The 55,712-nt window shown below is 63.6% G+C and carries 56 protein-coding genes and 1 pseudogene (1 of these 57 running past the window's edge); 21 read left to right on the plus strand and 36 right to left on the minus strand.

Annotated elements, in window-relative coordinates; all coding sequences use genetic code 11:
• Positions 1 to 403 (plus strand): SOS response-associated peptidase (locus KJJ24_RS00005; RefSeq protein ID WP_214339880.1); only part of this gene is annotated, 403 nt, incomplete at its 5' end.
• A gap of 101 nt (positions 404 to 504) precedes the next feature.
• Positions 505 to 1,185 (plus strand): potassium channel family protein, encoded by a 681-nt coding sequence (locus tag KJJ24_RS00010; protein ID WP_250545044.1) that lies wholly within the window; start codon positions 505 to 507, stop codon positions 1,183 to 1,185.
• Here the strand turns inward: KJJ24_RS00010 and ribD are convergent.
• From ribD to grrP, 8 genes are all read right to left on the minus strand, one after another.
• Positions 1,182 to 2,261 carry a bifunctional diaminohydroxyphosphoribosylaminopyrimidine deaminase/5-amino-6-(5-phosphoribosylamino)uracil reductase RibD gene (gene ribD / locus KJJ24_RS00015; protein WP_214339883.1) on the minus strand — a complete coding sequence of 360 codons (1,080 nt, stop codon included), beginning with the start codon at positions 2,259 to 2,261 and terminating at the stop codon, positions 1,182 to 1,184. The genes KJJ24_RS00010 and ribD overlap by 4 nt on opposite strands.
• Positions 2,258 to 2,761 carry a DUF3122 domain-containing protein gene (locus tag KJJ24_RS00020; protein ID WP_214339884.1) on the minus strand — a complete coding sequence of 168 codons (504 nt, stop codon included), beginning with the start codon at positions 2,759 to 2,761 and terminating at the stop codon, positions 2,258 to 2,260. The genes ribD and KJJ24_RS00020 overlap by 4 nt, the downstream gene beginning before the upstream one ends.
• Before the next feature lie 368 nt (positions 2,762 to 3,129).
• On the minus strand, positions 3,130 to 5,640 hold the full coding sequence (locus KJJ24_RS00025) for a GH116 family glycosyl hydrolase (protein ID WP_214339885.1): 2,511 nt from the start codon (positions 5,638 to 5,640) through the stop codon (positions 3,130 to 3,132).
• Positions 5,641 to 5,667: 27 nt separating this feature from the next.
• Complete coding sequence (locus tag KJJ24_RS00030; RefSeq protein ID WP_214339888.1) at positions 5,668 to 5,919, minus strand: hypothetical protein; 252 nt, start codon at positions 5,917 to 5,919, stop codon at positions 5,668 to 5,670.
• A gap of 17 nt (positions 5,920 to 5,936) precedes the next feature.
• The gene (locus KJJ24_RS00035) at positions 5,937 to 6,983 is read right to left on the minus strand and encodes an AI-2E family transporter (RefSeq protein WP_214339890.1); all 1,047 of its coding nucleotides are present in this window, start codon (positions 6,981 to 6,983) and stop codon (positions 5,937 to 5,939) included.
• A 1-nt stretch (position 6,984) separates the two neighbouring features.
• Positions 6,985 to 8,178, minus strand: a complete 1,194-nt coding sequence (grrM, locus tag KJJ24_RS00040) for a cyclophane-forming radical SAM/SPASM peptide maturase GrrM/OscB (RefSeq protein ID WP_250544811.1) — start codon at positions 8,176 to 8,178, stop codon at positions 6,985 to 6,987.
• Positions 8,175 to 8,549 (minus strand): GrrA/OscA1 family cyclophane-containing rSAM-modified RiPP, encoded by a 375-nt coding sequence (gene grrA, locus KJJ24_RS00045; protein ID WP_214339891.1) that lies wholly within the window; start codon positions 8,547 to 8,549, stop codon positions 8,175 to 8,177. The genes grrM and grrA overlap by 4 nt, the downstream gene beginning before the upstream one ends.
• Before the next feature lie 39 nt (positions 8,550 to 8,588).
• The gene (grrP, locus tag KJJ24_RS00050) at positions 8,589 to 9,470 is read right to left on the minus strand and encodes an extracellular substrate binding-like orphan protein GrrP (RefSeq protein ID WP_214339892.1); all 882 of its coding nucleotides are present in this window, start codon (positions 9,468 to 9,470) and stop codon (positions 8,589 to 8,591) included.
• 83 nt (positions 9,471 to 9,553) lie between these two features.
• Here grrP and cbiE point away from each other — a divergent pair, with 83 nt between their 5' ends.
• Positions 9,554 to 10,807, plus strand: a complete 1,254-nt coding sequence (gene cbiE / locus KJJ24_RS00055; RefSeq protein WP_214339893.1) for a precorrin-6y C5,15-methyltransferase (decarboxylating) subunit CbiE — start codon at positions 9,554 to 9,556, stop codon at positions 10,805 to 10,807.
• On the opposite strand, the gene KJJ24_RS00060 is transcribed toward cbiE, so the two are convergent.
• The 4 genes from KJJ24_RS00060 to pheS all read right to left on the minus strand — a co-directional run bounded on the left by KJJ24_RS00060 (position 10,752) and on the right by pheS (position 13,931).
• Positions 10,752 to 11,264: a DUF192 domain-containing protein gene (locus KJJ24_RS00060; protein ID WP_214339894.1), complete on the minus strand. Its 513-nt coding sequence runs from the start codon at positions 11,262 to 11,264 to the stop codon at positions 10,752 to 10,754. The genes cbiE and KJJ24_RS00060 overlap by 56 nt on opposite strands.
• A gap of 27 nt (positions 11,265 to 11,291) precedes the next feature.
• A complete protein-coding gene (locus KJJ24_RS00065; RefSeq protein WP_214339895.1) occupies positions 11,292 to 11,945 on the minus strand; it encodes a response regulator transcription factor in 654 nt (217 codons plus the stop codon).
• The gene (locus KJJ24_RS00070) at positions 11,942 to 12,859 is read right to left on the minus strand and encodes an NAD(+) kinase (protein WP_214339896.1); all 918 of its coding nucleotides are present in this window, start codon (positions 12,857 to 12,859) and stop codon (positions 11,942 to 11,944) included. Before KJJ24_RS00070 ends, KJJ24_RS00065 begins: the two co-directional genes overlap by 4 nt.
• Before the next feature lie 64 nt (positions 12,860 to 12,923).
• Positions 12,924 to 13,931, minus strand: coding sequence for a phenylalanine--tRNA ligase subunit alpha (gene pheS, locus KJJ24_RS00075; RefSeq protein ID WP_214339900.1), 1,008 nt, complete (start codon positions 13,929 to 13,931; stop codon positions 12,924 to 12,926).
• A 68-nt stretch (positions 13,932 to 13,999) separates the two neighbouring features.
• Here pheS and surE point away from each other — a divergent pair, with 68 nt between their 5' ends.
• Complete coding sequence (gene surE / locus KJJ24_RS00080; RefSeq protein ID WP_214339902.1) at positions 14,000 to 14,779, plus strand: 5'/3'-nucleotidase SurE; 780 nt, start codon at positions 14,000 to 14,002, stop codon at positions 14,777 to 14,779.
• Here the strand turns inward: surE and KJJ24_RS00085 are convergent.
• Positions 14,776 to 15,354, minus strand: a complete 579-nt coding sequence (locus tag KJJ24_RS00085; protein ID WP_214339904.1) for a DUF3611 family protein — start codon at positions 15,352 to 15,354, stop codon at positions 14,776 to 14,778. The genes surE and KJJ24_RS00085 overlap by 4 nt on opposite strands.
• Positions 15,355 to 15,446: 92 nt before the next feature.
• Here KJJ24_RS00085 and KJJ24_RS00090 point away from each other — a divergent pair, with 92 nt between their 5' ends.
• The 6 genes from KJJ24_RS00090 to KJJ24_RS00115 all read left to right on the plus strand — a co-directional run bounded on the left by KJJ24_RS00090 (position 15,447) and on the right by KJJ24_RS00115 (position 19,347).
• Positions 15,447 to 16,433 (plus strand): bifunctional riboflavin kinase/FAD synthetase, encoded by a 987-nt coding sequence (locus tag KJJ24_RS00090; RefSeq protein WP_214339906.1) that lies wholly within the window; start codon positions 15,447 to 15,449, stop codon positions 16,431 to 16,433.
• A 104-nt stretch (positions 16,434 to 16,537) separates the two neighbouring features.
• Positions 16,538 to 17,608 (plus strand): thiamine phosphate synthase, encoded by a 1,071-nt coding sequence (locus KJJ24_RS00095; protein ID WP_214339908.1) that lies wholly within the window; start codon positions 16,538 to 16,540, stop codon positions 17,606 to 17,608.
• Positions 17,608 to 17,826: a sulfur carrier protein ThiS gene (gene thiS / locus KJJ24_RS00100; protein WP_214339911.1), complete on the plus strand. Its 219-nt coding sequence runs from the start codon at positions 17,608 to 17,610 to the stop codon at positions 17,824 to 17,826. Before KJJ24_RS00095 ends, thiS begins: the two co-directional genes overlap by 1 nt.
• A gap of 80 nt (positions 17,827 to 17,906) precedes the next feature.
• Positions 17,907 to 18,812: a DUF1517 domain-containing protein gene (locus KJJ24_RS00105; protein ID WP_214343068.1), complete on the plus strand. Its 906-nt coding sequence runs from the start codon at positions 17,907 to 17,909 to the stop codon at positions 18,810 to 18,812.
• Positions 18,813 to 18,936: 124 nt separating this feature from the next.
• Positions 18,937 to 19,107 (plus strand): hypothetical protein, encoded by a 171-nt coding sequence (locus KJJ24_RS00110; protein ID WP_214339913.1) that lies wholly within the window; start codon positions 18,937 to 18,939, stop codon positions 19,105 to 19,107.
• Positions 19,108 to 19,191: 84 nt separating this feature from the next.
• The gene (locus KJJ24_RS00115) at positions 19,192 to 19,347 is read left to right on the plus strand and encodes a hypothetical protein (RefSeq protein WP_214339915.1); all 156 of its coding nucleotides are present in this window, start codon (positions 19,192 to 19,194) and stop codon (positions 19,345 to 19,347) included.
• Here the strand turns inward: KJJ24_RS00115 and larB are convergent.
• Genes larB through KJJ24_RS00135 form a run of 4 tightly spaced genes read right to left on the minus strand, consistent with a single transcriptional unit; the run spans position 19,307 to position 21,415 of the window.
• Positions 19,307 to 20,005: a nickel pincer cofactor biosynthesis protein LarB gene (larB, locus tag KJJ24_RS00120; RefSeq protein WP_214339916.1), complete on the minus strand. Its 699-nt coding sequence runs from the start codon at positions 20,003 to 20,005 to the stop codon at positions 19,307 to 19,309. The genes KJJ24_RS00115 and larB overlap by 41 nt on opposite strands.
• Positions 20,002 to 20,388, minus strand: coding sequence for a TIGR03792 family protein (locus tag KJJ24_RS00125; RefSeq protein ID WP_214343069.1), 387 nt, complete (start codon positions 20,386 to 20,388; stop codon positions 20,002 to 20,004). The genes larB and KJJ24_RS00125 overlap by 4 nt, the downstream gene beginning before the upstream one ends.
• 47 nt (positions 20,389 to 20,435) lie before the next feature.
• Positions 20,436 to 20,921 (minus strand): 2-C-methyl-D-erythritol 2,4-cyclodiphosphate synthase, encoded by a 486-nt coding sequence (gene ispF, locus KJJ24_RS00130; RefSeq protein ID WP_214339917.1) that lies wholly within the window; start codon positions 20,919 to 20,921, stop codon positions 20,436 to 20,438.
• 50 nt (positions 20,922 to 20,971) lie between these two features.
• Positions 20,972 to 21,415, minus strand: coding sequence for an NfeD family protein (locus tag KJJ24_RS00135; protein ID WP_214339926.1), 444 nt, complete (start codon positions 21,413 to 21,415; stop codon positions 20,972 to 20,974).
• 43 nt (positions 21,416 to 21,458) lie between these two features.
• Here KJJ24_RS00135 and KJJ24_RS00140 point away from each other — a divergent pair, with 43 nt between their 5' ends.
• On the plus strand, positions 21,459 to 22,373 hold the full coding sequence (locus tag KJJ24_RS00140; RefSeq protein WP_214339928.1) for an SPFH domain-containing protein: 915 nt from the start codon (positions 21,459 to 21,461) through the stop codon (positions 22,371 to 22,373).
• Positions 22,374 to 22,376: 3 nt separating this feature from the next.
• Here the strand turns inward: KJJ24_RS00140 and trmD are convergent, their stop codons facing one another.
• The 3 genes from trmD to era form a co-directional block, all read right to left on the minus strand.
• Entirely contained in the window at positions 22,377 to 23,075 is a 699-nt protein-coding gene (trmD, locus tag KJJ24_RS00145) for a tRNA (guanosine(37)-N1)-methyltransferase TrmD (RefSeq protein WP_214343071.1), read from the minus strand.
• 20 nt (positions 23,076 to 23,095) lie between these two features.
• Positions 23,096 to 23,581 carry a phycobiliprotein lyase gene (locus tag KJJ24_RS00150; RefSeq protein WP_214339929.1) on the minus strand — a complete coding sequence of 162 codons (486 nt, stop codon included), beginning with the start codon at positions 23,579 to 23,581 and terminating at the stop codon, positions 23,096 to 23,098.
• A 109-nt stretch (positions 23,582 to 23,690) separates the two neighbouring features.
• On the minus strand, positions 23,691 to 24,614 hold the full coding sequence (gene era, locus KJJ24_RS00155) for a GTPase Era (protein WP_214343080.1): 924 nt from the start codon (positions 24,612 to 24,614) through the stop codon (positions 23,691 to 23,693).
• A gap of 113 nt (positions 24,615 to 24,727) precedes the next feature.
• Between era and KJJ24_RS00160 the strand changes: the two genes are divergently transcribed.
• A complete protein-coding gene (locus KJJ24_RS00160; protein WP_214339930.1) occupies positions 24,728 to 25,255 on the plus strand; it encodes a hypothetical protein in 528 nt (175 codons plus the stop codon).
• A 39-nt stretch (positions 25,256 to 25,294) separates the two neighbouring features.
• A complete protein-coding gene (locus tag KJJ24_RS00165) occupies positions 25,295 to 26,311 on the plus strand; it encodes a DUF389 domain-containing protein (protein WP_214339931.1) in 1,017 nt (338 codons plus the stop codon).
• Between the two features lie 66 nt (positions 26,312 to 26,377).
• Here the strand turns inward: KJJ24_RS00165 and KJJ24_RS00170 are convergent, their stop codons facing one another.
• The 5 genes from KJJ24_RS00170 to KJJ24_RS00190 form a co-directional block, all read right to left on the minus strand.
• A complete protein-coding gene (locus KJJ24_RS00170; protein ID WP_214339932.1) occupies positions 26,378 to 27,112 on the minus strand; it encodes a Bax inhibitor-1 family protein in 735 nt (244 codons plus the stop codon).
• A 96-nt stretch (positions 27,113 to 27,208) separates the two neighbouring features.
• Positions 27,209 to 28,210 carry a PhoH family protein gene (locus tag KJJ24_RS00175; protein ID WP_214339933.1) on the minus strand — a complete coding sequence of 334 codons (1,002 nt, stop codon included), beginning with the start codon at positions 28,208 to 28,210 and terminating at the stop codon, positions 27,209 to 27,211.
• Positions 28,211 to 28,221: 11 nt separating this feature from the next.
• Positions 28,222 to 28,620, minus strand: coding sequence for a 30S ribosomal protein S16 (gene rpsP, locus KJJ24_RS00180; protein WP_214339934.1), 399 nt, complete (start codon positions 28,618 to 28,620; stop codon positions 28,222 to 28,224).
• 97 nt (positions 28,621 to 28,717) lie between these two features.
• On the minus strand, positions 28,718 to 30,184 hold the full coding sequence (gene ffh, locus KJJ24_RS00185) for a signal recognition particle protein (RefSeq protein ID WP_214339936.1): 1,467 nt from the start codon (positions 30,182 to 30,184) through the stop codon (positions 28,718 to 28,720).
• A gap of 69 nt (positions 30,185 to 30,253) precedes the next feature.
• Positions 30,254 to 32,200, minus strand: coding sequence for an IMS domain-containing protein (locus tag KJJ24_RS00190; protein ID WP_214339940.1), 1,947 nt, complete (start codon positions 32,198 to 32,200; stop codon positions 30,254 to 30,256).
• A gap of 130 nt (positions 32,201 to 32,330) precedes the next feature.
• On the opposite strand from KJJ24_RS00190, the gene pdhA reads away from it, so the two are divergent.
• Entirely contained in the window at positions 32,331 to 33,440 is a 1,110-nt protein-coding gene (gene pdhA / locus KJJ24_RS00195) for a pyruvate dehydrogenase (acetyl-transferring) E1 component subunit alpha (protein WP_214339941.1), read from the plus strand.
• 23 nt (positions 33,441 to 33,463) lie between these two features.
• Here the strand turns inward: pdhA and KJJ24_RS00200 are convergent, their stop codons facing one another.
• From KJJ24_RS00200 to KJJ24_RS00215, 4 genes are all read right to left on the minus strand, one after another.
• Positions 33,464 to 34,378, minus strand: coding sequence for a histone deacetylase (locus KJJ24_RS00200; RefSeq protein WP_214339943.1), 915 nt, complete (start codon positions 34,376 to 34,378; stop codon positions 33,464 to 33,466).
• Positions 34,379 to 34,391: 13 nt separating this feature from the next.
• Positions 34,392 to 35,048 (minus strand): hypothetical protein, encoded by a 657-nt coding sequence (locus KJJ24_RS00205; RefSeq protein WP_214339944.1) that lies wholly within the window; start codon positions 35,046 to 35,048, stop codon positions 34,392 to 34,394.
• Between the two features lie 17 nt (positions 35,049 to 35,065).
• Entirely contained in the window at positions 35,066 to 35,995 is a 930-nt protein-coding gene (locus KJJ24_RS00210) for an RpoD/SigA family RNA polymerase sigma factor (protein ID WP_214339945.1), read from the minus strand.
• Positions 35,996 to 36,139: 144 nt separating this feature from the next.
• Positions 36,140 to 37,744: an NAD(P)H-hydrate dehydratase gene (locus tag KJJ24_RS00215; protein ID WP_371811751.1), complete on the minus strand. Its 1,605-nt coding sequence runs from the start codon at positions 37,742 to 37,744 to the stop codon at positions 36,140 to 36,142.
• A 118-nt stretch (positions 37,745 to 37,862) separates the two neighbouring features.
• Between KJJ24_RS00215 and mnmA the strand changes: the two genes are divergently transcribed.
• Entirely contained in the window at positions 37,863 to 39,005 is a 1,143-nt protein-coding gene (gene mnmA, locus KJJ24_RS00220) for a tRNA 2-thiouridine(34) synthase MnmA (RefSeq protein ID WP_214343082.1), read from the plus strand.
• Between the two features lie 171 nt (positions 39,006 to 39,176).
• Here mnmA and KJJ24_RS00225 read toward each other — a convergent pair whose 3' ends face one another.
• The 5 genes from KJJ24_RS00225 to KJJ24_RS00245 form a co-directional block, all read right to left on the minus strand.
• Positions 39,177 to 39,524, minus strand: coding sequence for a DUF86 domain-containing protein (locus tag KJJ24_RS00225; protein WP_214339946.1), 348 nt, complete (start codon positions 39,522 to 39,524; stop codon positions 39,177 to 39,179).
• A complete protein-coding gene (locus KJJ24_RS00230) occupies positions 39,521 to 39,811 on the minus strand; it encodes a nucleotidyltransferase family protein (protein WP_214339947.1) in 291 nt (96 codons plus the stop codon). Before KJJ24_RS00230 ends, KJJ24_RS00225 begins: the two co-directional genes overlap by 4 nt.
• Before the next feature lie 99 nt (positions 39,812 to 39,910).
• Positions 39,911 to 40,150, minus strand: a complete 240-nt coding sequence (locus KJJ24_RS00235; RefSeq protein ID WP_214339948.1) for a 2Fe-2S iron-sulfur cluster binding domain-containing protein — start codon at positions 40,148 to 40,150, stop codon at positions 39,911 to 39,913.
• A complete protein-coding gene (locus KJJ24_RS00240) occupies positions 40,147 to 41,625 on the minus strand; it encodes a cobyric acid synthase (RefSeq protein WP_214339949.1) in 1,479 nt (492 codons plus the stop codon). The genes KJJ24_RS00235 and KJJ24_RS00240 overlap by 4 nt, the downstream gene beginning before the upstream one ends.
• Positions 41,626 to 41,648: 23 nt before the next feature.
• A complete protein-coding gene (locus KJJ24_RS00245; protein WP_214339950.1) occupies positions 41,649 to 42,023 on the minus strand; it encodes an Npun_F0494 family protein in 375 nt (124 codons plus the stop codon).
• Between the two features lie 50 nt (positions 42,024 to 42,073).
• Between KJJ24_RS00245 and KJJ24_RS00250 the strand changes: the two genes are divergently transcribed.
• From KJJ24_RS00250 to KJJ24_RS00260, 3 genes are all read left to right on the plus strand, one after another.
• Positions 42,074 to 42,685 (plus strand): nucleoside triphosphate pyrophosphatase, encoded by a 612-nt coding sequence (locus KJJ24_RS00250; protein ID WP_214339951.1) that lies wholly within the window; start codon positions 42,074 to 42,076, stop codon positions 42,683 to 42,685.
• Between the two features lie 188 nt (positions 42,686 to 42,873).
• Positions 42,874 to 43,182 (plus strand): nucleotidyltransferase family protein, encoded by a 309-nt coding sequence (locus KJJ24_RS00255; RefSeq protein WP_197151151.1) that lies wholly within the window; start codon positions 42,874 to 42,876, stop codon positions 43,180 to 43,182.
• Positions 43,179 to 43,490, plus strand: coding sequence for a DUF86 domain-containing protein (locus KJJ24_RS00260; protein WP_250544812.1), 312 nt, complete (start codon positions 43,179 to 43,181; stop codon positions 43,488 to 43,490). The genes KJJ24_RS00255 and KJJ24_RS00260 overlap by 4 nt, the downstream gene beginning before the upstream one ends.
• 141 nt (positions 43,491 to 43,631) lie before the next feature.
• On the opposite strand, the gene KJJ24_RS00265 is transcribed toward KJJ24_RS00260, so the two are convergent.
• Complete coding sequence (locus KJJ24_RS00265; RefSeq protein ID WP_214339952.1) at positions 43,632 to 43,886, minus strand: helix-turn-helix domain-containing protein; 255 nt, start codon at positions 43,884 to 43,886, stop codon at positions 43,632 to 43,634.
• A 343-nt stretch (positions 43,887 to 44,229) separates the two neighbouring features.
• Here KJJ24_RS00265 and KJJ24_RS00270 point away from each other — a divergent pair.
• Positions 44,230 to 44,442, plus strand: a pseudogene (locus KJJ24_RS00270) (Maf family protein); the annotation flags it as partial.
• A complete protein-coding gene (locus KJJ24_RS00275) occupies positions 44,439 to 45,281 on the plus strand; it encodes a hypothetical protein (protein WP_214339953.1) in 843 nt (280 codons plus the stop codon). The pseudogene KJJ24_RS00270 and the gene KJJ24_RS00275, both read left to right, overlap by 4 nt.
• Before the next feature lie 797 nt (positions 45,282 to 46,078).
• Here KJJ24_RS00275 and KJJ24_RS00280 read toward each other — a convergent pair.
• On the minus strand, positions 46,079 to 53,278 hold the full coding sequence (locus KJJ24_RS00280; RefSeq protein ID WP_214339956.1) for a YadA-like family protein: 7,200 nt from the start codon (positions 53,276 to 53,278) through the stop codon (positions 46,079 to 46,081).
• 210 nt (positions 53,279 to 53,488) lie between these two features.
• Here KJJ24_RS00280 and KJJ24_RS00285 point away from each other — a divergent pair, with 210 nt between their 5' ends.
• Positions 53,489 to 55,712, plus strand: the 5' portion of a protein-coding gene (locus tag KJJ24_RS00285) for a sulfotransferase family 2 domain-containing protein (RefSeq protein WP_250544813.1). It continues 956 nt past the right edge of the window; the window shows 2,224 of its 3,180 coding nt (coding positions 1-2,224); its start codon is at positions 53,489 to 53,491; the stop codon falls past the right edge of the window.

Raw genomic sequence — 55,712 nt, forward strand, 5'->3', positions numbered from 1 at the left:
TGCCCGAGCGGAAACAGTGGCGGAGAAACCCAGTTTTCGCGGTGCTTGGCGGCATCGGCGCTGCTTGCTGCCGGCCAATTCCTTTTTGGAGAAAGGCCATCGCATCCAGCGGCGGGATGGAGCGCTGTTCTGGTTGGCGGGCATCTGGGATCGTTGGATCGGTCCCGATGGCAGCGAAGTGGAGAGCTGCTGCGTGCTCACCTCTCCACCCAATGCCCTGGTGGCGCCACTGCACAACCGCATGCCGGTGGTCCTTCCCGATGGACTGGAGCAGGCCTGGCTGGAAACGAAAGATGGCCCAGGCCTGCGCGCGCTTGAACCCTTGCTGCTGGGTTGGGATGGTGGAGGTTGGTGTGTGGATCCGCCGCCGCGGGCGAACGAGCAGTTGCCACTGTTCGTTTGATCTTCACAATGGCTCCAGTTCGGCAGCGCGTGCCCATGCGATCTCGGCTGCAGCGTCGCCGGCACCGTGGTTATGTCGGGCTCCTGATCACCTGTTTGGCTGTGATCACCTGTCTGATGCTGCCCCATGGGTTGCGTCAGCTGGCTGCGATTGGTTACCTCTCCCTGCCCTTGGTGTTGTTGAGCGCGCTCGGCAATCCCATCGACCAGGGGCGCTGGCCGCAGCTGCGAACTCACATCTACAGACTGCTGGCCTTCACAACCTGGGTTGCGTCGCTGGTTTGGTATCTCACCCCCCTCTCGCAGCAGGGCACGGGTGTGGCGTTGCTGGCGTTATGGGCGCTGCTGGTGCTGTGGAGTTGCGAGCGCTTGATCCGCAATTTGGCCATGGAGCGTTGCATCAATCGCGAGGTGCTGTTAGGTGCCCTGGCGGGTTATTTGTTGCTTGGACTCGCGGCTGGGTTGTTGTTCAGTGGGCTGGAAACGGTGGCGCCCGGAAGCTTTGCGGCTGGTCGGTCTTTGGAGGGCCCTGTGCTGCGCTGGCAGGGAGCCACGCCTGATCCATCGAGCCCCGTGTGGACGGTGGATTTCGTTGAGCTCAACTATTTCGCCTTCGTCACCCTCACCACCACTGGCTATGGCGACATCCACCCGGTGACGCCGCAGACCCAGATGCTCTGCGTGCTGGTGGCGATCACCGGCACGGTGTATCTGGCGATGGTGATGGGTCTGCTGATCAGCCGCTACACCGCCCGCGATGTGGAAGATGATCTCGAAAACTAGGAGGTGAGCTCCAGGAGCCAGTCGGCCCCAAAGCGCTGCAACGATTGGGGGTGCCACGGCTCCGCCTGATTCACGCTCACCAGCCCCAGATCTCCCAGGGGGGTGCGGGCTGCATGGCCACCGAGAAGTTTGGGGGCCACCATCGCGGCCACCCGTTGCACGCAACCTTGCTGCAGGGCTGCCGCCGCCAGCTCGGGGCCGCACTCCCAGAGCACCTGATTGCAGCCGCGTTGCGCCAGCGCTTCCAGCAATGCTTTGGGTTCGCAGTGCCGCAGCGCGAGACGCTCCACGCCCAGATCGTCGAGCAGGTGGCGGCGAGGGGCTGGTGCCTCAGCGTTATGCACCACCAGAGTGGGTGCCTTGTTCTGGTTCCACAGCTGGGCTCCAGCCGGCAGATCCAGCGATCGGCTGAACACCACCCGCAGGGGCTCGGGGTTGCCTTGGCCGCGGCTGGTGAGTTGTGGGTTGTCGGCGCGCACGGTGCCACCCCCCACGATCACGGCATCGCATTGAGCCCGCAGCCGATGCACCCAGGCGCGGGCCGCAGGGCCGGTGATCCATTGGCTGGAGCCGTTGGGGAGGGCTGTGCGGCCATCGAGGCTCATCGCCCACTTGAGCAGGCCCAGCGGCCGGCCGTGCTCCACGCGATGGATGAAGGCGCGGTTGAGCTGTTGGGCCTCAGCTGCGCACACACCTTCCTCCACCGCGATGCCAGCAGCGCACAGCTGGGCGATACCGCTGCCGGCCACGCGAGGATCGGGGTCACGCATCGCCACCACCACCCGCGCCACGCCGGCCGCGATCAGGGCATCGCTGCAGGGTGGTGTGCGGCCGTGGTGGCAGCAGGGCTCCAGCGACACCACGGCCGTGCCGCCGCGAGCGCGATTGGCGGCCTGGCGCAGGGCGTGTACTTCGGCATGGGGGGTGCCAGCTCGCTGGTGGAATCCTTCTCCCACCAGCTGGCCGGCAGCATCGAGCACCACACAGCCCACCATTGGATTGGGGCTGGTGCGGCCGCTGCCGAGGGCGGCCAGCTGCAGCGCTCGCTGCATCCAGGGGCGCCAGCTGGCGCTCATGCCTCGCGCCAGCTGGGCAGACTGCGCCATTCGCCCACCACGTAGGGGGGCACGGGCAGTTCCACGAAGACCCCAGGCAGCTCGAGGCGTAGAGGCCGGTTTTGATGCAGATCCGTGAGCAATGGATTGAGATCGAATTCGGCCGCTGCATCCCGGCCATCGGTCGCCAGCTTGGGGTTGGCCGTGGTGATGTCGGCGAGCTCCCAAGTGCCACGCCCTGAGTGCACGATCAACGAGGTGGGGTGATCAAGGCGTACCCGGCCGGGGTAGCCCACGATCCGCAGCGTGACCGGCCCGCCGGGAGGACCGGTGCGGTAAGCCACGGCCTGCCAGCTTTGGTAGTCGAGGTCGCGAAGGCTTTCGAGGCTGCGTACCACCTCTTGGCCGTTTTCATCTGGATGGGCATGCACCTGGGCCCAGGCCGGCTGCAGCGGTGTGAGCAGCAGCAGCACGGCGGCCACCAGGGTCAACAACCAGCGAGCGCGTGAACCGGATCCCATGGGCCTGTGGAGCTGCCGCACAGCGTATGGGCCGGCGGTGCTCAGTCGTAGTGGCTCCAGAGCCTGAGCACCTTCACCACAGTGGCCTCAGGATCCACGGCGTAGGCCAGCCGATCGCTGAATGTTGATGCGCGGGAGGGTGAACAGAACGCGCCAGTTCACCAGCCAGCGTCCTCGCTCCGTTCCTCCACAGCGGTAGCAAGGCCCTCGAGGATCGACTCCCGCATGTCGGGAATCTCAACGGGCTGGTGTGATTCGCGCACCTCGTCGATCAGTGCCAGCGACGACGGGCTTCGCTGGCACTGATCGAGCCCATGACTGCATGAATCCGTACCGCTATTGCTACGGGCGTTGCGCTGGTTTGCGGCTCAGTTCCGTTCCGCCCCCGGGATGGGCTGCCAATCGGTGTGGGTGGCCCACACGCCCCAGATCGCCATCGCTCGCAGGTAGTGGCAGGCGCGGAAGGTGTTCACGGCGGTGATCGCTTCTGGGGTGCGGAACTGCAGCCCGCCTGTGTACACCTGATTCACGACAGCAGAGGTGATCGCCAGCGCTGTGCCGGTTTCGCCCATCAGGCGGTAATAGCTGGCGATGCCGAAGTTGATCCCTGTCCACACCTCCAGCGGGTGGGTGCCATTTGGATCCAGGGGGGTGCCATCGCGGCGTAGGCCATTGGCTACGCCAAGCTTGCCGCCTTCAAATTTTTCGAAGCAGGCTTCCTTCACGGCCTTGAGCGTGCTGCGGCTGTTGGCCTCACTCACCACAGGCTGTAGCCCAAGCAGCCGCGCATAGAAATCACCACACAGCTGATCGGCCATCACCACAGGCGTACCGCTCTCGGCATCGATGTCGTAGTACTCGCCGTTCCAGAGAAGCTTGTCGAAGTTGCCTCTGGCTTGCTCCAGCCAGGCGCTGAATTCGCGTTGCTCAGCGGAGGTGTCGAGCCCGGTTTTGAGTTGCAGGGTTTGGGCGATGGCCAGGGCGGCCTCCAGGGCTGCAATCCACAGCGCACCGCAGTAAGCGCTCACCCCTTTCAGGGGCCAATCGTCAAAGGTTTGATCAGGGGCGCCGCCGTTATCGGGTAGGCCGTCGTCATTGATGTCAAACGTTTTCAGATAACGCAGCGCTTCTACCGCCGATGGCCAGCACTCGGCCAGGAAGCGCACGTCTTCTCCGCTAGGTGCCAATTTGTAGGTGCGCCATACCTGCAGCACGTAATCACTGGCCAGGTCTTTCCACAGATTGCAATCCTGATAGGCCGTGTAATTGGTGGCATCCCAGGGCATCTCATTCGGCGCCCCCAGATCGTGGGGGGTGGCCCCTTTCACCTTGCGGTCGGCCTCCACCCGGCCCTTGCCCTGGGTGAAATACCAACCGATCGGCCGCTGGGTGGCATCTGCGGCTGGAATGGCCCGGGCGAAGCTGCGTAGCACCGCCTTGTCGAGCTCCGGCCACAGCTGTAGCAGTGCCAGCGACCCGTAGAGGCGAACATCGAGGCTTTCGTACCAGGCGTAGTCGAGGCACTCGAGTACGCCGAAACGGCCGTGGGGATCCTCAGGCGACGCCGCACTCCAGAGGCTGCCGCCGCTGCAGAGGTCGTAGAGCTCATTGAATAGAGCCATGCGCAAAGGCTCTGGTAGGTCGCTGCGTTCCAGCACAGGCTGCTGCCAGGCCTCGATTTGCTGCCGCCAGCTGCGCCAGTCGCGCAGGGCTTCAGCCGCGATCGCAGCGGCCTGGTTGCCACCGCTGCCGAAAAAGTCGGTGTAACGGCGCAGGGCCTGGCTGCCGCTGGCAAAGGCCGTCACCGGCAGATCCCAGCTGATCACCACCGGGATCTCGATGCTTTCGCCGGGTGCTAGCTGGCACTGCACCGCCAGAGCTGCACTGAGAGGGTCGTTTTTACCGCTGCGGCGGTCGTTGTTGCTATCAGGGATGGAGCCATTGGCACTGAAGCTGCTCCACAGCTCGCTGCCATCACCATGGGGATTCCAGCGGCTGCAGCGCTGGATGCGCACGCCAGGCTGCTCGCCGGTGGCGATGCACCATTGCCCCTCCCCTTCGACCACTGGTGAGGAGCGGTCTCCCTCCAGCACGACTCCCTTGAGGTTGCCCTCATCCACCCAGTGGTTGCGATGGCCCTCGGTTTTGCCAATCGCGGGGGCATAGTTGTGCTCCGGGCTGCCGTCGTCGCGGAAGTGCACCTCCGCGGAGGCATCGGTGTTGGTGAACCAGCCTGTGGTGTTGCGCCAGCTCAGCAGCAACGACAGATCCAACCGTTTGTTGGTGGGATTGCGCAGGGTCCACACGAACACCGCCAGCGGATAGCTGGTGCGCTGGTAATCGCCGGGCAGGATCGGGCTGAAGGCCTCGCAGCTCACCTCGGCGTCATAGACGCCTTCGTAGTTAGTCCAGCTGAGCGGATAACGGGCGGCGTAGGTGCCGCTGCTGCGCTCGGGTGTGCTGGCGGGGTACCAGCTCCAGCTCGGCAGTGGCTCGCCGGCATCGGGGCGGGAGGCATCGTGCTCGGGCTTCACCGCCAGGGCGTGGGCGCGGCTGCTTTCGCCGTTGCTTTCAAACAGGCCGAACTGGCAATCGGGCAGCACACCAAACCAGTGCTCGCCGCCGTCGAGGTGCCAGAGATTGACATTGCCATCAGGCGCCCGGCCGATACACCCTGCTCCGAATCCCCCCAGGGGCATGCCGTGGTTGGGACCGTCGTCGAGGTTGCTGGCGTAGCGAACGGTGTAAGGAGCCTGCCAGCCCAGGCCCAGGGGGCGGCTCCAGCTGGCCTGCGGCGGCTGCCAACGGGAGGCGCTCGTGCGGCCCAGCCCCTTGCCGCGCAGCAGAGATTTCAGGGCAGACAGGCCAAGGCGCGCCATGGGGCAGCAGAAGGTGCCGCCAGCTTGTCAGAGCTTGCTGGTGGGCGCCTGCACCCCCACCTCCTGATCCACCAATGCATCCAGCGTGATGGCTGAGCGCACCATCGCTTGATAGCGCTGCACCACCCGCCGATTGCGCTCCAACCAGCCGGCGGGATTCCCCTGGGCGGCAGCGAGGCTGCCGGTGTGGTCACCATCGAGCAGGTCGAGGTCGTTCTGCTGCTGGATCAGCGCGAGCAACAGCTCATGGACGCGCTGACGGCGATCGGCGTGGGGCATCGCTGCGAATCAAGACTTCAGGGGGCTGCGGGCGGTGTGGTGGCGCCCACCCACAAACGCACAAAGTGATAACCCAGCGATAGCAGCACCGGGCCCAGGAACAGCCCGGTTAGCCCGCCTTTGAGCGTGCCCCCCAACACGCCGATCAGGATGACCAACATGGGGATCGGCAGCCCGTGGGCCATCAGGACAGGCTTCAGGAGGTGCTCCAACAGGGTGGCTGCAATCAGCCAGAGCGTGAGTAGGAGCGCCATCAGCGGGTGCAGCTGACTCCAGGCCATCGCCAGGGCCACCAGCACCACAGGCAGTGGGCCGATCTGCATGAGGCAAAGGATCAGGGCCAGCAGGGTGAGCAGACCCGACCAGGGAATCCCAGTTGCCATCAAGCCCAGACCGATGAGCATCGATTGCAGAACGGCCACGCCCACCACCCCACGTGACACGTTGCGCACGGTGGTGGCGGTGATCTGCTGCACGGTGATTGCATGGTCTGGCGCGAGGCGTTCCAAGAGGCGACGCAGGCGCAGCAGCAAGGCCTCTGAGTGCACGAGCATCAGTGCGGCCACCACCAGGCTCACCAGCAGCTTGAGAAAACCAAGACCTTGGGCCAGGGTGGTTTCCAGCAGGCGTGTGCCGATGTCGGTGAGCGTGCCGGCATGGGTGCGTACCAGTCCGTGCAGATCACCGATCAGGCTGTGCCAGAACGGCTTCAGGGCCGGACCCAACACTGGGATCTCCAGGAGCAGGGCAGGTGGTTGAGGAACTGCCTCCTTCCCTTGGCGCGCCAGCTCAAGCAGTTCGCTGATGTTGCTGAACAGGGCGGCTGCCAGGCCACCCACCGGGCCCAACATCACGGCCAGGCCTGCTACCACGATCAGCCCGGCTGCTCCCCAGCGGTTGAGCCGTAAGCGCCGCTGAAGCCAGAGGTGAAGCGGATGGAGAATCACCGCCAGCAATCCCGCCCACAGCAGGATCTCGGCGAACGGCTGCAGGATCAAGGCGCAAGCCACGCCGAGGCCCACCAGCAGCAGCAGCCGGATCAGGGCATCGATCGACAGCGGCATCTCAGTTAGTAGGTGGTGGTCCTGCTTCGAAGCGATCCAGCAACACCTGAACCGGGATCTGGGTGCGGAAGCGGCAAGCGCTGGTTTCGCTGCAGTTGAGGGTGCCGTGCTCCCAAAACTTGTTGCTGCCCATGCCGCCGCCGCAGAGGCCGTAGTAATCGCATCCGCTCTGGCAGTTGGCCATGCCGGAGGTCACATCGCCCCAGAGCTGCTGAAAGCGGGGACTCATGGCCGCTTCCAGAAGGCTGGTGTCGCGGATGTTGCCCAGGTTGAAGCTGCCGTAGCGATCACTGCTCACCGAGAGCAGCTCGGGATCAAAGGTGGAGAAATTGCCCTGCCAATCCACGCTGAGGATGGAGTAGGGCCGGTTGAGTTCGTTCTGATTGAGGCGGCGGTTGCGCTGGATCAGATCGATCACCTGCTGAAACTCCCGCAGCATCAGGCGATGCCCATCGGCTTCACTCAGCTCCCAGAAGCGGCTGAGGAACTGCCGGTAGCGCTCCTCCTGCTCCCGGCCCTGCATGGAAGAGCTGGTGTGCACACCCTCTTGCTCCTCCACGTTGAACCCCACCGCCTCGATGTTGTTGTCGCGGAAAAAGCGATACATCGCCTCCGGTTGCTCCATGGCGGCAGCGGTCACCACCGCGATCACATGGCAGGGGATGCCATGGCGCTGCAAGGCCTCGATGCCCCGCATGGTGAGGTGATGGGAAGGGTTGCCGTTGCGAAAGCGGCGATGGGCGTCATGAATGGCGGCCGGCCCATCCACGCTCACCCCCACCACGATGCGGTTGCGCTGGAAACAGTCGCACCAGGCGTCGTTGATCAGTGTGCCGTTGGTCTGCACATGCTGTTCAACCACGACCTGGCCGTCGGCAAACTCCCGCACACAGCGCTCGATGATCGCTGTGGCTTCGTCGTAGTAACTGAAGGGGAGGGTGAGCGGCTCACCGGCATGCCACACCAACGAAAGTTGAGGCCCGCAGAAGGGACTCTCCAGGATGCGCTGCAGCAGCAGCGGTAGCAGCTCCAGATCAAACACCCGCCGCTTCTGCCGGTCGGGCAGATAGCAGTAGTCGCAGTCGAGGTTGCAGAGGGAGGTGGACTGCACCACCACCAGGCCGATCGGCCCGAACCGGCTCAGATCGAGATCTGTAAGCGCTGAGCCGGCCGGCGTGACCTCGCTGCTGATCACCAGTTAACGAAGCTGCCGGGCAGCACGTTGCCCCAGCCGCCATTGCCCCATCCACCATTGGGCCAGCCGAGATTGACGTTGATGCCACCACCGCCGCCGTAGTAGCGGCCGCCGTTACCCCAACGACCACCGCCGCCACGGCCAGCATTGCCCCAATTGTGGCCGCCGCCGTTGCCCCAATAACGGGCTACGAGTTCGCCATTGACCGCACTGAGCTGGGGTTGCCAGGCGCCATCGCGTAGGGCCTGGATGCGGCTTTCCAGTGGATTGCTCAGATCAGGAGCTTGATACACCGCAGCTTGAGCCGTTTCGGTGAAGACGGCTGCTGCTGCGGTGAGGGTGAGCAGCTGCAGAAGGGAACGGGGTGCCATGACGTTGAGGCGTGCGGTGATCAGGAGAGGGGGAAACGATCAGGGAAGCGCGAGCAGTGCTGCGGTGAGCAGCACGTTGGTGAAGTACGCCTTGATGACGTTCTGACTCAGGTTCACGTCAGTGCCTGGGCCAACCCACTGGTTGATGCGGCTCTGAGCGTTGGGATCGTCGTTGATGTAGGCCTGCATCAACTTGGCGATCGCCAGATTGCTGAGGTTGAGCAGCCCGGAGCTGTTCTCTGGCACCACGCATCCCACCGCAGAGCGGTTGTAGGGAACCGACGGGGTGACGTTGCCCGCGGGGTCAACAGCGCTGCGGTTGGCCAGAAGCCAGAGGCTGTCTCCGGCGAGAAACTGGATCTCTCCGCTCTTGAGCGCCGCCAAGGCTGCTGCTGGGTTCTCGAAGAGGGCGAGCTCAGCTCCAGTGATCGATTTCTCCATGGCATGGGCTGCCAGGCTGTTCTTGACGGCACCGATGGTTTTGCCCGTCAGTGCAGCGGGAGTGCCGTCGTTGCCCATCGGAGTGATCAGGCGGGTGCCGCTCAGGGCAAAGGGCAGGGTGTAATCCACAAACATGGCCCGCCCCCAGCTGAAGCCTGCTCCACAGGAGAGGTCAACCGCGCCGCTCGCGATGGCGGCAATCCCCTGATCAATGGAGTTCACCGGTTGGGCCACCAGCTCCACTGGCTTGCCGACGTAGTCGCTCAGCTCTTTCTGAATCGCCTTGGCGAATTCAAGGCCGAGCCCGACGTAGCGATTGTCCAGCTGGGTGGAGTAGGGCAAGTTGCCGTTCATCACCACCGTGTTCACCCGGCCGGTGCGGGTGATCCGTTCAAGCACAGTTTCCGCTTGGGCTGGTTGCAGAACCCCGAGGGTGATGCTGATCAGGGCCCCTGTCAGGGCGGTCAGTCGAAGAGCCATCGAGGGAGGCGCAGACCCGGCAGACCGGAGGTTAGGCCAGCTTTGCTGAAAGTGCAGCGTGGTGTTGCGCGCAGAATGACGCGATGATTGAGGTGATCGGCACTGATGCCGGCGCACCGGCCACCCTGCCGGTGCTGTACCAGCAGCAATTACGCGAGGCTGCGTTGATTGCGGCGCCGCGACGGATGCATGCCGCTTTGCGTCATTGGGGTGGAGCTGGGTTGCCGGAGCTGATGCCCAGCGATCAACCCCAGCCGCTGCTCGAGCGGCTCGCGGCCATGGCCCCCGACGCAGCGGTGGTGGTGCTGGCCAGTGGTGATCCTCTCTGGTTCGGTATCGGCCGACTGTTACTCGATGCTCTGCCGCCAGAACGGCTTCGCTTTCATCCAGGTCCCAGTTCGTTGCAGCTGGCCTTCGCCCGCGTTGGCCGTCCCTGGCAGGACGCCAGCTGGCTGAGCCTGCATGGCCGTGATCCGGCACCGCTGGCGGCGCGGTTGCAGCAGCGCCCCGCTGCCTTGGCGGTGCTCACCGATCCAGGCCGCGGCGGGGCCGAGGAGGTGCGCTGCTGCCTGCGGGCGGCGGGTTTGGAGCAGGCTTATGCCTTCTGGCTGTGTGAGCGCCTGGGCCACAGCAACGAGCGGGTGCAGCGCCTGGCCCCTGCCGACCACCTGCCCGCTGATCTCGATCCGCTGCATCTGGTGCTGTTGTTGGCTGAGCAGCCCCCCCTGCCAGCGCAGTTGCCCTTGTTCGGGCTAGCCGATGGGGTGTTTCTGCAGCACCCGGATCGCCCCGGCCTGATGACCAAACGGGAGGTGCGCATTCAGCTGCTGGCTGATCTGGATCTCCCGCTCGAGGGTGTGCTCTGGGACATCGGTGCAGGGGTGGGGTCGATTGGTTTAGAGGCCATGCGGCTGCGGCCTGCCCTGCAGCTCTGGGCCCTTGAGCAGCGGGGAGGATCAGCGGCCTTGATCCGTGCCAACGGCGAGCGGTTGGGTGTGCAGCCAGCCGGGGTGCTGGAGGGCCGTGCTCCAGAAGCCTTGGCTGCCCTGCCGGATCCGGATCGGGTGGTAGTGGGCGGTGGCGGCCGCGATCGCCGACAGCTGCTGCAGGCCGTGCTGGATCGTCTGCGGCCCGGCGGTGTGGTGGTGGTGCCCCTCGCCACGGTGGAGGCGCTGGCGGAGCTGAGGCCACTGTTGGAGCAGGCGGGCCTCACCGTGAGTGTTGCCCAGCACCAGGCCTGGCGTGGGGCACCGCTGGCCGATGGCACGCGCTTGGCGCCGCTTAATCCCGTGCTGGTGTTGAGGGGCGAGAGGCGGGTGCAGCCTGAGATGGCTTGAACGGCCTGATCACAGCTGCACTGCCCACCTTGATCCCGAGGCGGCTGGCTTCGCCGGCGGCCAGCTCCACCACACCATCGCCTGGCTGATCTGGGCCGTAGCTGCGGCACGGCAGCCGCGGGCAAGGGGTGGTGTTGGCTTCGATGGCGATCACGCGGTTGTCGTTGATAAACACCATGTCGAGCGGCTCAGGGGTGCGATGCATCCAGAAGCGGAGCAATGCATCGTCGAACGGAAACCACATGCCGCGTAGAGGAGGAAGCGGCCCACGCAGCTGCAGGCCAATGGCCTGCTCGTGCTGCTCATCGGCCACCTCCAGCTGGATGCAGTCGCCACTTTGAAGGCACCACTCGGCTTCGATGGGCAGAACTTGGGGGGCCTGCTTGGCTTGCAGCGCCGCCGGGGCAGCCAGGACAACTAGGAACAGCAGGCAGTGCCGCAGGGTGCGCATCCGCATGGGTTGGAAGCTTGGGAGGGGTACAGCTCAGCGGGGCGGCGGTCCGTTGCTGAGGCAATAACCCTGGCCGCGCACCGTGTGAATCAGGCGCTTCTCACCGTGCTCCTCGAGTTTCTGGCGCAGGTAGCGCACGTACACCTCGATCACATTGCTCGCGGCGCCGCGTTGGTCGTGCCACACCTGCCGCAGGATCTGATCACGGCTGAGCACCTGGCCGCTGTGCTCCATCAGAAGCTGCAGCAGGGCGTATTCCCGCGCCGTCAGCGCAAGCAGCCGTTGCCCGCGGCGCACCTCATGGCGGCTGGGGATCAGGCTCAGGTCGCCCAGGTTGAGGCGGTCTGCCTCGGGCCGGCCTTTGTCGATCAGCTTGCGGTGCAGGCGCAGCCGCATCAGCAGATCACTGGCTCCGGCCGACGACAACCAGAAATCGGTAGCGCCAGAGCGCAACATCCCGGAGCGGGCGGCCACGCTGTCGTGGCCGATATCGAGAAGAATCGGCGCCGTGCCCAGGCGTTCACGCAGGGCCGGTAGCTGCTCGGCCAGCTCAGCCCCGAGCACGGCCAGATCGCAGCCGTTCTGCAGCTGCTCGATGCCCACACGGCACTGGTAGCCCGAGGCCTCTAGCCGAGGTGCCAGGGCCTCAGCCTCTTGCCCCAGAAGCAGCAGGGTGGCGCTGCTCATGCCGGCCCGCCGTTGCTGGGTTTGGCCACGTGAGGGAGGCCCCAGCCCAGCTTGTTGCGCAGCACCTGGAAAAACTCATGATCCGCTAAGCGCACAAACCGCACTGGGTGTTCGCTGCGGCGGATCAGCACGCGATCCTCCGGCCACACGTAGCAACCGGCGCTGCCATCCACCACCATCATCAGCCGCTCTGGCGTGGCGGGAAACACGGTGACCGGTTCCTGATCGCTGAACACCAGTGCCCTTGAGGCCAACGAGTGGGGCGCGATCGGTGTGAGCTGCAGCACCGGGCAGTCGGGCGTGATCACCGGGCCCCCTGCACTGAGGGCATAGGCAGTGGAGCCTGTGGGAGTGGAGAGGATCACGCCGTCGGCGGCGATATCCACCGGTGCATGGCGCCCCACGGCAATCTCGAAGTGACACATCGAGGTGAGGGGCTCGCGGTGCAGGGCCATCTCGTTGAGGCAGATCACCTCCCAGCGCCGCTGCTCCCCGCGCATCACGCTCACCACCATGGTGGTGCGCTCTTCGAGGGTCCACTCGCCGGCGATCACCTGATCGAGGGCCTGATCGAGCTCCGGTAGATAGGTTTCAGCCAGGAAGCCGAGATGGCCTGTGTTGATCGTGAGGATCGGCACATCGATCGGTGCCGTCATTCGCGCTGCTGAAAGCACGGTGCCGTCACCCCCCAGCACCATGGCCATCGCCATTGATGGATCAAAGCCTGGCGGCACGCAGGCGGCGTGCCCCTTCACGCGCAGATGCTGGTCGGGGTTGGCAAACCCCACCATGCCGGCTGAGCTGCTGGCGCGCACCACCTCGTAGCCCGCATCGCGCAGGCGGGCCTCAATGGCATCGGCGGTGGCCAGGGCCAGATCCTTGCCGTCGTTAACGATGAGGCCGACGCAGGGCAATGACTAGGACTGAGGAACAGCCGGCTGAAGGTCAGCCGATTTTATGGGTGCCCTCCGGATCTGATCAGAACTGTTCCAGGAAACGCAGGTCTGAGGTGAACAGGCGGCGGATGTCATCGATGCCGTGGCGCACCATGCAGAAGCGCTCCACCCCTAGGCCGGCTGCAAAACCGCTGTAGCGCTCCGGATCGATGCCCAGGCCTTCCAGCACGGCTGGATCCACCATCCCACAGCCCATCACCTCGAGCCAGCGACCGCGCCATTGCACATCCACCTCAGCGGAGGGTTCGGTGAAGGGGAAATAGCTAGCGCGGAAGCGCACCGGAAGGTCGCCGAAGAAGCGCTGCAGGAAGGTGGTCACTGTGCCGCGCAGATGGCTGAAATCCAGCCCCTCATCGATCGCCAGCACCTCCACTTGATGGAACACCGGGGAGTGGGTGGCATCCACGGCATCGCGGCGATACACGCGGCCGGGAGCCACGATTCGCACCGGCGGAGGGTTCTTCTCCAGGTGGCGGATCTGCACCGGGGAGGTGTGGGTGCGCAGCAACGCGTGCTCGCTCAAATAGAAGGTGTCTTGCATATCCCGCGCCGGGTGGTGGGGCGGGATATTCAGGGCCGTGAAGTTGTAGTGGTCGGTTTCGATCTCCGGGCCTTCCTCCACCCGGTAGCCCAGGCCGGAAAAGATGTCCACGATCTCCTCGATCGTGCTGATGAGCGGGTGCCGGTGGCCGGCCGGGATGAAGCTTGCCGGCATGGTCACATCCAGGGTTTCGCCCGCGATGCGCTCCGCCATGGCCGCGGCTTTCACGGCCGTGAGCCGCTCGCTCAGCAGGCCCTGCACCTGCTCCTTGAGCACGTTGGCCCGTTGGCCCACCACGGGGCGTTCATCGCCGGGCAGCTTGCCCATGGCGCCAAGCACCGCCGAGAGCTTGCCCTTCTTGCCCAGCAGCCCCACCCGCAGCTCTTCGAGTGCAGCGGCGGAAGCAGCGGTGGCAATCGCCTTGGCGGCCTCAGCCTCCAGCTGATCGAGCTGTTCGGTGAGCTGCTGCAGGCTGATCGTGGCGCTCACGGCTGTGTTCCGGTAGCCCGTGACTTTAAGAAGGCGGCCTCTAGCCTCCAGACAGCGGCCCCTAGCCCTTGCGGATCCTGATCAGTAACGACGACGGCGTGTTCGCCGATGGCATCCGTGCCCTAGCGGCGGAGGCCGCGGGCCGCGGCCATCAGGTGAGCGTGGTGTGCCCGGATCAGGAGCGCTCGGCCACCGGTCATGGGCTCACCCTGCAGACGCCCCTGCGCGCCGAGCGGGCCGATGAGCTGTTCGCACCCGGCATTCAGGCCTGGGCCTGCAGCGGCACCCCCAGCGATTGCGTGAAATTGGCCTTGTTTGCCTTGCTGGAGGAGTGGCCGGATCTGGTGCTCTCCGGTATTAACCATGGCCCCAACCTCGGCACCGACACGCTTTATTCCGGCACCGTGAGCGCTGCCATGGAGGGCACGATCGAGGGGTTGCCGGCGTTGGCTGTGAGCAGCGCCGATTTCCGTTGGCGGCAGTTCGAGCCCGCGGCCCGCATCGCCCTGGATGTGGTCGAACATCTGCATGCCGGTGGATGGCCCCCGAGAGTGTTGGTCAACCTGAATGTGCCGCCGTTGGCGGCGGAGGCCATTGGCCCGCTGCGTTGGTGCCGCAAGGCCGTGCGCCGCTACACCGATCAATTCGACAAGCGCGTCGATCCCCGCGGCCGCACCTATTACTGGCTGGCCGGCGAGGTGGCCAACGATCTGGAGGCCGAGGTGGCGGGCCCGCCCGATTGGCCGATCGATGTGGCTCACGTAGCGGCTGGTGGGGTGTCGCTCACCCCCTTGCAACCGGAGTTGTTCTGGCGTGGTGCCAGCGCGGATCTACCGGCCCTGCCTTAGCTGCCGCTGGGCCGGTAGATCCGCTGCAGCATCCAGATGCTGATCCACAGACCGATCACATGGGCGAACAGCACCTGGGTGTTGCTCAACACCGAGAGCATCTCCAGCGAGGTGATCGGGTAGTTGGTGATGCGCCCGCCAGGGGTGGTCATGGCCCCGCCGAAGGCGAAGCCCGCCTGCATCGACGCCTGCACGAACAGGCTCCCGGCCAGGGATTGATAGCCCACGGCGCCGAGGGTGAGGCCCACCAGGTCGGCCAGCACGCTCCGCTTGATCAACCGAGCGGTTTCACCCTTGCTCGGGTGCACGGCTCCATTGAGAGCGCGGCCACAGCGCACGATCAGACCGCTCTGCCAGATCGACCAGAGCAACACCAGAAAAGCCAGGCTGGTGAGCGATAGCCCGGGGCCCAGGCCGAGGGCTTTGTCGGCTCGGGCGGCGATCTGACCGCCAACGTTGTTGAACAGCAGCACCCCCATCACCACCACCCCCAGAACCACCTGAGACCAGAGCCGGATCCAGCCGAGTCGACGCAGGGCGGCGGAGATCAGTTGCAGGTCGAGGCGATCGGCCATGGGGGTGGAGCGAGGGCACCGGAGGTTGCTCAAACCTGCCATGGGAGAATGATTTCGGCGAGGCCCTGGATGCGCTTGTTGGTGAACCGGCCTTGATTCCACTGCGCAGCCCTGATCAGGCAGCCCGTCCCACGGCCATTGCTCTGGGCAGTTTTGACGGGTTGCACGAAGGCCATCGCCAGGTGATTGCCTCAGTGGTGAACCACGCGGCCGCTGGCCAGCTGGTTCCCACCGTGGTGAGCTTCTGGCCGCATCCGCGCGAAGTGCTGCACGGCGAGGCAAGGCTGCGGCTCGATCTGCCCGCCGAGAAGGTGGATCTGCTGGAGCCGCTCGGGATTGCGCAATTGGTGCTCGTGCCCTTTACGCCAGCTCTGGCGGCGTTGAGCCCCGAGGCTTTTGTGGAGCAGGTGCTGGTGCAGCAGCTGCAGGCGAGGCTGGTGGCCGTGGGAGACAACTTCCGCTTCGGTTCTGGTCGCAGCGGCGATATCCACACCCTGCGCGAGCTCTGCGCGGCCCGGGACATTGCGGTGTTGGTGCAGCCGATCCTGAGCGATAGCAGCGGTCGTCTCAGCAGCAGCCGCATTCGTTGCGCTCTCGAGGCCGGCGAGCTGGAGGAGGCCACCCGCCTGCTCGGACGCTCGTATCGCTTCGGCGGGCGCGTGGTGCGCGGCCGCGGCCTGGGCCGTGAGCTGGGGTGGCCCACCGCCAACCTGCAGGTGGATGGTCGCAAGTTTTTGCCGCAGCAGGGGGTGTATGCCGCCTGGGTGTGGCTGCAGGGGGAGCGCCTGCCGGCGGTGATGAATCTGGGGCCTCAGCCCACGGTGGACCCCACCGCCCCATCGGCAGTGGAAGTGCATGTGCTGGGCCAGCGGCTGGAGCTCGAGGGTGCGGAGCTGCTGGTGGAGCCTGTGGCGTTGCTGCGGCAGCAGCAGCGCTTCGAAAGCTTGGATGCGCTGGTGGCCCAGATCGCGCGGGATGCGGCCCGGGCGGAAGAGCTGCTTGGTTCAGCCGGCTGGGTAGGCGTTGGCCAGGCCCCAGCTGATGAAGGCAGCGATGGCCCCCAGCAGCAGAATCCCTGAAATCAGCACCAGCATTGGGCTGTCGGATTCGCCCTGCTCCATGGCCATGGCCTGAGGTTGTTGGACGCAGCCTAAACAGCCCTCCCCGCTTCTATCCCCCCTTCATGACCGCCCCAGCACAACTCCAGCCGGTGTTGCGCCTGCTCGACGCCAACCTCGATCGCGCCCGCGAAGGCCTGCGGGTGGTTGAAGACTGGTGCCGTTTCGGCCTTGATCGCGCCGATTTGGTGGCCCAGCTCAAGGATCTGCGCCAGCGGCTGGGCCTGTTGCATCACGAGCGCTACAAGCAGGCCCGCCATACCGCTGGGGATGTGGCGGCAGGCATGGCCCATCCCGCCCAGGAGCAGCGTCAGCAGCCCCAGCAGGTTGTGGCGGCCAATTGCGGGCGGGTGCAGGAGGCATTGCGGGTGCTGGAGGAATTCGGGCGAGGGGTGGATGCACCGCTGGTCAGCGAGGCCGCGGCGATTCGCTATGCCCTCTACGACCTGGAAGTGGAGCTGCTTCGAGCCGCAGGCACCGGCGATCAGCGGCGCCGCCAGCTGGCTGAGTGCCAGCTGTATCTGGTCACCAGCCCCGCTCCTGATCTGCTGAAGGTGGTGCAGGCCGCTTTGGAGGGAGGGGTGCGGCTGGTGCAATACCGGGCCAAGGAGGGAAGCCTGGCTCCCGATGGTCAGCCGATCACCGATGCGGTGCGCTTCGAGCAAGCCCAGGCGTTGCGCCAGCTCTGCAGCAGCTTTGGAGCCTTGTTTGTGGTGAACGACCGCATCGACCTGGCCTTGGCAGTGGATGCCGATGGTGTGCACCTGGGTCAAGGTGATCTGCCGCCTGCGCTGGCCCGATCCTTGCTGGGCCCGGAGAAGCTGATCGGCCGCAGCACCCATGCCCTCAGCCAGCTGCACCAGGCGATGGCCGATGGCTGCGATTACGTGGGGGTGGGGCCCGTGAATGCCACTCCCACCAAGCCAGGCCGTGAGCCGGTGGGCTTGGATTACGTGCGCCAGGCGGCGGCCGAAAGCACGATTCCTTTCTTTGCAATCGGCGGCATCGAGCCTGGCAATCTGGCGGCCGTGCAGGCAGCAGGTGCGAAGCGGGTGGCGGTGGTGCGAGCGATCACGGCAGCGTCTGACCCGGCTGCGGCCAGCCGCCAACTGCTGGATTTGCTGCAGGCAGCCTGATGAGCAACACCACGATCGAGGTTCGCCTGAACGGCGAGCCCATTCAGTGCCCCGCCGGGTTGTCGTTGCTGCAGCTGCTGCAGTTGCGCGGTTACAAGCCTGAGCTGGTGGTGGTGGAGTTCAACGGCGAGATCCTGCCCAGGGTTCGCTGGGCGAATCAATCCGTACGGGAAGCCGATGGTGTGGAGGTGGTCACCATCGTGGGAGGGGGTTCCTAGATTTCAGAGCAACTTCTCGGGGTTGTGTTTTGCCTCAACAGCACTCCACACCGCTGCTGCGCCGCTTGTTCAGTCGGCTGATGCTGCCGGCATTGATCAGCGCGGCCCTTGCGGTGGTGGTGCTGTTACCCCAGCCCGCCCTGGCCGCCAGCGGTGGTCGCATCGGTGGTGGCAGCTTCCGCTCCGCCCCCATGCCCCGCAGCTACAGCGGCGGATATGGCGGTGGTGGCTACCAGCGGGGCTACGGCGGCGGCATCGGCTTTCCCTTCATCGTGCCGTTCTTCTTCGGTGGTGGTGGTCTGTTTGGCTTCTTGGTGCTGATGGCGGTGGTGGGCCTGGTGCTCAATGCCGTCCGCGGCGGTGGTGGCGGCGGCGGTCAAGCCCTGCCCGCTGGGGTGCGCGGTGGTGGTCTCGATGCCTATCGGCCCGATGGACCCGTGTCGATCGCTCAGTTGCAGGTGGGCCTGCTGGCGTCAGCCCGCGATCTGCAGCGTGATCTGCGCAACCTCGCATCCAGTTCCGATACCAGCACCAGCAGCGGTCTGCAGCGCGTGCTTCAGGACAGCACCCTGGCCCTGCTTCGCCATCCAGATCTGTGGGTGTACGCCAACGCCGACGTGGGCCAGGTGCCCTTCCAGGCTGCGGAATCCACCTTCAATCGCCTCTCGATGACCGAGCGCAGCAAGCTCTCGGGTGAGATCACCACCAACGTGAGCGGGTCCCGCGGCACGGCTGCCTCCACTGCTGGCGATGCCGATGCCACCAGCGATTACATCGCCGTGACGCTGCTGGTGGCCAGCCGCAGCCGCATCACCCTGAAGCCGCTGAACGGCAGCGAAGAGCTGCGCGAAGTGTTGCGGGTGATCGGCTCGGTGCCCTCGGATCAGCTGCTGGCCTTGGAGGTGATCTGGCAACCGGAAGGCGCGGGCGAGGTGCTAAGCGCCGATGAGCTGATCACGGCCTATCCAGATCTGAAGCATCTTTGAAGTTGATTCTTTCGTTTCTCTGCAGATTTAGGGAATTACAGAAACTCTTCCGCTGAATTGCTGTTGCACAAGCTGTCGGCACCGAGGTGGATTTGTAGGTTGTTAGCCACTTCATCCCCCCTGCGTGTCCGCCTCGTTTCGCCATTCAGAAACCCGTGCCATGCAATGGCAGGCCAATGGTGAGCTTGCCGGTAGCGATCTGCATGCGCTGCTCAGCCGTCTGCATCAGGTGGAAACCGAAGAGCGGGCTCAAGAGTTGCAACAGTGCCTTGGCCCTCGCGCCCAGGACGCTTGAAGCCGATCTGCACGTTGGCCTCGGCCGCCTTGTTTTGAGGCAGTAGGGCCAGCACACTGCGGCTCAAATGGAAGGCGCCTCTCGATGCCGCGTTCCCTGCAATGGGTGAACACTCCTGTGTTGCTTGAGGCGCTTGAGCGCTACGAGCAGCGGCGTTTGCCGCGCTCGATGCACCTCTGGGTGGAGGCCGTGCTCGAGCTCAAGGCAACGGCCCCGCTGCCGCTGCGGCCCCACTGTTGAGAATGCGCAGGGCCGCCATGGCCGCGCCGTAGCCGTTGTCGATGTTCACCACGCTCATCCCCGGTGCACAGCTGGCGAGCATGCCGTGCAAGGCCGCCTGGCCGCCCGCACTCACCCCGTAGCCAACGCTCACCGGCACGCCGATCACCGGTTGAGGCATCAGGCCGGCGAGCACCGTGGGCAGTGCCCCTTCCATGCCTGCGCAAGCAATCAACACACGCGCCTGCTGCAGGCGTTCGAGTTGGCCCAGCAGCCTGTGCAGGCCTGCCACGCCCACATCGAGTAGCTGCTCACAGCAAATCCCATGCCAGTGCAGGGCCAGCTGCGCTTCGCTAGCAACCGGTAAATCGCTGGTGCCACCGCTCAGCACCACCACCTCCCCCAGCTCCGGGCGCAGGGGCGCTGGTGCCCCCAGGCTGAGACAGCGGGCATCGGGGTGAAATTGCAGTTGCCCCACACAGGCTTCGCCTTGCAGGTGCTGCCGCACTGTGTCCGCTTTGGCGGCATCCACCCGGGTGGCTAGAGCCAGTTCATCAGCGGCATGCAAGCGCAGCAGGATCCCAGCGATCTGCTCGGCGGTTTTGTGCTCACCCCAGATCGCCTCCACCATGCCGATGCGGCTGCGGCGTTGCAGATCAAGACGCGCCGTTTCACTCATGCCGCTGGCTGCAGCTCGCCTTCAAATACCAAGGGGAAAGGATTGCCCTGGCTCGTGCCTGTGGCCTCGCGGGCTAATTGCTCAAAGCGCTCTTGCACGGCTTCCACCTCGGCTACGGGAATCGCTTTCCACTGTTCGCGGCTAGCCCAGCGGATCAGAAGGGTCCCTTCTTCGCGTTCGGCATCCCAGAGCAGATCACGCCCGAGATAGCCGGATTGCTGCGCCAGCCAGGGATCCCAACTGCCGCGCTCGGCCTCAAGCCAGGCGGCACGGGCTTCGGCTGGCACCTTCACCCGCAGGTGCTCCACCACCGCCACTTCGAAGCTGCCGCCGAGCTGTTGCTGCTCGGCGATCGCCACATCGGGATGGCCGGCCAGCAGCATCAGCACACACAACACCAGAGCTGAAACCCTAGCGATCAAGCGCTTGGTCACGGCTTCTGCAGCAGCGCCACCGCCTGGCAGGAGATGCCCTCTTCGCGTCCTTCAGGGCCGAGCTTTTCGTTGGTGGTGGCCTTCACGCCCACCTGATCGGGCTCGAGCCCCATACGGGCGGCAATGGCGGCTCGCATCGCTGCGATGTGCGGTTTGAGCTTGGGGCGCTCGGCGATCACCACCGAATCCACATTGATCACTTGCCAGCCCCGCTCGGCAACGAGCGCCACCACTTGCTCCAGCAGTAAGAGGCTGTCGGCCCCCTTCCACTGCGGATCATCGGGCGGGAAATACTTGCCGATGTCGCCCAGCGACAGGGCTCCCAGCAGGGCATCCATGATGGCGTGCACCAGCACGTCAGCATCGCTGTGGCCGTCCAGCCCAAGCCCTGCCGGGTGCTCCAGCCGCTGACCTCCCAGGATTAAGGCGCGGCCCGGCACCAGCCGATGGATGTCGTAGCCGTTCCCGATACGGAGCTGCATGGCCGTAAGGCGTTGCCGTTGGATGCCAACGCCGACCCTATCGCCGCTCGTTAGGGAAGCTGCTGGTGATCGCTGAGCACCTGCAGCTGGTTGCCATCACGGCCCATCACCAGCACGGCATCGCCGGGTGCAAGGGCTTGCTCGGGAGTGAGGTTGGTGGCAGCCCAGCTTTGGCCTTGCCAGCGCACGCGGCCGGAGCTGTTGGCATCGCTGAAACCACTGATCACGGTGGCCCTATCGCTTGTGCCACTGGCTGGGATCGCCCGGCTGCGTCGCCGCGACCAGCGCTGCAGCGCCAGCAGCACGCCTGCAGTGGCCGCCCCAAACAGCAGCAGCTGAGCCACAAGCCCCAGCCCTGGCACTAGGGCTGTGAGCAGCGACACGCCCAGTGCTGCTAGGGCCGCAGCCAGAAGCCCATCGAATTCGGCTCCGAGCCATTCGGCCCCCAGCAGCGCCAGGGCCAGCACAAACCAGAGCAGCGGAGCTGGAACCATCTCCCCATGCTGCCTAGCTTGAGGTCAGCGTGCTCGCCTGCCTGTGGAAACCCTTTTCGGTCTGCCCGCCTTGGCGGTGATCGCCCTGTTGGGCATCAACGGCGTGAAAGTTACCAGTGGCGGCCAGTCGCGCCTGGTAGAGCGCCTTGGCAAATACGACCGCCAGCTGCAGCCAGGCCTCTCCTTCGTGCTGCCGGTGGTGGAGCGGGTGGTGAGCCACGAATCGCTGAAGGAGCGGGTGCTCGATATCCCGCCGCAGCAGTGCATCACCCGCGACAACGTGGCGATCGAGGTGGATGCCGTTGTGTATTGGCAGCTGCTGGAGCACTCCCGCGCCTACTACGGCGTGGACAACCTGCAGGCGGCGATGGTGAATCTGGTGCTCACCCAGATCCGCGCTGAGATGGGCAAGCTTGATCTTGATCAAACCTTCACCACCCGCCAGGAGGTGAATGAAGCGCTGCTGCGCGAGCTCGATCAGGCCACCGATCCCTGGGGCGTGAAGGTGACCCGCGTTGAACTGCGCGACATCCAGCCCTCCCGCGGCGTGCAGCAGGCGATGGAGCAGCAGATGACCGCCGAGCGCGAAAAGCGGGCGGCGATTTTGCGCTCGGAAGGCGAGCGCGAATCGCAGCTCAACGCCGCCCGCGGCCGGGCTGAAGCCTTGGTGCTCGATGCCAAGGCCAAGCAGGAAGCGCTGCTGCTGGAAGCTGAAGCCCAGGCCAAGCAACAGGAGCTGCTGGCTCAGGCCCGCGCCGATGCCGCCACCCGGCTGGCAACGGTGATGCAATCCCACCCGCAGGCCTCCGAGGCCATTCGCCTGCTGCTGGCCGGCGATTGGATGGCCATGGGCGAATCGATGGCCAATGCCCCTGCCGGCAGCGTGCTGATGGTGGATCCCCAGAGCCCTGCCGCTCTGCTCACGGCCCTGCGCGATCTGCAGAAGCCTCAGGGCTAAGGCCTACTGCTGCTGTTGCTGCGCCTGCCAGCGGGCGTAGAGGTCGGGGCGGCGGTCGCGGGTGCGCTCTTGTTGCTGCTCGGCTCGCCAGCGGGCGATGGCGCCGTGGTCGCCGCTGCGCAGCACATCAGGCACGGTGAGACCGCGGAAGTCGGCGGGACGGGTGTAGTGGGGGTGCTCCAGCAGCAGGGCGCTGTGGCTTTCCTCTTCCAGGCAGGCCTCGGTGCCCACGGTGCCTGGTAGCAGGCGCACCACGCCGTTGATGATCGTCATCGCCGGCAGTTCACCGCCGGTGAGCACGAAATCCCCGATCGACACCTCTTCATCGGCCAGGGCGCGGATGCGCTCATCGAAACCTTCGTAGTGGCCGCAGAGAAACACCAGCTGGTCGTAGCCGCTGGCCCAGCGGCGTAGGTCGGCCTGCTCCAGCGGCTTGCCCTGGGGGCTCATCAGCAGCACCCGCCGCCGCGGCAGCACCGGAATTGCCTCCACCGCGGCGTACACCGGCTCGGGCTTGAGCACCATCCCGGCACCGCCGCCATAGGGCTCATCGTCCACCTTGCGGTAGCGATCGGTGGCGTAATCGCGCGGGTTGTGCACGTGCAGCTCAGCGCGGCCGGCGGCGAAGGCGCGGCCGATCACGCCAAGACCCCGCAAAGGCGTGAACGCCTCCGGCGCCAGGCTCACCACATCAAGGCGCATGGCGGTGGGTTGCAGCTCGCTCAAGCGGCTGGGGTCGCCGGTTTGCTCACCCGGCGGATTTCAGAGCTGAAACTGGCGCGGCCTGGTGTGCCGTCGGCGGGCTGTTCGATCGTGGAGCGCAGGCGCAGGTTGGGCTTGTTGAACCAGATGCGCTCGCGTAGTTCGCCGCCGCCTAGCTGCACAACCAGCTCCAGGCTGCCGTCGGGCCAGAGGGTCCAGCAGCCCTGTTGATCGCCGCTTTGGAAGCTGCCGTCGGCAGCAAACAGCAGCTGCCGCGGCGTTTGATCCTTCGGGCCCACACTGATGCCGCCCGGTTGGCTGCTGGCCGAGGGCTCCACGTAGCGCACCACCAGCTCACCGCGCTCGCTGCTGTGCCATTCATCACCCTCGCCGGCTTCGGCGTCGCTGCCCAGCTGGAAGCGTGAACGCAGGCTCATCCACTCGCCTTCGCAGAAGCGCAGGAAGGCCTCGATGGTGGCGGGGGGAAAGGTGGCGGGATCGCTCATCGGGCGATTCTCTCAGTTCTCTATGCCGCCCACCCAGCGCACCTGTTTCCCGTAGCTCTCAAGCGTGCGATCTGCGCTCAGCAGGGTGCATTGGCTGTGGCTGCGCTGATCAGCTATCTCCCCGATAGCCCAGTTCGGCCAGGCGAGCGGCGCTGCGGCGCCAGTTGGGCACCACTTTCACGAACAGCTCGAGATACACCGGGCCATTGATCAGCTTCTGCATCTGCTGGCGCGCACCGCTGCCGATGTCACGGAGCATGCGGCCGCCTTTGCCGATCAGGATTCCCTTCTGGCTGTTGCGCTCCACCAGCACCGTGGCCAGCACGGCCGTGCGCGGGCCATCATCCACGATGCGCTCGATCTGCACCGCCACCGAGTGGGGCACCTCTTCGCGGGTGTGCTGCAGCACCTGCTCGCGGATCAATTCCGCCAGCAGCAGTTGCTCGGGCTGGTCGCTCACCGCATCGGGCGGATACAAGTGAGGCCCCTCCGGCAACGCGGCCGTGAGGGCCTCCACCAGGCTGTTGGTGCCATCGCCGGTGAGGGCGCTCACCGGGTGCAGGGGCCAGTCGGGCACCAGTTCGCGGTAGCTGGCTTCCAGCTCTGCAGCCTGGGCGGGATCGACCAGGTCGTGCTTATTCAGGGCCACATGCACCGGCGCTCGGGCATGGGAGAGGAGTTCCACGATGAACCCGTCGCCCCGTCCGGCTGGTTGGCTGCCATCCACGAGCAACAACACCAGATCAACCTCGCCGATGGCCCCGCGGGCGCTTTGTACGAGCCGCTCGCCCAGGAGATGGTGCGGTTTGTGGATGCCTGGCGTGTCTACCAGCACCAGCTGGGCCTTAGGGGTGGTGAGGATGGCGCGCAGCCGGTTGCGGGTGGTTTGGGCGATTGGCGAGGTAATCGCCACCTTCTCGCCTACCAAGTGATTGAGCAGGGTGGATTTGCCCACGTTGGGCCGCCCAACCAGGGCAACGAAGCCAGATCGAAAGCCTTCTGGGCTCTGGCCCAGCTCGAAGCCGCCGGCCATGGCCTCGGCGGGCAGGTCGCTCAGTTCCGGAAACGGCGGATATGAGTCGTTGGGGGGGCTTGGCTCCATAACCTCACCTTGGCAGCCCGCAGGCAGTTCACCCCTCTGATCGCATGACCGACGCCACCACGCTTCAGCCCACCTTCCAGCAAGCCATGGAGATCACGGCGCAGTGGTTGGCGCTCTGGGAGAACGGTGAACTCAGCGATGAGGTGCTTGGTGATCGGGTGGCGGAGTTGGTGGCGAGCCGTGATGGCGCACGCGGCTTCTTTGTGGTGTCGCTCGCGGGCGACTCGCCGCTGATGGATCGTCTGCCCGATGCGGTGGTGCTTGCTCTCCGGCAGGAAGGTTTGGGTGTGGTGGATCTCAGTGCGCGCAACCTGGCCATGAGCACGGCGATGGCTATGCACCACCAGCGCAGTGGTGATGCTGGCCAGCAGGCTGGATCGGAGCGGGTGCAGTTGCGCTGCACCGAGCTGTTGCGTTTGCTGGAGCCTGGGGCCGTGAAGGATCGCCTGGAAACCCTGCTGGAGGCCACGGTCGGGCGCGGTGAAGATGTGGCCTTCCTCGATCGCTGGGGCTACGACGCTGAGCAGAAAGCAGCGATTGCAGAGGCGGTGTTGGCCGTGGCCGAACCCTGAGTAGGTGTTTACGGTTTCAGTGGCCGTCGCTGCTGTTGTGTGGAGCTTGCGCCGCGTTTACGCCCCTGGCTGAGGGCCTACCTCTCCAATCCCCGTAACCGGTTGCCGCAGAACCAGCTGGACGCATTGCTGGATGCCCAGTTGGAAGATCCAGTGCGCTATGCGGTGTTGTTAGCGCTGGCCGCCGGCATTGCCACCTATGGCCTGATCGGTGATAGCTCCCCGGTGATCATCGGGGCGATGATCGTCAGCCCGTTGATGTCACCCATCCTCGGCCTGGCCTATGGCTTGGTGCGCCCGGATCCTGGGCTACGCAGCCGCAGCCTGCGCTGGATCGTCTGGGGCGTGCTGGAAGTTGTCTTGATCAGCTTTCTGCTGTCCAACCTCAGCGGTTATGTGGCCTACCGCAGCGAGGTGTTGAACCGGATTGAGCCCTGCAGCCTCGATCTGTGGGTGGCGTTGATCTCCGGGGCAGCTGGAGCCTTCTGCACCCTGAACCCCCAGGTGGCCAGCAGCCTGGCGGGGGTGGCGATTGCGGTGGCGCTGGTGCCGCCGTTATGCGTCACCGGGATCGGATTGGCCGGGCTGATGGATGTGGTGAATCACGGCAACTTTCTGCTGAGTGATCTCAGCTGGCCGGTGACGAGTGGTTCTTTTCTGCTGTTTTTTACCAACCTATTTGGCATCACGGTGGCGGCTGCTTTGGTGCTGCGGCTCTACGGCTATGGCCGCCGAACGGCCATGGGCCGGCTGTTCGCCTCCCTCAGCCTGCTGTTGGCGGCGGTGGTGATTCCGCTTTGGTTGAACGATGCATCGGTGTTTCTGCAGGCCCGGGTGCAGAAGTCATTGCATGTGATTGAGCGGCTGTATCCCGCGATGGAGATCAAAACGGTGATCGCCCAACCCAAACACCAGCCTCCGCAGGTGGAGTTTGTTCTGGGTGTGCCGCGTCAGCCCACCATCGATGAGCGCCGCGACATTCTGCGGCTGGTGGCATCGATCCTGGGGCGCCGCGTGCAAGCCAGCTTCAGCTTTGTCAGCCGCGCATCGTCTTGAAGGCATGCCATGCCACAAAAAAAGCACCCCCGTAGGGGTGCTGGAGACCACGTGATCCGCTGCGGATCAGTCGCGGCGGCCGCCACCGTTGAGGGCGATCACCAGGCGCAGGATGAAGATGAAGAGGTTGATGTAGGTGAGGTACATGCCCAGAGCGCCGGCCAGATACTGGTCATCGCTGTAGGTGCGGGGCATCGTGTAGAAGTCGACGAAGGCGGCGCCCACGAAGATCACGGTGCCGAAGCCGGCGATCAGCAGCTCCATGCCGCCCATGCCGAAGCCGGGCACAAAGATGCCGCCCACGATCTGCACGAGCATGGCGATCACCAGGCCGATAATGCCCAGCCCCACAACGCCGCTCAGGGCCTGACCGACGCTGTCGCTCATGCGACGGCCCATCACTGAGGCCGCCACGAAGGTGATGCCCGTGGCGAGGGCAGCCGTGCCGATGGCGCCGATGCCCGCGGTGCCGATGGCCATGGCTACCAGGCCGCTGAGGGTGTAGCCGGTGATCAGGCTGTAGGCGGCCAGCAGCGGCAGTGCCGTGCCGTTGTTGCCCTTCATGGCCACGTTTTGGGCCGCGAAGAAGAGGATGAAGTTGCCGATCAAGGCCACCCAGAACAGGGGCATGAACAGCGCCGGGTTACTGGCCATGAGGGCCAGACCGCCCATGACGCCACCGGCGGTGAGCACCATCCCGCCGCCCACGTAGGGCAACGCCTTGTTGACCACATTGGGGCCCACCAGCGCGCTCGATTGAGCCTCGCGGATGGCCTCCTGGAAATTGCTGCTGGCCGGCATGGCTCAGAGAGACGACTGACTTCCCCTATCCTGCCAGCGCTTTTTCACCAGTGGGAGGAAGTGAAAGGCTCTGTTGGTGTGGATCCCCCTACGGACTCAGCGCCGGTGAGGTCCGCGGCTAGCGCTGCGTTCGTCGTCGCGGCTGGCGTAGGCGTTGACTAGGCGCTGCACCAGCGGGTGGCGCACCACATCAGCAGCGGTGAGCCGGCAGATGGCAACGCCTTCCACCCCGTCCAGCACCTGAGCCGCCTCGATCAGGCCGCTGAGCTGGCCCGGTGGCAGATCGATCTGGGTGGGATCGCCCGTGACCACCATGCGGGAGCCTTCACCGAGGCGGGTGAGCACCATGCGCATCTGGGCGGTGGTGGTGTTCTGGGCCTCGTCGAGGATCACGAAGGCATCGGCCAGGGTGCGGCCACGCATGTAGGCCAGCGGCGCCACTTCGATCACATTTTTTTCGATCAGGGCGGCGGTGCGCTCTTGGCCCAGAAGGGTGTGCAGGGCGTCGTAAAGAGGGCGCAGGTAGGGATCCACCTTCTGTTGCAGGTCGCCCGGCAGAAAGCCGAGCCGCTCACCCGCTTCCACGGCGGGGCGCGTGAGGATCAGCCGCTCCACCCGGCGCTCCTGAAGAGCGCGCACAGCCTGAACGGCGGCCAAAAAGGTTTTGCCGGTGCCGGCGGGACCTAGGGCCAGGGTGAGGTCGTGGCGCTCAATCGCCTCGACGTAGGCCTTTTGCTTGAGCGTGCGCGGGCGCAGCAGCTTGCCGCTCTGGCTGCGGGCCAACACTTGTTTACCCAGTTGCTGGTGCTCATCGCCACGGCCCGTATCGAGGGCGGAGAGTGCCGTTTGCACGTCCACCTGGGTGATCGCTTGGCCCTCCTGCCAGAGGGGGCGGAGCAGTTCCACCAACCCGGCGGCGCGCTCCAGCTGGTTGGGGCGACCGCGCAATTGCAATGACAAACCCCGCAACACCAGCGAGGCACCAGTCAGGGCTTCGAGGCGATGCAGGGTGGTTTCCGCTTCGCCCGCCAGAGCCATGGCGGCATCCTGGTCGGGCAAATCGATGCTGAAAGAGGTGAGGGTGTCAGCCCCGGACATGGGGCGCAGCCTCAGGCTTCAGCAGCGCCTTCGGCGGGAGCAGCAGCAGCTTCTGCAGCGGCGGCAGCCTCAGCAGCCTTGGCTTCAGCGGCTTCCTTGGCTGCCTGCTTGGCAGCGGCTTCACGGGCAGCGGCTTGCTTCTTCTGGCCAATTACCACGGAAGGGCGCACCTTCTTCTCTACAAGGCCGCCGCGCTCAAGCAGGGTGAGCACGCTTTCGGTGGGTTGGGCACCCTGTGCCAGGCGTGCACGGATCGCTTCGGTGTCGAGGCGGGTTTCCTTGGTGCGGGGGTTGTAGAAGCCCAGCTCCTCGAGGGGGCGACCATCGCGCCGGGAGGTGCTGTTGCAGGCCACCAGGCGGAAGCTCGCTTCCCGCTTTTTACCGAACCGCTTCAGGCGGAGCTTGATCATTGTGGCCTTGCCTTACTGACTGGATAAAGGGTGCGGGCTCCGTTGGAAAGCGGAATCGCGCGCCAAACGACCACAATACTCTTCGAGGTGAACCCCCTCAAAGCTGGCCGAAGCCCTTGCGCTTCTTGGCAGGTTTGGGGGCCTTGGGCATGCCGCCGCCGCCACGGCCGGGGCCGCCCATCCCTGGCATTCCAGGCATCCCGGGCATTCCAGGCATGCCGCCACCCATTCCGGGAAAGCCGCCCATGCCAGGCATGCCGCCGCCACGGGTCATCTGCTGCATGAACCCGCGCATCTGCTGGAAGTTCTGCAGCACTTTGTCCACATCAGCCGGGGTGTGGCCACTGCCGCTGGCGATGCGGCGCCGGCGGGAGGGATTGGCGGCCAGCAGGTCGGGGTCGCTGCGCTCCGCCTCGGTCATCGAGCTGATCATCGCTTCGATCTTCTTGAGCTGCTCTTCGCCCTGCTTGAGCATGCCGTCGTCGATCTTGTTCATCCCCGGGATCATTTTCATCAGACCGCCCAGGGAGCCCATGCGCTTGATCAGGCGCATCTGCTTCACGAAGTCCGAGAAGTCGAAGGTGGCTTCCTGGAGCTTCTGCTGCATCTTGGCCACGTCGGCCAGCTCCACCTCCTTCTGGGCCTTCTCCACCAGGGTGAGCACATCCCCCATGCCGAGGATGCGGCTCGCCATCCGCTCGGGGTGGAAGGGCTGCAGCGCCTCCACCTTCTCGCCGGTGCCGATGAACTTGATCGGCGCGCCGCTCACCTTGCGGATCGAGAGGGCGGCACCACCGCGGGAGTCGCCGTCGAGCTTGGTGAGCACGGCGCCGGTGATGCCCACCTGATCGTGGAAGGCCCGGGTGAGTTCGGCGGCCTCCTGGCCGATCATCGAATCCACCACCAGCAGCACCTCATCAGGGCTGCAGGCCTCCCGGATTCGCACCATTTCCTCCATCATCGATGCATCGATCTGGAGGCGGCCGGCGGTGTCCACCAGCACGGTGTCGAACCCTTCTGCCTTCGCTTTTTCGATGCCTGCGGCGGCGATTGCTTCCGGTTTGGCTTCGGTGCCGAGGCTGAACACCTCCACACCGATCTGGCCGCCCAATGTTTTGAGCTGATCGATGGCTGCGGGGCGATACACATCGGCACCCACCAGCAGCGCTTTGCGGCCCTGTTCTTTGAGGTGCAGGCCGAGCTTGGCCGTGGCGGTGGTTTTGCCGGCGCCTTGCAGACCGGCCATCAGCACCACAGAGGGCTCGCCCGCTTTGCCCCCCGCGGCGAGAGGAGCGTTTTCACCGCCCATGGTGTCCACGAGCTGCTCGTGCACCACCTGGATGAATTTTTGGTCCGGGCTGATGCCGCGCACCACCTCTGCGCCAAGGGCCTTCTTGCGGACTTCGTCCACAAAGTCCTTCACCACCGGCAGGCTCACATCGGCCTCCAGCAGCGCGCGGCGCACCTCCTTCAGGGCGCCATCCACGTTGGTTTCGCTGATGGAGCCCTGGCCGCGCAGGTTTTTGACAGCGTCTTCAAACCGCTGGGAAAGCTCGTCGAACATCAGATGCGCAGGCGGCTGGGGGCGGGCGGCGACAGCCGCTGATGGCGCGATCGTAAAAAGGCGTCGTCCTCAGCTCGGTTTGAAGCCCGCCAGCAACCAGCGATCACCGTCGCGGCCAAACACATAAATGTTGGTGAAGGTGGTGCTGGCGGTCTGGCTCAGCACGGCCCCAGTGCTGCTGCGGCGTTGATCGCTGTATCGGAGTGTTACCTCGGCGGCGATCCGGCGGGGGCTGCGTTCACGCACGCTGAAGCTTTCCACCTTGGCGTTCACCGTTTCGGTGGCACCGGCGTTGCGGTTGGCCTGTTCCTGGCGTTGCAGCAGGGTGACCTGGGAGCTGCGCGCGAGAGCCGTGAGTGCTATGGGCGGTTGCTGACCGGCCAGCACCGCAGCCTTGGCCGCCAGCCAGGCTTCGAGGAGCTCTTGCAGCTGGGTTTCGCTGGGGTCGCTGCTGGTGAGCGGGAAGGCGGGAGCCGGAGGTTCGGGCGCTGGCTCCGGTGCCGCTGCTGTGGACTGCTCAGCCGGTTGCACCGGCAGGGGCTGCACGGTTTGGGGGCGTGGGCGCAGCACCAGCCAGCCCCCAAGTGCGGCCACGAGCACGGTGGCTCCCGCGGCCGGTAGGGCCCAACGGGGCAGATCTGTGATGGCTGGGATGTCCGGCAGCCGAAGCGCCGGTCGTCGCCAGCGGGGACCATCCCACAAGTCGTCGTCGTCGTCGGAATGGAGAAGGTCTGGCTCTGGGGCGCTCTCGAAGCTGAAATCGGGCCACGCCGGCAGCTCCTCCGGGGTGGTAGCAGGCGGGGTTGGGGTGTTCGCGAGGGGGGATGGGCTGCTCTGGCGACCGCGGATGCGGTCTTGTTGCTCCACGTAGGCCTGCACGTCGCGATCGGCGAACCAGGCCTCGAGGTCCACATCGGCCTCGATGTCACGGAAGCCGGGCAGCACTTCGCGGCTCAGCCAGTCGCGGCAGTACGCGCACAGGCGGGCCAGGGGATCGTCGCTCTGCTCTTCAGCCCACTGGCGCAAGGCCTCATCGGCGCCCGCATCAAACATGGCCTGGGCCTGATCCACCTGGCCCAGCAGCAGTTGCTGGCAGGCAAGGAACACCTCGGTGCCGGCCTGGCCTCCGGCCTTGAGGCGCTGGAAGGCAGCTTGGATGCGCTCGGGTTTGCGCTGCACGAAGCCCGCTGCCGTGAGGGCAAAGCTGGCGAGGAAATCTGCGGTGGCCGAGCCGGCATCGCCCCAGCGGCTGAACAGATCCACCTGCTCCTGCACGGTGAGGAATTGCCGGATCTGCTTAAAGAAGGGTTGGAACTCGGCCTGCGGGAAATCACTGTCGAGATCGCCTTCCAGGCCGCCGCGCTGCTGCACCAATTGCTCCAACAGCCCGATGCCCTCCTGGCGGGCGCTGAGCGCCGAGAGGTCTCGGCTGATCAGGTCGAGCACCCGATAGGGCAGGAGAGTTTTCAGCTGGTGTTCCAGCTGGCGGCGCTGCTCGGGGAGTTGGCCCATGCGCTGCAGCAGCTGCAAGCCCTGTTGCAGCGTGCGGGCCGAGGCTTCGTAGCGGCGCTGGTTGCGGTAATCGGTTGCGGCGGCCTGGCAGGCGATGCCGGCCAACAGGGTGAGATCCGCTTCACGGCTGCTGCCTAGGGCGGGCGCCTGGGGCGGCTGGAGGCCGCGGCTGGCGGCTTCGAAGGCCTCTTGGGCCTGGCCGGCCTCCATTAGCAGCAACAAGCCGCCCACTTCGCGGGAGGGGGGGATCTCCAACGCGGCGATGGCCCCTTCGCCCGTGTCGGCGATGGCGGTGAGTTCGCGCTCGTAGCTGTGGCGCCGCTCCTCATCGCTGAGCAGGTCAGCGCTGGCCTGCAACAGCTGCGCTCGGGCCTGCAGCGTGTCGTGGGTGAAGCCCTGGTCCGGGGCTCGATCCAGGCGCTGCTGCAGGGTGCGCAGCACGGTTTCCCCGTCCGTCGTGGGGGAGACACCGAGGAGGCGGAAGTGGTCGATCGGCAGTTCCAATCCGCCCCGTTCGCTTGGGCGCGACTGTAGTCAGGGTCTGTGGTTTTGGCTTGAATCTGCACATCCTTTGCTGATGGACCCCGTACAGTCGGTCCAGCATCAGTAGTGGCCGGGCAGCCGGAAACCGCGCATGACACAGGCAGATCTCGGCCAGAGCGTCGCCAGCAACGGAGCTCCCGCCTGCTCGGCCGACGTGAATGCAGTGGGGCTCCACGCCGAGCGTCTGCTCAACCTCTATCCCTCCACGCCCGCTGTGATTACGCGGGATGAGGGCTTGATGCTCTACCGCGATATGACCCTGGGCCGGCGCTTTGAAGACAAGTGCGCCGAGATGTATTACCGGGGCAAAATGTTCGGCTTCGTGCACCTCTACAACGGCCAGGAGGCTGTGAGCACGGGCGTGATCAAAGCAATGAAGATGCAGCACGACTGGTTCTGCAGCACCTATCGCGATCACGTGCATGCCCTCAGCTGCGGCGTGCCGGCCCGCGAGGTGATGAGCGAGCTGTTTGGCAAAGAAACCGGTTGCAGCAAGGGGCGCGGCGGTTCCATGCACCTCTTCTCTAAAGAGCACCACCTGCTCGGTGGTTATGCCTTCATCGGTGAAGGCATCCCGGTGGCACTGGGTGCTGCCTTCACCAGCCGCTACAAACGGGATGCCCTGGGTGATGCCAGCAGCGATGCAGTCACCGCAGCATTTTTCGGTGATGGCACCTGCAACATCGGGCAGTTTTACGAGTGCCTAAACATGGCCTCGCTGTGGAAGCTGCCGATCATCTTTGTGGTGGAGAACAACAAGTGGGCCATCGGCATGGACCACAACCGCGCCACGAGTGATCCTGAAATCTGGCGCAAAGCAGCCGGGTTCGGCATGGCCGGTGAAGAAGTCGACGGCATGGATGTGCTGGCCGTGCGCGGCGCCGCCCAACGTGCCATCGAGCGGGCTCGCGCCGGCGAAGGCCCCACCCTGTTGGAGTGCCTCACCTACCGCTTCCGCGGCCACTCGCTTGCGGATCCTGATGAGCTGCGCGCCGAGGCGGAGAAAGAGTTCTGGGCGCAGCGCGATCCGATCAAGCGCTTGGCGGCTCATCTGATTGAGCACAACCTGGCCAATGCCGATGAGCTCAAGGGCATCGATAAGGAGATCGACGCCGAGGTGGCCGATTGTGTGGAATTTGCCTTGGCTGCTCCCGAGCCCAAGCCTGAAGAGCTCACCCGCTACATCTGGGCGGAAGACTGAAGCCAGAGCGCCCTACGCGCCGCTCACAACCCATGGAGCCGGGCCTGTTCTTTCGCGGCCCGAAACACCAAGGCATGGCGCTGCACCAATGGCTCCAAGTCGTCGTACCCCCCACCGATCACGGTGGCCACAGGGATCGAGCGCCTGAGGCATGCATCTAGCACCAACCGATCGCGGTTGAGCAGTCCCATGCTGCTGAGGCACAGCTTGCCGAGGCGGTCGCCGCGGTGGGGATCAACCCCGGCGTTGTAGAGCACCAGATCCGGCTGTACCTGATCCAGCAGGTTGGGGATTAGATCACCAATGGCGATGAGGTAGTCGTCGTCTTGGAGTCCATCGTCGAGCGGTAGGTCGATATCGCTGTTCTGTTTCCGCAGTGGGAAGTTGCTTTGGCAGTGGACTGACACGGTGAAGACCCGCGGTTCGCTGGCAAAGATCGCGGCTGTGGCGTCACCTTGATGCACATCCAGATCAATCACCATCAGCTGCTGCACCCGGCCTTCATCCAGCAGCACCTGGGCTGCAACGGCACAGTCGTTGAAGATGCAGAAGCCGCTGCCGCGATCGGGGTAAGCGTGGTGAGTGCCTCCGGCTAAGTGGCAGGCCAGGCCATGCTCCAGCGCCAGCCTGGCGGTGAGCACCGTGCCGCCCACCGCCAGCCAGGTGCGCTGCACTAACGCCGTGGTGGCCGGTAAGCCGATGCGGCGCTGCTCTTGATGGGTGAGTGTTCCGTGGGCAAAGGCCTGGTGGTAGCGCGGTTCGTGCACCAGCTCCAGCCAGCGGCGCGGTGCCGGCAGCGGCTGCACAACCTGCTCGGCCCGCGCCAATTCCCGCTCCAGCAACAGCTGATGCAGCAGCCGAAATTTCGCCATCGGAAAGCGATGGCTACTGGGCAGCGGCGCGGAATAAGCCGGGTGGTAGACGAAAGGTGGTTGCACCAAGGAATGGCGCCTAGAGCTTCAGTGTCACCTGCGGTGGGGACAGGCTGCTGAATCCCCACCACAACAGGGTGATCCAGAGCAGCAACGAGGCCAGCCATAGCCATGTTTGTTGGCGGCTGGTTTCTCCTTCCAGCCAGGGGCGGTACGCACGGCTCATGGCGGGAACCAGCAACCAGGAGGTTGCGGCGACGCAGGCAGCGTTGCTGAGCAGCATCAGGCTGGCTCTGGAGGCATCCGGAAGCAGCCGCTGCAGCAGTGGTGCCACCAGCATCGCTGTGGGGTAGAGGCTGAGCAACACCAACAGATTCACTTTCCAGGTGGCCACCGGCCGTTTGATTCGGCGCGATAGCCAGCGGCCATAGCCCATCCAATTGGCGCGGCCCGAAAAGCGATAGCCGGTTTCCTCTTCCTCCTGCACCAGCAAGCGACGGCGCTCGGGATCATCCAGCCAGCTCATGCACTGCTGGATGGTGTTGAAGCGCATGCTGGTGCGAAATACGCAACCATTAGGCCGCTCCTCGATCAACCGCCGCTCCACGTTGAGGAAGCCTTTGTGGCGACGAGCCAGTTGCTGCATGCGGTTGCTGAGCCGCAAAAATCGCTCCACGTGGTGGGGCTCCACGTGTTGTTCGAAGTGATATTCGAACGAGCCGAGGCCCTCGCCCATGGCTTGCGGGCAGCTGTCTACAGGGTGCTTGGCATGCGGCGGGTGAGGTGCCGCAGCTTGCGTAGGGCCTTCAGCTCCACCTGGCGCACGCGCTCGCGCGACACATCCAGCATCCGGCCGATTTCGGCGAGGGTATGTCGCTCTTCGCCCTCGAGGCCGAAGCGCAGCTCGAGCACATGGCGCTCTTGGTCGGTGAGGTGGCTCAGCCAGCGGCCCAGCTGTTCGTGATGCATGCCGCGCTCCACCTGATCCAGCGGTTCGGCATGGCTGTTGTCGGCGATCAAGTCGCCCAGGAAGCTGCGGCCTTCTTCGCCATTCACCGGCGCATCGAGGCTGGAGGTGGTGAGGGCCTGGCGCAGCAGCGAATCGAGCTCATCGATGGGGATCTCCATCGCTTCGGCGATCTCCCTACGGCTAGGCATGGCGCCGAGTTTGTGGGCCAGATCGAGGCTCACCTTGCGGATGGCGCTGAGCCGCTCCGAGAGGTGCACCGGCAGGCGGATTGTGCGCGACTGGCAGGCGATCGCACGGGTCATGCTCTGGCGGATCCACCAGAAGGCATAGGTGGAGAACTTGTAGCCGCGAGTGGGGTCGAATTTCTCTACAGCGCGCTCAAGCCCCAGGGATCCCTCCTGAATGAGATCGAGTAGCTCAAGCCCCTTCCCTTGATATTTCTTGGCAACGCTCACCACCAAGCGAAGGTTGGCTTTCATCATCCGTTCTTTGGAACGGCGCCCTACGCGGATTTTTTTCTTTTGCAGATCGGTATAACCGCCTTCGGGCTCCTCTTCAGTCAGGCGCATCATCGCCTGCACTTGATTGCCGAGTTCAATCTCTTCGGCTGGGGTTAAAAGAGGCACCCGTCCGATGGTGGAGAGGTACCAGCTGATGGGGTCACTCGTGCGGCGACGACTGGCGCCCCCAGGGGAAAGTCCGGACGCAGTCATGAAGCCTGAGCAGGAAGTGCAGCAAATGTCCTACGGGTTTCAGCAAAACCGATGTGATTTCAGATGGCCTTCAGCTTTCAGCAGTAAAACCTCACACTTATTTGTTGAGACTCACGCTTGAGAAGGCGGTTGTAAATCTTCTAGTCATGATTCGCTGTTATTCGCTTCTTGAAGCGGCAACAGCTGGGCCACAGCCATGGGATCGGAGCCGCCCGGCCCGCGTTGTTGCAACGCATCACGGCCGGCGTTGGCATGGGCGAGGGCGCATGTAGCCAGGAGAGCGGCCTCGTTGTTGCCCGTTGCCGCTCGCTGCCGCGCTGCTAGGCCGCCCGCATAGCCCGCCAGCACATCCCCCAGGCCGGCTCGGGCCGCTGCAGCTGAAGCCTGGCGTAGCTGCCAGCGGCCACCATCGGCGCCGGCGATCACCGTGCGGGCGCCCTTGAGCAGCACGCTGCAGGGGTGGTGACCGCTGCAGCCCATGGCGGCGGCCGCCGCGGCTTCCAGCGGTGGCTGATCCGCCAGATCTGCAAACAGCCGCGCAAATTCCCCCTGGTGCGGGGTGATCCAGGTGGGGCCCTGGCGTGCCTGCAACCAGGCTTGAGCTCCCAGACCTGCCAGGCGGTTGAGCCCATCGGCGTCAAGCAGCAAGAGGCCCGGGAAGCGCTGCAGTTCATCCCAAGCGTGCTGCTCGGCAGCGGCTTCTTCAGGTGTGGTGGCGCCCAGGCCAGGTCCGATCACCACGGCATCGAGGCGCTCCATGGCTTCGGCCTTGAGGCCCCCGAGATGGAGGCTGCCGTTGGGATGGCTGGGCAGGCTTGCGCTCAGCACCACATGGGGTTGCACGCTCCAGAGCTGCTGCGCCAGGGGGTGTGGGAGGGCCGCCCGCAAGCTCCCAGCCCCGCTGGCGCTGGCGCCCATCAAGCAGAGCTGGCCGGCGCCGCGGTAGGCCTCGCTGCCGGCGATCACCAGCAGGCGGCCCCGCTGATACTTCGAGGCGGCTGGTGCCAGCTGCGGCCAGGGCGCTGAGGCGAGGTCGTGCGCTGCAAGGCCCAGGGGTTGATCGGGCGGCAAGGCATGCAGCAGGGCCGGCGGCAATCCCAGCTCGATCCGCTCCAGTTGGCCCACCCAGGCCAGGGCTGAATCCTGCAGAAAGCCTTGCTTGATCAGGCCGAGGCTCAAGCTGAGGCTGGCGCAAGCGGCCACGCGGCCCAGGAGCTGGCCGCTGTCGGCACACAGGCCGGTGGGCCCATCGATGGCGATCAGCCGGCCTGGCTGCATCCGCTGCCGCTGCTCCAACAGCGTTTCCAGTGCTTCACCGGGGGGGCGGCTCTGGCCGATGCCAAAGAGCGCATCGATCCACACGGCTGGATCGGCTGGATTGGGCGGGGCTTCTGGCTCCGGGATGCCCAGCCAGCGGGCATGGCGCAGGTGGGCTGCGGTGAGGGGTTTGTGGCGCTCAAACGGGCTCCAGATCCGCACGGCGATGCCCGCGAGGTGCAGCTCGCGCGCCACCACCAGCCCGTCGCCGCCGTTGTGGCCCGGTCCCACCAGCACCAGGGCGCCGCGCTGCTGCAGCTGGAGCCACCAATCGAGTTGTTGCAGGCGCTGGGTTAGCGCCAGCGCCGCTTTTTCCATCAAGGCCTCCACCGGCAGGCCGCTGGCAAACAAGTGCTGTTCAAGCTCCGCCATCTGGCTGCCGCGCACCAGCAGGTGCTCGGCATCGCGCAGGGGCCAGGCGGGCTGAGACAAAACAGGCCGGGTGGTGACCGTTCCATGATGGAGAGATCCCGCTGATCGGGCTGTAGGGCCCGGTCGTTTTGTTGGTTTGGCGCGTTTTTCTGCGATTCCCGCTGCTGCGGAGCCCTCAGTGGCGGCCACGCCGGCCGGTGCCTTAGCTCTCGAGCGCCTGCAGGCCTGGCCGGGTGAGCACCGGGTGGCGGTGGGACTGTCGGGTGGGGTGGATAGTTCCCTCACGGCAGCCCTGCTGGTGGAAGCGGGCTGGCAGGTGGAAGGGCTCACGCTCTGGCTGATGAGTGGCAAGGGCGCTTGCTGCGCCGAGGGCTTGGTGGATGCGGCGGGGATCTGCGAGCAGCTTGATGTGGAGCACCATGTGGTGGATTTCCGCGAGCACTTCAAAGAGCAGATCGTGGATTTCCTGGTGCAGGGCTACGGCGATGGCATCACGCCATTGCCGTGCTCGCGCTGCAATCGGGAGGTGAAATTTGGCCCGATGCTGCACTGGGCTCAAGAAGAGCGCGGCATTGCGCGCATCGCCACAGGCCATTACGCCCGGGTGTGCCACGGCGAGCAGAGCGATAACGGCCGCCATCAGCTCCTGCGTGGCCTCGACCGGCAGAAGGATCAGAGCTATTTCCTCTACGACCTGCCGCAGGAGGCCTTAGGCCGCCTGGTGTTTCCTCTGGGGGAGCTCACCAAGGCCGACACCCGTGTTGAAGCCGCCCGCCATGGGTTGCGCACGGCTGATAAACCGGAAAGCCAAGACCTCTGTTTGGCCGACCACCACGGCTCGATGCGCGCGTTTCTGGACACCTACCTGCCCCCGCGCCAGGGCGAGATCGTGCTGGAAGACGGCCAGGTGGTGGGCCAGCACGACGGCATCCAGCACTTCACGATCGGTCAGCGCAAGGGGCTCGGTGTGGCCTGGAGCGAGCCGCTGCATGTGGTGCGCCTGGATGGCGCCATGAACCGCGTGGTGGTGGCCCCCCGCCGCGATGCCGCCCGCAGTGAAGCGGTGGTGGGAGCCGTGAACTGGGTGTCGATCGCGCCGCCGCAGGAGCCGATCGAGGTGGAGGTGCAGGTGCGCTACCGCAGTGGAGCCGTTGCCGCCCGGTTGTCTCCTCTGGAGGCCACCGATGCCGATGCGGCGGCGGGCCGGCCCCATCGCTGCCGGCTGGAGTTTGCTGAGGAGCAGTTTTCGATTACACCTGGTCAGGCAGCGGTGTTTTATGCGGGTGATCGGGTGCTGGGGGGTGGCCTGATTCAGCGCTGAGGCGTGAGGAGGCCAGCCAGATCACCGCAGCATGCTTTCCTCCGGATAATCGCGTTCAACAGCACCCCGTTCATTCCTAAAAGCTTGATTGCGTTCTGAATGGAATGCCCCTGCCAGATGCATCCCCTTTGATGGATGATCTGGTATGCAGGATTGATGGAATTCTTGAAGTTAGTCTTGATCGGTAGTGGCTGAGCTGAGGATTTTGATCACGCTTTCCCGGATTGCAGGGAACTGCTGATAGGCCTGCCACACCTCCTCGAGATCCACTCGGTCATAAGCATGGATCAGAAGATCTCGCATGCCTGCCATTCCGCGCCAAGGCAGGTTGCTCCATTGATTTCGAAGTTCAGGGCTGATTCGTTTGACGGCTTCTCCCATCACCTCGAGGCATCGGATCAAGGCGTCTTGTAAATAATCTGTCTGCTCGAATGCGTCGAAGTTTGAAATGGGGAATCCCAGGGCACGATCGATCACCGCAAGGATGTCGTTCAGGGCGTCTTGATCGCGGGGGTTCATGCCAGGGGTACCGCGTCTGCTTCGACACGATCGCGCAGGCTTGGCTTGAGGTTTCGACGACGGATGAGATCGACGTTGTGCTGGAGGAGTGTTTCCAGGTCCTGTTTGAACTCCGCGTGCTCAAACAGGCTGGTGCCTGGAGGCAGGTCAACGAGTAGATCGATGTCGCTGGTGTCTGTCGCCTCATCCCGGGCCACGGAGCCGAATACAGCGATGTTGGAAGCGCCGTAGCGCTTCGCGATCAGCCTCAGCTTTGGGGTGAGGGCCTGGAGTTCTGAAAGTCGCATCGGCCAGGCATTGCCTGACTTAAGCCTACGGGTTCTATGGGGTACTGCAGATTGCTGGACACTTCCAACGAATGCTCTGATGCCTGATGCCCTATGGCCTCACCAATAAGGATCCGTCGCCAACTCAACCGTGAGCTCCCCGCTTTTGTTTGCGGGCACAGTGGCGATGCAGGCGCGCACCGTTGTTCCGTTGACATCGAGTTCGCAGGCGCCGCAGCTGCCGCCGAGGCAGCCTGTGGGGATCGAAAAGCCGGCATCGCGCGCTGCTTGAAGCCAGTCGATGCCTGGCGTGCAGCGGGTGGTTTGCCCCGAGGGCCAGTGGATCAACACCTCGTTCATGGCTGCTGCAGGAGTGGCTCCAGGTTCACGTGCTGCTCGAAGGCATCGGCGAGGCGATCGAGCAGGGCGTCGCGCTGACGGCTGTGGTGGGGTTGCTGTTCGCTCAACATCGGCAACCCTTTGCGCGCGCGTAACTGATTGAGCCACCGCCTCCGCCAAGGGCCGCTTTCGAACACACCGTGCAAGTAGGTGCCGGCCACTGAGCCGTGCACCCAGCCCAACTCTGCATCGGCGCAAAGGGGCTGGCATGGCTCCAGGGTGGTGGTGCTGCCGCGGTGCAGCTCGAAGCCTTCAATCGGCAACTTGCTGCTGTCGCCAATCAGCGGCCAGAGCGCCGTGCTGTTGCGCTGGCGCAGGGCTTTGCTGCCGCCAAACACGGTGCGTAGGGGCAACAGGTTGAGCCCTGTTGCCTGAAGCAGGCCGTTGCTGCCTCCCTCCAGCCCCTCGGGATCGCAGAGCTCTCGCCCGAGCAGTTGCATACCGCCGCAGATTCCAAAGACCGCCCCACCTGCCGCAGCGAACTGCTGCAGCCCACTGCACAGCGTTGCGCTCATCCGCAGGGCGTCTAAATCGCGCAGCGTTTGCTTGCTGCCAGGCACCACCACGGCATCGGGGTTGCCCAGCTCCTCGCCGGGCGCCACCCAGCGCAGCTGCACGCTGGGTTCGGCCTCGAGCGGATCGAGATCGGAGAAATTGCTGAGCGAGGGCAGCTTGAGCACCGCGATCTCCAGCTCAGCGCCCCGTTTGCGCCCCCGGCGTTCCAACAGGTCGAGCGAGTCTTCCGGCGGGAACAGCTCATCGAGCCAGGGCATCACCCCCAGCACCGGAATACCCGTGTTGGCCTCCAGCCAGCGGCGGCCTTCGTCAAAGAGTTCGCGGCGTCCGCGGAAGCGGTTGATCAGCAGGCCCCTGATCAACGGACGCTCCACCGGCCGCAGCAGCGCCAACGTGCCCACCAGCTGCGCGAACACACCGCCGCGCTCAATGTCGGCCACCAGGATGCAGCTGGCGCGCAGGTATTGGGCCAGGCGCAGGTTGGTGAGATCGCGTGGTTGCAGGTTCACCTCCACGGGGCTGCCGGCACCCTCCAACACCAGCCGACCTTCGGGGTAAGCCCCTTGCAGCTCGTTTAGGCCGCTGCGGATCGCGGCCCAGCCGGGGCGAAACCAGTCGCGGTAGTAGTGCTCGGCGCGGCAACTGCCCACCGATTGGCCCAGGTGGATCACTTCGCTGGTGCTGTCGCCCTGGGGTTTGAGCAACACCGGGTTCATCGCGCACTGGGGTTCGAGCCCTGCGGCCCAGGCCTGCAGCGCCTGGGAGTAGGCCATCTCGCCGCCGGCCTGATCCACCCAGGCGTTGTTGCTCATGTTCTGCCCCTTGAAGGGCAGTGGCGTTTCACCGCGGCGCCGCAACACCCGGCAAAGCGCGGCCGTCATCAACGACTTCCCGGCACCGCTGCTGGTGCCCAGAACCATGAGGGGGGTGTGGTTCTCGCTCATCAAAACCTCGGCCTGTGCTGCCGAAGCCAGTGCTTGAGGCGCATCAGCACACCTCCGGGAGGGATGGCGTCGCTCCATGGGGCAATGGTGTTCCGCCCCATCGGGGTGAGCCGCACCCGTTCGGTGAGGCCCTGGCCGTCCACTTCGCGGCGCAGCACACCGAGCTGGATCAGCCAGATCAGCAGGTCTTCGGTGCGGTTGGCGTTCAGGCTGAGGCGGCTGAGTTGCTGCTGGTTGGGGTGGGCAGCGATCTGTGTGCTGCTCAAGGCCTGGGCATCCAGCAGTTGATAAAACGACAGCCGAAAGGGGAGGCAGCGCACCGCCTTTCGGGCCCGCTGCAGGGCGCGTTGCTCTTGTTGGCTGGCGGTGCTCACACAACACAGGTGGCTGCTGCCATTCTCATGGCCAGCCCATCCCCTCCGCTGTGCTGCTGCTGGCTTCTGCGTCTCCGGCCCGTCGCCGCCTGCTGGAGCAGGCCGCCATTCCCCACCGCGTGCAGGTGAGTGGTGTGGATGAAGACGCCATCCACCACACCGATCCTGCCCAGCTGGTGCAACTGTTGGCCAAGGCCAAGGCTCAGGCCGTGCGGGAGGCCTGCACGGATAGCTCGATCACGGCGGTGTTGGGCTGCGATTCAGTGCTGGCCTTTGAAGGGGAGGTGTTCGGCAAGCCTCTTCACGCTGCAGAGGCGATCGATCGCTGGCGACGGATGGCTAGTGGTTGGGGTGAGTTGCACACCGGCCACTGTTTGTTAGTGAGCGGTGAAGCGCGGGAGTGTCCAGCTCCGGATATCCATGGATATCCGACCACGGAACGTCTCGCCACCATCACCACCCGCGTGCAGTTCGCTCCGCTCACCGCCGCAGAGATCGAGGCCTACGTGGCCACCGGAGAGCCGCTCCAATGCGCTGGCGGCTTTGCTTTGGAGGGGCGTGGTGGTGCGCTGGTGGAACGGATCGAGGGCTGTTTCTCGAATGTGATCGGGCTGAGCTTGCCGTTGCTGCGGCGCTGGCTCCTGGCGATGGGGGTCAGTTAAGGAGTGTGTTGGCGTGCTTCTGTGGTCAACACCGTTTTCTCGTTGCAAGGCAGCGCAAGGCTCTTCCTAATCCGCGACCGCGAAGCCCGAGCAGAATGGTCTGCATGGGGTTTTCAATTGGCGATTCCCCACAGCGTGATCCGCAACTGTTCACCGCGACTCGAACCCTCTTTGGTCGCCCTAGCGCCATGACCAGCTCAACGCCCACAACCATTCGCCAGCGGCTTGTGGCCCATAGGCCCGAGGTGCTCGCCCTCGCCCAGCGCCATGGTGCAACCAACCTGAGGGTCTACGGTTCGATCGCTAAAGGGCAGGAGCACCCAGGTAGCGACCTGGATCTTCTGGTCGATCTAGCGGAGGATCAGTCTCTGCTCGGGTTGATCAGTTTCCGGCAAGAGCTTGAAGATCTCCTGGGATGCCTGGTGGATGTCACAGAAGCAGAAACACTGCACCCGTTGATCCGTAATGAAATTCTGGATCAGGCTCAGTTGCTGTGAGCAAGGATCGCCTCTATCTCGACAGTATTCGTGATTGTTTGGAGCGCATCGCGGATTACACTGCTGCTGGTGAGAGCAGCTTTATGGCCTCTCGTCTGATTCAAGATGGCGTGATTCGCAATCTCGAGGTGATCGGTGAAGCCACCAAGAATCTCAGCCCGGAGCTCCGAGCGGCCAGTCCTGAGATTCCTTGGCGGCAGATAGCCGGCATGAGAGATGTTCTGATTCACGACTATCTCAAGGTCAATCTGGCCCAGTTTGGCGGACTGTTGATATTGACCTACCTCCACTTCAGGAGGCAGTCCTGAGGCTGCTCCAGGCATAACGCTTGGTGCCTCCTCTGGCGGAACCGTGCAGCTACTGAGGCCCGCGAGCCGGTAGCGACCAGGTGCCAACCCGTTCCCCGTTCATCCAAACCGCCAGGGAGCGCGCTCTCGAGGGCCTACTCATCACCATTCAGCTGGATTGATGGCGTGTTGTCGCGGCCTCACCACCACTTCGAGGTTGAGGGCGGCCAGGAGCAACAGCAGACGCTCCACGGTGAGACGACCCGGTTGCAGTTCGAGCTGAGAGAGCCGGGCTTGGCTCATGTCACCGGCTTTGAGGGCCAGCTCTTGCTGGTTCACCCCCTGCTCCAGTCGGGCACCACGGAGCAGCATCCCCAACTGCGCAGGGGCGCGAATCACCTGCTCAACTGCAGCCATGGTTTACACAGATTCTCAATAAACGAATCGCATCAAGATCCTCAATAATTGGCATTTATTGCGAATCCGAGTGAGCGTGGAGGAGCTTGCGCTGTCGGGCTTGCCTGTGTCAGGCGGTTCTGGTTGATGTCCATGGGCGCAGGAATTCCTCCAGTTGCACTTCGCCTGGACCGACCAGAACCATCTAGTGCTCATCAACGATTTCAACGTCTTCTGGCCCTGCTTCTGTCCAGACCAAGCAGAGCCTGAGCTGGTGGTTGACGCGGATGTAGTGCAGCTGCTGGCCCTGGTGTCCGACGACAATCAGGTCAAGGCTCAGGCGGTGATCGATGCCTGCACGCATGCCACCATCACCACCCGCGTGCAGTTCGCGCCGCTCAGCCCCGCAGAGATCGAGGCCTACGTGGCCACCGGAGAGCCGCTCCAATGCGCTGCCGGCTTTGCTTTGGAGGGGCGCGGTGGTGCGCTGGTGGAACGAATTGAGGGCTGTTTTTCGAATGTGATCGGCCTTAGCCTTCCGCTGCTCCGCTGTTGGTTGGCCCAGATTCCTGCATGAGGCAACCTTCCACCACGGCTTTTTATCCAGTTGTTCAGAGTTCCAGCTTTGAGCATTGGCGCGCTTGCCTGCAGCAGGTGATGGGCGACTGCCGCGTCAGCTGCTTCGATCACGAGCGAGATGTGTTTCAGGCCAGCATCCAAGTGGCGGCAGCTGGGCCGCTGTCCCTGGTGGAGCTGCGCGGAGAGGGTGGGGGCTTGGAGTTGCTGCGGCGTCAGAACCCGGAATTGGCGGTGCTCTGGATTCCAGAACTTGGTTGCATGCTCGAGCGCCAGGCCGACTGTCCTGATGAGTTGATCACCAGCCCGGGCCAGGGCCTTTGGATTGGCCCCGGTGCAGAACTGCATGGGCTGAGCTCAGCCAACACCAGTGGTGTTTCCATCATCGTGCCTGTGACGGTGCTGGAAGCGTTGGGTGATCAATGCGGAGAGACTGCCGTGCTCGATCCCTTTCGCACCAACCGCCAGCCCACGGTCGTGGCCCTGCTGCGCCAGGCACGTGAGTTGATTGATGCGGCGCGTCTGCATCCCCATTGGCTGGATCACAGTGCCGGTGCTTTCTGGCAGGCCTTGATCAATCATCGGCTGGCAGCCGGCTCTGCGTCTCTGATCCCACCACACGATGACCTCACCAACCGCTTCCTGGAATTGGTGCAAAGCCAGCTCACGGAGGAACCTCAACCTCGATTCGCCTTAGGCAAACTTGCAATGGATCTGCACTGTTCAGGGCGAACGCTGCAGAACCGCTTGCGATCTGATCTTGATGCCTCGCCCCGCGAGGTGTGGACGGCTCTCCAGAATCAGTACCGGCCTGATCAGCGAATCACTAGCGCAGCTTGAGCATCACGCCATAGCTGAGGGCAGGGCTGATGAGATCATCTGCAAGCTCAAACTGAAGAGAAGAGAGTTGCCCCAGGTCACTCTTGCGTCGGCGTTTATCACATTATTGAGATGACACAGCCCACTACTCAGCTGAGAGACGTCAGGCTGACGAAGATACTTTTAAAGGGCTATGGATTTATTTGCACCGAAGAAAGGATTCCCAGGATTAGATAGCAGTGCTCGCGTGTGTGGATTATTGGTGTTGTGAGGGAACACTTGATGGGCGTGAATATCCCTGTGCCTTCATGCTTCTTCGGTTTTTAGCGACTCTTGGCCGCACAGTTCTTGGCCTCAGGGGTCATCATTAGATTGGTGAGACGAGCTCCGTTCTCGCCGCTCGCACCGGACAATTGGATGATTGCATTGAGGGTGACTCCGTCGTATCTGGCTTGGTAGGCATTGGCCAAGCAGTTGCAGTATGCGCTCTGGCTCTTGATGCCAGGGGTTCTGCCGTTGTTGCAACCCTTCAGAAACCCCGATCTGAATTCTTGAGTCAGTTTCGCGTTCTCGGCTGCGGTGATTGTTCGTTGCTGTGCATATGCAGCAGGGCTCAGGCTTATGAGGGAGGAGATGGCGATCGCTGCTGAGATGTGCTTGATCATGACTCGGGTGATTCTGGTTAGGAAGAGGTGGGAGTGGCGACAGCTATTTCTGATCTCATCAGGCCAGAGCTGCCAAAGGAAATGGGGGATGTCAGCCTGGTAATCCGATGTCACTGAACAAAATACTGAAACGCAATGCCTATCAAGAGGTGCTCAGGGCTGAGTAGGCAGCTTGCTTACCGAATGTTCACCAGATGGACTGGAGCCAGGCGTCAGTCTTTGAACCTGATTCATCATCCGCTGGAACAAGGATTCCTGGCGAACGATCTTTTCATCCTGCTCCACCAGCTTGCGCTGGAGCTCTTGAACGATTTGATCTTGGCGCTTTCGATCCTCCTGCAGCAGTGCAATCTGATTCTTCAGTAGAGTGATCAATTGCGCTGTGCTCTCGGATCGAACCGCCTGACCTGCACTGGAAACAGCCTGCATCTTCTGCAATTGCTCTTGCAGAAGCCTGATCTGCTGATCGCGACTTTGCAGATCAGACTGCAACTTGGAAACGCTTGCATTCAGCGATTCAAGCTTCTGGGACGTTTCCTGCGCGTTGGCGGGGGCGGACTTCTGTTTATTGATCTTCCCAAGTGGGAAGGAGAAGCCAAGCCGGCCTGCCACTGAGGGAGTGGAGCCGTATTCGTAGTCGATTGAAGGTGCGTAAGACAGGGCGCCATTGAGGTGGATGCGATCAGCAACCCGAACGGCGCAACCGGCTGCGACAGCATATTGTGTGCCGAAGCCGCCCGTGCCGAAACCGCAGCGGACCGGTTCGTCTTCTTGCAGGCTTACTTCAGGCACAGCAGAGAGCGCGGCGGCCATTGCTGTGGTGGTTCCAACGGCGTAGCCGAGGCCTTGAGCGGCAGACTCGAGCTTGGGAACAGTTTGTGTGACTGTGTTTTCAATGCGGTTGACAGATACGGATGATGTGCCGGCATTGCCGCTTCCATCAATGGTGAGCATCCGCCGCTCACCATTGTTTTGATACTTCGTCTCTTTGAATCGACCATTCCTGGCTAAGCCATCAAGCTGAACAGGGCCCGACAGTGTGGTCTTGCCTGTAACGCCGAGGTTTGCCCCAATGGTCTGGCTTCCCGCGATGGCGGATGATCCGCTGACGCTTTGGTTGCCGCTGATTAACTGATCACCGCCAATAGTCTGGTTGCCACTAATGGTCTGACTGCCGCCAATACTCTGATTGCCACTAATGGTCTGACTGCCGCCAATACTCTGATTGCCACTAATGGTCTGACTGCCGCCAATACTCTGATTGCCGCTAACAATTTGATTGCCGTTGAACGTGGAATTCCCATTTACGGTGAAGTCGTTGTTAACGATCGTTGGCCCATTGAAAACGGCTCGCCCTGACACGTTCAGTGTGTCTGTCGTGATCCCGCCTGTGACGGTGAGCCCCCCGTTCAGGGTGGTGTGCCCATTGACGGTCAAGTCGTTGGTGACAGTCAGTGAGCCGTTGTTGATGCTGATGCCAGTGGAACGTTGCAGTGTCCCGTCTGCTGAAGCTGCAACGAGCTCCGTACCTGAGCCGGCAAGGTTGGCAACGGTGACCTGGGTTCCAGATGTGCCCAGCATCATCTGGTTATCTCGAGTTGTCCTGGCCCCAGCGCCAATGGCTGTTGCGCCAGTGCCGGTTGCATTGGCTCCAGCGCCAATGGCGGTTACATCGGTTCCATTCGCTACAGATGCTGTGCCCATGGCCAGCGCGTTGGTTTGGAATCCTTCAGCACGCGCGCCGACGCCAATTGCCGTAACGTTGCGACCATTGGCTACTGCGCCTGTGCCGTAGGCAAAGGCATTGGTGCCATTGGCGCGAGACAGGCTACCTAGTGCTATGCCACCTTCCGCAGTTGAATTGGCGTAGAAGCCCAGCGCAACCGACCCTTCCCCACTGGCAGTGCTGATCACGCCGAGGGCTGTGGCTCCATTACCACTTGCATTGGTTAATGTTCCCAAGGCAGTTGCTCCAAGAACAGCGTCTGCGCGACTGTTGTCGCCGATGGCTGTATCCCCTGTGCCAATCGCTTCTGCATTGGCTCCGTAGCAACTAGATTGTGCCCCAGTACGATTGCAGAACGTTGTTGTATTTGTGGGGAACACGATAAATCCAAGATTCCCCGTGGAGTCGGTTGTTAGAACCTGTGTTGTGCCACTTGTTTGATTTGTGGAGTACCCGCTAAGTGTTACGGATCCTCCGAGTGTCGTCGCGCCTGTTACAGCAAGGGTTCCACCGATGCTTTGATTTCCGTTGATGGCGGAGTTGCCATTAACTGTCTGATTACCGTTGACGGTTTGTATGCCGTTAACGGTGAGTGAGTTGTTGACGGTAGTGGCGCCATTGAGTGTGGTGGCACCTTGAACGGCAAGAGTGCTTTGGAAGTTGGCCGCGCCAGTGGCGGTGAGGGTGTTGAGGGTGGTGGTGCTGGAGACGTTAAGGGTGTCGGTGTTGGTGCCGCCTGTAACAGTCAGGCCATTGTTGATGGTGGCGCCGCCGGAGAGGGTGGTGGCACCAGTCACGCCAAGGGTTCCACCGATGGTTTGATTACCGGTGATGGCGGAATTGCCAGATACGGTTTGATTGCCGGTGACAGCAAGTGTGCCTACGACGTTGGTGTCTTTGAGATTGGTTGTCCCTGTGACCGTAAGAGAGTTATTGACAGTGGTGGCGCCATTGAGCGTGGTAGCACCTTGAACAGCAAGTGTGCTCTGGAAGTTAGCCGCGCCAGTGGCGGTGAGGGTGTTGAGGGTGGTAGCACCGGAGACCCCGAGGGTGTCGGTGTTGGTGCCACCGGTGACCGTCAGGCCATTGCTGATGGTGGCGCCGCCGGAGAGTGTGGTGGTACCAGTCACACCAAGGGTTCCACCGATGGTTTGATTACCGGTGACAGCAAGTGTGCCTACGACGTTGGTGTCTTTGAGGTTGGTTGTCCCTGTGACCGTAAGAGAGTTATTGACAGTGGTGGCGCCATTGAGCGTGGTAGCACCTTGAACAGCAAGGGTGCTCTGGAAGTTAGCCGCGCCAGTGGCGGTGAGGGTGTTGAGGGTGGTAGCACCGGAGACCCCGAGGGTGTCGGTGTTGGTGCCGCCTGTGACAGTCAGGCCATTGTTGATGGTGGCGCCGCCGGAGAGTGTGGTGGCACCAGTTACACCAAGGGTTCCACCAATGGTCTGGTTACCGGTGATGGCGGAATTGCCAGATACGGTCTGATTACCAGTGACAGCGAGTGTGCCAACGACGTTGGTGTCTTTGAGGTTGGACGTTCCTGTGACCGTGAGTGAGTTATTGACCGTGGTGGCGCCATTGAGTGTGGTGGCACCTTGAACGTCGAGAGTGCTCTGGAAGTTGGCGGCACCTCTGGTGGTGAGGGTGTTGAGGGTGGCGGCACCACCCACATTCAGGTCGTTGGCTGTTGTGAGGGATCCGTTGTTAACGGAAATTCCAGCTGCACGCTTGAGGGTGCCATCGCCGTTGGCGAAGACCATCTCATTGCCTGTACCGGAAAGGTTGGCAATGGTGACTTCACTCGTGGATTTACCGATGGCAATCTGGTTTGTGCGTGTGGATGCGGCACCATCACCGAAGGCAATGGAGTTGTCGAAGCTGGCATTGGCCTGATAACCGAGGGCGATGGCATCGTTGGCGTTGGCCACAGCCTGGAAACCCATCACGATGGTGCGGTTGCCTGCAGCGCGAGAATTTTCGCCAATGGCAACCGTGGCCGTGCCTGTGGCATTGGAGGCCACACCAATCGCCACGCTGTTGATCCCGGTGGCTTCTGCATAGGCGCCAACAGCAACCGATCCATTGGTGGCATCGGCATCAGCGCCAACAGCAGTGGCCTCCAAACCGATGGCGGTGCTGTTGGCACCTAAAGCCGAGGCGTAATCACCAAGAGCTCTGGAATTGTTCCCGAAGCAGACAGAGTCAATGCCTTGATGGGTGCAATTGAAGGCGTTTTGAATGGCAATTGTGTAGTTGGGGGCCAAAGTTGCCGTGCCAGCAGTCACCCGACCTTGCTGATCGATGACGAGGTATTCAGTGCCGGACGATGGTTTGTTGGCAAGGCCCGGTAAGAAAATATCTGTAGTCCCATTACCACTGGCGCCAAGGGTGATGGAGCTGCTGGCGCTGGACCCTGATTTCTGGCGGGCTACTGCACCAGTTCCAATCGCGGTGGCATTGGCAATGTCTGACCTGGCTCCTGTCCCCAGGGCCATCGAGTTGGAATTAGAGGCTGTAGCGGCACGACCAAGGGCGATTGAATTCAGTGCAGATGCACTGGAGTCTGTGCCAACCGCCGTTGCCCATCCACCACTTGAGTTACTGCCCCAGCCGAGCGCCGTCGATCCTTGTGAGGTAGCTGAAGCGTTGCCTCCGAGTGCGGTTGCCCCTCCAGAATTATTTGACGCTGTTGCACCATTGCCAATCGCAATGTTGTTTGAGCCTTGAGCGTTTGCACTTCTGCCAAGAGAAACTGATGAAGTTCCTGTTGTATTTGCGTTGGCACCAATAGCAGTTGAACCCTCACCATTGGCTACTGCATTCGGCCCGTAACAGGTGGCGTTATCGCCTGATGCTACGCAATTGGCACCTGCTGCGAGAGCATTAGTGTTGATTGCCTGGCCATTGATTTGTAGGCCACCGGTGATATTTAGCGTTGTAAGCGATGTGGTGCCGGTGACCGTCAGTGAGTTATTGACCGTGGTGGCGCCATTGAGTGTGGTGGCACCGGAGACGCCGAGGGTGTCGGTGTTGGTGCCGCCAGTGACAGACAGGCCATTGTTGATGGTGGCGCCGCCGGAGAGTGTGGTGGCCCCTGTGACACCAAGGGTTCCACCGATGGTCTGGTTACCGGTGATGGCGGAATTGCCAGATACGGTTTGATTACCAGTGACAGCGAGTGTGCCAACGACGTTGGTGTTGTTGAGGTTGGTTGTGCCGTTAACGGTCAGATTGTTGGCAACGGTAAGTGACCCGTTGGCAAGTGAAATCCCAACAGCACGCTTAAGGGTGCCATCGTCGTTGGCGAAGACCATCTCGTTGCCTGTGCCGAACAGATTGGCAACGGTTGTTGTGGTTGTTCCCGTGCCGAGCACGATCTGATCATCTCGGGTGGTGGCGGCTGATCTTCCGACGGCTGTGGACCTGTCGAATGCAGCACTGGCTTTAGCACCCAGGGCCGTGGCGTAAGCACCCGAAGCAGTCGCACTCCAACCCAGCGCCGCGGCGCTTCCGCCCGAAGCACGGGTTTCACGACCCACCGCCGTGGCGGTTACTCCAGAAGCAGTCGCATACACACCCAGCGCCGTGGCGGAGTCAGCCGAAGCAGTGGCATTTCTACCCAGCGCCGTAGCTCCAGGGCCCGAAGCTTTAGCTGACCTACCAAATGCCGTGGAGGAGCTGCCCGAAGCATTGGATGAATTACCAAATGCCGAAGCAGAGTTAGCCTCTGCCGAAGCATTCGGCCCGAAACAGGTGGCGTTATCACCGGTAGCCACACAATTCAGAGAATTAAGCGCTGTTGCGGAGATCGATGATCGCGAGAGGGTGCCATCGCCATTGGCGACAACAAGGCCAGTGCCTGTGCCGGCCAGATTGGCGACGGTGGTTGTGGTTGTTGCCGTGCCGAGAACGATCTGATCAGCTCGTGTGGTGGCGGCTTTTGTTCCGATGGCTGTGGAGTTGGCGTAGGCAGCATTGGATTGAACACCCAGGGCCGTGGCGGAAGTGCTCGAAGCATTGGCAAACAAACCCAGCGCCGTGGCGTATTGGCCCGAAGCACTGGCTGCACTACCCACCGCCGTGGCGGCTGTGCCCAAAGCATTGGTTAGTTCACCCAGCGCCGTGGCGCTAGGACCCGAAGCATTAGCTCTGCGACCCAGCGCCGTGCCAGAATTGTTTGATGCAGTGGCTTGAAAACCCAGAGCCGTTGCGCCAGAGCCCGAAGCATTGGCTGCACTACCTAGTGCCGTGGCGGCGTTGCCCGTAGCAGTGGCTTGAACACCAAGAGCCGTGGCGGAGAAGTTCGAAGCCTTGGCTGAACGACCCAACGCCGTGGCCTGATAGCCCGAAGCAGTGGCTGAACTACCCAGCGCCGTGGCCTGATAGCCCGAAGCATTGGCTAAATTACCCAGCGCTGTGGTAGCGAAATTAGAAGCTTTTGCTGATTCACCCAGCGCCGTGGCTGCTATGCCCGAAGCAGTGGCACCAACACCCAACGCCGTTGAATTATTTCCCGAAGCCGTGGCTGTATCACCAAGTGCCGTGGCTGAATAACCCGAAGCACTGGCTTGGATCCCCAGCGCTGTGGAGAACCCGCCAGATGCGTTTGCAGCGTAACCAAGAGCCGATGCGAAATTGCCATCGGATTTGGCATTGGTGCCTAGCGCTATGGCGGCAATACCCGAAGCTCGGGCTAGTTCACCCAGCGCTGTGGCGGAATCGCCCGACGCAGTGGCCAGTTGACCCAGCGCCGTGGAGCCTGTTCTCGACGCAGTCGCTCTATAGCCCAGCGCTGTGGCTTCTTCGCCCGAAGCAGTAGCTAGTTCACCCAGTGCCGTGGCTGAATTACCTCCAGCATTGGCTTCACGGCCAAGAGCTGTAGCGGATGAACCTGAAGCCTTGGATGAATAACCCACTGCCGTAGAGAAGTCTCCGGAACTTTGGGCCGAGGCACCCAGCGCGGTGGCGTAAGTGTCCGAAGCATTGGCTGAGTCACCCAGTGCCGTAGCTGAACTGCCCGAGGCATTGGCAAACTTACCTATCGCCGTAGCGGATATGCCTGAACTATTCGCTTTTGTCCCCAGTGCTGTGGCGTTTGCGCCATTAGCCCATGCGCTTTCACCCAGTGCTGTGGCTCCTATCTGATTAGCAAAAGTGTTATTACCCACTGCGACGGAGCCAGTTCCGCGTGCCTCCGATCGGTAACCCACGGCAACAGTAGACGTGTCTTCAGCCTGGGCGATAAAACCCAACGCCACGGCGTATTGGGCTCTCGCCTCGGCGTTCGCGCCTATCGCAATCGACCAATTGCCGTCAGCAGTGGATTGGTAACCAATTGCATAAGCGTAATCACCCGTAGCTGACGCAGATCCAAATGTGCCATGAGAACTGCTTGGTGGACCTGCCTGTCCTGGAATCTGGGTGATCTGAGCCTGAGCTGGCTTGCTTCGCAGGGCTGCATCCACCAACACGCCAAGGCTGGCCACCTGACCGACCACGGCCCAAGCCATGAAGCCTCCCTGGGCGGCTTTGCTCCAGCGGCGGCTGCGGCCAGCCTTGCGCGTCTTCGAACCCCGGCGATAGCCAGCCACTTTGAGGATCGCAGCGAGCAACCAGGCGTTCAAGGTTGAGTCAATAATTTCGTCTGATTCTGCTGAGCTGTCAGAGGTTTGAGTTGCCTCGACTTGTGAGTCCGATGAGTTTCGTGAGACTGGCTTTGTGTGTTCGATCTTCGGCTTCGCTTTAGGGCATGACAGCCTTTGCAGTTCGGCTTACTGTCCTGTCCTCCATTGAGTTGAGTGATGGCGGAGCAACACCAACGCACGCGTGACGCCATGTTGGTTGTTGCCGAATGCCGTTGGCTTCTGCTCCCGATCCCCAAGGTCGCATCCACGTTGCTCAAGCGTCTTGCGGTGATCGCAGCAGGCCGGGATCCAGCCGAGTTGGCGGTGTTGGGTGAAACCCGTCCGGCCCTGGCGATCCACCGCGCTGATGTGCATGGATTGCCGTCGCTTGCTGCGTTGCCCTCTGCTGAAGCCGAGGCACTGCTGGCCGATCCCCATGGCCTGCGGCTTGCGGTTACCCGGCATCCCGGCGAGCGCCTGTTGTCGTTCTGGCACGACAAGCTGCATCTCGCTGATCCGGCCTATGTGCCCCTCAATCAAGCGATCCAATCCAGGCGCGAACGCGCCGGTGCAGAACCGTGCCGATTCTCAGACTTTCTCATCTATCTCGATCAGCACTGGGAGCAGCTCCGAGGCGATGGCCATCTCTTGCCCCAATCCGAGTGGCTTGCTGATTCCACGCTGTTCAATCAGCATCTCGATCGCTCCGAGCTGGTCGATCGTTTGCCTGGGTTGCTCGGCTCACGGCTGCCCGCCCAGCGCCTCGAGCGCTTGCGTCAGGAGCTGCAGCTCTACGACCGTCAGCACCGCCAGCGGTTGAGCAAACGCTGGGAGAGCAGCTACGGCAAGGATGGTTTCCAGATTCTGGAGCGTCTCTATGCAGCCGATCTTGAGCGCTTTGGTTACACCCTTCCCCGTCGCCCTGGCGACAAGGTGAAACCCCTGGGCGCGGTGGATCTCGATGCACTGGTGGATCCCCTGCAGCAGTTGCGTGATCGCCATCGTCAGATCGCCGGCCTGCAGCAGCAGATCCTGGAGTTGCAGCTGGAGTTGCAGCGTCCATCCCTGCCCTCGCTCAGTCCGGCGCAAGGGCAGTGGCCGCCCCACAACACTCCGGAGGCAGGCCTCGGCCATCTCTACGACGCCCTCGCTCAGCAGCGTTTTCAGGAGGTGTTGGATCAGGCCTCGGGGCTCGAAGGGCATCCCCATGCCGGTGAGGTGGCCTATCTCGAAGGCCTGGCCAAGAAGGCCCTCGGGCAGCACGAGGCCTCCTTGCGCTGTTTTGAAGCCGCGCAGGCCCGCGGTTTTCTCACGCCCTATGTGCTGTTCAACGCCGGCAATGCCTGCCGCGTCCTGGGCAACACAGCCGAAGGTCTGCGGTTATACCGCGATGCCCTGGCGGTGTTTCCCCAGTTCAGTGAATGTCGTCACAACCTGGCGCTTGCCCTGATCGAGGCCGCTGATCTTGAGGCTGCCGAACGGGAGCTGCGCCTGCTACTTCGTGATCAACCTGCTTACTTCCAGGCCGCGTTCTGCCTGGGCAACCTGCTGCGTGATCACCACCGGGAGCGCGAGGCGATCGAGGCCTTCCGCCTCTGCCTTCAGCATGCGCCCGCCTATGCCGATGCCTGGAACAACCTGGGCCTGGCCCAGGCCTCAGCAGGAGATCTGGAGGCGGCGATGGCCAGTTATCGCCATGCCCTCACCATCGACTCGCGCTTCAAGCCATCCCGCCAGAACCTCTCCCAGGCGTTGGTGCAAGCCAAGCGCCACGCCGAGGCCCTTGAGCAGTTTGAGCAGTTCGCCGCCCTGGAGCTGAGCACCTATGAGCAGGTGATCGCCCTGCAGGGACGGATGAACTGTCTGCTCGAGCTGGATCGTTACGACGATGCCCTCGCCCTCGCTGACAGTGAGAGCGACGAGCGGGTGCGGCTGATGAGCCGCCTGCACGTGTTGCCGGTGCTGTTTGCCACCGACGAGCAGGTGGCGTCGGTGCGGCAGCGCTGGGCCGACGACGCTCGCAGCTTGTATGACCTGTTGGAGGGGATCGATCAAGCCGACGCCGCCTGGGAAACCCTCTATGCCCACGCCTGGTCGCTTACCAATTTCTATCTCGCTTATCAGATGGACGACGACCGTCCCTTGCAGGAGCTCTATGCCGGCATCCTCGATCGCATCCTGCGCCCGAAGCTGGGGGCCTTCATGCAACCCCTGCCCCAGCGCGATCCGGCCGATCCCCGCCCCCTGCGCGTGGGGGTGATCTCGCCCCACCTCCACAACCACAATGGCGCCATCTGGTGTCTGGGCTGGCTGGAGGGAATCGCCGGGAATCCTGGCTACGAGATTGTCAGTTACAACCTGGCCGAACGGGTGGATTCCGGCACCCAGCGCTTTGCTGCGCTGGGTCTGCAGCGCCATCTGCCGTTGCGCGCCG

This window comes from Synechococcus sp. LA31 (assembly GCF_018502385.1).
Lineage (GTDB): Bacteria > Cyanobacteriota > Cyanobacteriia > PCC-6307 > Cyanobiaceae > Vulcanococcus.

Bases quoted from the DNA above. Each gene is read 5' to 3' on its own strand.
- larB (WP_214339916.1), bottom strand. From the start codon at position 20,005: ATGAGTGAAACGGCGCGTCTTGATCTGCAACGCCGCAGCCGCATCGGC.
- KJJ24_RS00030 (WP_214339888.1), bottom strand. From the start codon at position 5,919: ATGCCCCACGCCGATCGCCGTCAGCGCGTCCATGAGCTGTTGCTCGCG.
- ispF (WP_214339917.1), bottom strand. From the start codon at position 20,921: ATGCAGCTCCGTATCGGGAACGGCTACGACATCCATCGGCTGGTGCCG.
- KJJ24_RS00105 (WP_214343068.1), top strand. From the start codon at position 17,907: ATGCTGCCGGCATTGATCAGCGCGGCCCTTGCGGTGGTGGTGCTGTTA.
- KJJ24_RS00115 (WP_214339915.1), top strand. From the start codon at position 19,192: ATGCCGCGTTCCCTGCAATGGGTGAACACTCCTGTGTTGCTTGAGGCG.
- KJJ24_RS00265 (WP_214339952.1), bottom strand. From the start codon at position 43,886: ATGGCTGCAGTTGAGCAGGTGATTCGCGCCCCTGCGCAGTTGGGGATG.
- KJJ24_RS00125 (WP_214343069.1), bottom strand. From the start codon at position 20,388: ATGCTGCTGGCCGGCCATCCCGATGTGGCGATCGCCGAGCAGCAACAG.
- era (WP_214343080.1), bottom strand. From the start codon at position 24,614: ATGGCCGGCGGCTTCGAGCTGGGCCAGAGCCCAGAAGGCTTTCGATCT.
- pdhA (WP_214339941.1), top strand. From the start codon at position 32,331: ATGACACAGGCAGATCTCGGCCAGAGCGTCGCCAGCAACGGAGCTCCC.
- trmD (WP_214343071.1), bottom strand. From the start codon at position 23,075: ATGCGCCTTGATGTGGTGAGCCTGGCGCCGGAGGCGTTCACGCCTTTG.
- KJJ24_RS00205 (WP_214339944.1), bottom strand. From the start codon at position 35,048: ATGGGCGAGGGCCTCGGCTCGTTCGAATATCACTTCGAACAACACGTG.
- KJJ24_RS00060 (WP_214339894.1), bottom strand. From the start codon at position 11,264: ATGCGGATGCGCACCCTGCGGCACTGCCTGCTGTTCCTAGTTGTCCTG.
- KJJ24_RS00230 (WP_214339947.1), bottom strand. From the start codon at position 39,811: ATGCGACTTTCAGAACTCCAGGCCCTCACCCCAAAGCTGAGGCTGATC.
- KJJ24_RS00095 (WP_214339908.1), top strand. From the start codon at position 16,538: ATGACCGCCCCAGCACAACTCCAGCCGGTGTTGCGCCTGCTCGACGCC.
- KJJ24_RS00240 (WP_214339949.1), bottom strand. From the start codon at position 41,625: ATGGTTCTGGGCACCAGCAGCGGTGCCGGGAAGTCGTTGATGACGGCC.
- KJJ24_RS00135 (WP_214339926.1), bottom strand. From the start codon at position 21,415: ATGGTTCCAGCTCCGCTGCTCTGGTTTGTGCTGGCCCTGGCGCTGCTG.
- KJJ24_RS00235 (WP_214339948.1), bottom strand. From the start codon at position 40,150: ATGAACGAGGTGTTGATCCACTGGCCCTCGGGGCAAACCACCCGCTGC.
- KJJ24_RS00150 (WP_214339929.1), bottom strand. From the start codon at position 23,581: ATGAGCGATCCCGCCACCTTTCCCCCCGCCACCATCGAGGCCTTCCTG.
- KJJ24_RS00025 (WP_214339885.1), bottom strand. From the start codon at position 5,640: ATGGCGCGCCTTGGCCTGTCTGCCCTGAAATCTCTGCTGCGCGGCAAG.
- rpsP (WP_214339934.1), bottom strand. From the start codon at position 28,620: ATGATCAAGCTCCGCCTGAAGCGGTTCGGTAAAAAGCGGGAAGCGAGC.
- KJJ24_RS00210 (WP_214339945.1), bottom strand. From the start codon at position 35,995: ATGACTGCGTCCGGACTTTCCCCTGGGGGCGCCAGTCGTCGCCGCACG.
- grrA (WP_214339891.1), bottom strand. From the start codon at position 8,549: ATGGCACCCCGTTCCCTTCTGCAGCTGCTCACCCTCACCGCAGCAGCA.
- ffh (WP_214339936.1), bottom strand. From the start codon at position 30,184: ATGTTCGACGAGCTTTCCCAGCGGTTTGAAGACGCTGTCAAAAACCTG.
- KJJ24_RS00275 (WP_214339953.1), top strand. From the start codon at position 44,439: ATGAGGCAACCTTCCACCACGGCTTTTTATCCAGTTGTTCAGAGTTCC.
- KJJ24_RS00225 (WP_214339946.1), bottom strand. From the start codon at position 39,524: ATGAACCCCCGCGATCAAGACGCCCTGAACGACATCCTTGCGGTGATC.
- thiS (WP_214339911.1), top strand. From the start codon at position 17,608: ATGAGCAACACCACGATCGAGGTTCGCCTGAACGGCGAGCCCATTCAG.
- grrP (WP_214339892.1), bottom strand. From the start codon at position 9,470: ATGGCTCTTCGACTGACCGCCCTGACAGGGGCCCTGATCAGCATCACC.
- KJJ24_RS00255 (WP_197151151.1), top strand. From the start codon at position 42,874: ATGACCAGCTCAACGCCCACAACCATTCGCCAGCGGCTTGTGGCCCAT.
- KJJ24_RS00160 (WP_214339930.1), top strand. From the start codon at position 24,728: ATGACCGACGCCACCACGCTTCAGCCCACCTTCCAGCAAGCCATGGAG.
- KJJ24_RS00020 (WP_214339884.1), bottom strand. From the start codon at position 2,761: ATGGGATCCGGTTCACGCGCTCGCTGGTTGTTGACCCTGGTGGCCGCC.
- ribD (WP_214339883.1), bottom strand. From the start codon at position 2,261: ATGAGCGCCAGCTGGCGCCCCTGGATGCAGCGAGCGCTGCAGCTGGCC.
- KJJ24_RS00085 (WP_214339904.1), bottom strand. From the start codon at position 15,354: ATGGCCGATCGCCTCGACCTGCAACTGATCTCCGCCGCCCTGCGTCGA.
- KJJ24_RS00170 (WP_214339932.1), bottom strand. From the start codon at position 27,112: ATGCCGGCCAGCAGCAATTTCCAGGAGGCCATCCGCGAGGCTCAATCG.
- KJJ24_RS00065 (WP_214339895.1), bottom strand. From the start codon at position 11,945: ATGAGCAGCGCCACCCTGCTGCTTCTGGGGCAAGAGGCTGAGGCCCTG.
- KJJ24_RS00175 (WP_214339933.1), bottom strand. From the start codon at position 28,210: ATGTCCGGGGCTGACACCCTCACCTCTTTCAGCATCGATTTGCCCGAC.
- KJJ24_RS00035 (WP_214339890.1), bottom strand. From the start codon at position 6,983: ATGCCGCTGTCGATCGATGCCCTGATCCGGCTGCTGCTGCTGGTGGGC.
- cbiE (WP_214339893.1), top strand. From the start codon at position 9,554: ATGATTGAGGTGATCGGCACTGATGCCGGCGCACCGGCCACCCTGCCG.